The sequence below is a fragment of the Pseudomonas sp. KB_12 genome, assembly GCF_052114545.1.
Taxonomy (GTDB): domain Bacteria; phylum Pseudomonadota; class Gammaproteobacteria; order Pseudomonadales; family Pseudomonadaceae; genus Aquipseudomonas; species Aquipseudomonas brassicacearum.
Map to the genome: position 1 here is coordinate 1 of NZ_JBFREY010000020.1, position 54,188 is coordinate 54,188.

Below are 54,188 nucleotides of genomic sequence, written 5' to 3' on the forward strand. Positions count from 1 at the left end.
ATGGACGGCGCGATCCTGGTTTGCTCGGCCGCTGATGGTCCGATGCCGCAAACCCGTGAGCACATCCTGCTGTCCCGTCAGGTAGGCGTTCCGTACATCGTTGTCTTCCTGAACAAGGCTGACATGGTTGACGACGCTGAGCTGCTGGAACTGGTTGAGATGGAAGTGCGCGATCTGCTGAGCACTTACGACTTCCCAGGTGATGACACTCCAATCATCATCGGTTCGGCTCTGATGGCTCTGAACGGCCAAGACGACAACGAAATGGGTACCACCGCTGTCAAGCGTCTGGTAGAAACTCTGGACAGCTACATCCCAGAACCAGTTCGTGTTATCGACAAGCCGTTCCTGATGCCAATCGAAGACGTATTCTCGATCTCTGGTCGCGGTACTGTTGTGACTGGTCGTATCGAGCGCGGTATCGTCAAGGTTCAGGATCCACTGGAAATCGTAGGTCTGCGTGACACCACCGTCACCACCTGCACCGGTGTTGAAATGTTCCGTAAACTGCTCGACGAAGGTCGTGCTGGCGAGAACTGCGGCGTTCTGCTGCGTGGTACCAAGCGTGACGACGTTGAGCGTGGCCAGGTTCTGGTTAAGCCGGGTTCGGTCAAGCCGCACACCAAGTTCGAAGCTGAAGTGTACGTTCTGAGCAAAGAAGAAGGCGGTCGTCACACTCCGTTCTTCAAAGGCTACCGTCCACAGTTCTACTTCCGGACCACTGACGTGACCGGTAACTGCGAACTGCCGGAAGGCGTTGAAATGGTAATGCCAGGCGACAACATCAAAATGGTTGTCACCCTGATCAAGACCATCGCAATGGAAGACGGTCTGCGTTTCGCTATTCGTGAAGGCGGTCGTACCGTCGGCGCTGGCGTCGTAGCCAAAATCATCGAGTAAGCTCTTTTTGAGTCAGCTTCGATGAGTTGAGAAAGCCCCCGCCCAGCGGGGGCTTTTTTATTGGGTTGACACCTATATGGGGCGTCTATAGAATTGCGCCTCCTTTTAACGGGCGTATTGCGCTCGGTGGGAATAGCAGCCGGAGTCTGAAATCCAATGCAAAATCAGCAAATCCGTATCAGGTTGAAGGCTTTTGACCATCGCCTGATCGACCAATCCACCCAGGAAATCGTGGAAACCGCGAAACGTACTGGTGCTCAAGTGCGTGGTCCAATTCCACTGCCTACCCGTAAAGAGCGGTTCACCGTTCTGGTCTCCCCGCACGTCAACAAAGACGCGCGTGACCAGTACGAGATCCGTACTCATAAGCGCGTTCTGGACATCGTCCAGCCAACGGATAAAACCGTTGATGCACTTATGAAGCTTGATCTTGCGGCCGGTGTGGAAGTGCAGATCAGCCTCGGCTAAGACTCGGTCTTAGTCGTGTAACGCTCTGAAATGGGCGGCCATAGCGGGTGAAAGCCCCGTACACTCATGAGGTTTACAACATGACTATTGGTGTAGTCGGTCGTAAATGCGGTATGACCCGTATTTTCACCGAAGAAGGTGTCTCCATTCCGGTCACGGTCATTGAGATCGAGCCGAATCGCGTCACCCAGTTCAAAACTGAAGAGACCGATGGCTATCGTGCAGTGCAAGTCACTGTCGGCGAGCGTCGTGCTTCGCGTGTAACAGCAGCTCAGGCTGGCCACTTCGCCAAGGCGAACGTTGCCGCTGGTCGTACCGTAATGGAATTCCGTCTTGAAGAAGGCGAGTACCAGGCCGGCGATCTGATCAACGCTGAAATCTTCGCCGCTGGCCAACTGGTTGATGTAACCGGTCAGTCCAAGGGTAAAGGCTTTCAGGGTACGATCAAGCGTTGGAACTTCCGCGGGCAAGATAACACCCACGGTAACTCCGTATCCCACCGCGTTCCAGGCTCTATCGGCCAGTGCCAGACTCCTGGTCGTGTATTCAAGGGCAAAAAAATGTCCGGTCATATGGGCGCTGAGCGCGTGACCGTGCAGTCCCTCGAAGTAGTGCGCGTGGACGCTGAACGCAATCTGTTGTTGGTCAAGGGCGCTGTTCCTGGCGCTACTGGCGGCAACTTGGTTGTACGTCCAGCAGCCAAGGCTCGCGGTTAAGGGGAAGCTGACATGCAATTAAATGTAAATGACGCTCAAGCGATCGAAGTTTCCGAACTGACATTTGGCGGCGAATTCAACGAGACGCTGGTTCACCAAGCAGTCGTGGCCTACATGGCCGGCGGCCGTCAAGGTAGCAAGCAGCAAAAGACCCGTTCCGACGTTTCCGGTGGCGGCAAGCGCCCATGGCGTCAGAAAGGTACTGGCCGTGCTCGTGCCGGTACTATCCGTAGCCCAATCTGGCGTGGCGGCGGTACCACTTTCGCAGCTCGTCCTCAGGATCACTCCCAGAAGCTGAACAAGAAGATGTATCGCGCAGCAATGCGTTCCATCCTTGCTGAGCTGGTGCGTACTGATCGTCTGGTCGTGGTTCAGGACTTCGCTGTTGAAGCACCGAAAACCAAAGATCTGCTGAACAAGCTGAACGGCATGGGCCTGACTGACGTCCTGATCGTGTCTGACGCTGTTGATCAGAACCTGTACCTGGCTGCTCGCAACCTGCCACACGTCGACGTTCGTGACGTGCAGGGTTCCGATCCGGTCAGTCTGATCGCATACGACAAGGTGTTGATCACCGTGTCGGCCGTGAAGAAATTCGAGGAGCTGCTGGGATGAACCAGGAACGCGTATTTAAAGTTCTGCTTGGCCCGCACGTTTCCGAGAAGGCTACGGTTCTGGCAGACAAGAAAGGCCAGTTCGTTTTCAAGGTTGCGACCGACGCAACCAAGCTGGAAATCAAGAAGGCCGTCGAAAGCCTGTTCAGCGTGAAAGTAGAGCGCGTGACTACCCTGAACGTTCTGGGTAAAAGCAAGCGCACTGCTCGCGGTCTGGGCAAGCGTAATGACTGGAAGAAGGCAGTTATCTCCCTTCAGCCAGGCCAAGATCTCGATTTCAGCAGCAGTGCTGAGTAAGGAAGGGGTGCATCATGGCAATCGTTAAATGCAAACCGACTTCCCCTGGCCGCCGTTTTGTGGTCAAGGTGGTCAACCAGGAGCTGCATAAAGGCGCTCCTCACGCACCGCTGCTCGAGAAAAAATCGAAGTCTGGTGGTCGTAACAACAATGGCCGTATTACCACTCGTCACATCGGTGGTGGTCATAAGCAGCATTATCGTCTGGTCGACTTCCGTCGCAACGACAAGGATGGCATCGCTGCCACCGTCGAGCGTATCGAATACGATCCAAACCGTACTGCTCACATCGCTCTGCTGCTGTACGCAGATGGCGAGCGTCGCTACATCATCGCCCCTAAAGGCGTGAGTGCTGGCGACCAGCTGATCGCAGGTGCCCTGGCACCGATCAAGCCGGGCAACGCTCTGCAACTGCGTAACATTCCAGTTGGTAGCACCGTACACGGCATCGAATTGAAGCCAGGTAAAGGCGCACAGATCGCTCGTTCCGCTGGTGCTTCGGCTCAGCTGATCGCTCGTGAAGGTGTCTACGTGACCCTGCGTCTGCGTTCTGGTGAGATGCGTAAAGTACTGGCTGAATGCCGTGCGACCCTGGGCGAAGTCTCGAACTCCGAGCACAGCCTGCGTTCGTTGGGTAAAGCTGGTGCCAAGCGCTGGCGTGGCGTTCGCCCAACCGTTCGTGGTGTTGCCATGAACCCGGTTGACCACCCACATGGTGGTGGTGAAGGTCGTACCTCTGGTGGTCGTCATCCGGTATCGCCATGGGGCTTCCCGACTAAGGGCGCGAAGACTCGTGGTAATAAGCGTACCGACAAAATGATCGTCCGTCGTCGCAAGTAAATAGAGGGATACGACAGTGCCACGTTCTCTGAAAAAAGGTCCTTTTATTGATCTTCACCTACTGAAGAAGATCGAAGTGGCGGCGGAAAAGAACGATCGCAAACCAGTTAAGACCTGGTCGCGTCGTTCGATGATCCTGCCACAAATGGTCGGTCTGACCATCGCAGTACACAACGGTCGTCAACACGTCCCAGTTCTCGTTAACGAAGACATGGTCGGCCACAAACTGGGCGAGTTCGCCGGTACCCGCACTTATCGCGGGCACGTGGCAGACAAGAAAGCCAAGCGTTAAGGGGTTAGGAAATGGAAGTAGCCGCTAAGTTGTCGGGCGCTCGAATCTCCGCCCAGAAAGCCCGCTTGGTCGCCGACCAGATCCGCGGGAAGAAGGTGGGCGAAGCGCTCAACCTGTTGGCTTTCAGCAGTAAGAAAGCCGCCGAGATCATGAAGAAAGTGCTGGAGTCGGCCGTAGCCAACGCCGAGCATAACGAAGGCGCAGACGTTGATGACCTGAAGGTCAGCACCGTTTTCGTCAACGAAGGGCGTTCGCTGAAGCGCATCATGCCACGTGCCAAAGGCCGTGCTGATCGCATCGTCAAGCGGTCTTGCCATATCACTGTCAAGGTTGCTGACAAGTAACGGAGTCGAAGAGATGGGTCAGAAAGTACATCCCATTGGCATTCGCCTGGGAATCGTCAAGGAGCACACCTCCGTCTGGTACGCAGACGGTCGGACTTATGCGGACTACTTGTTCGCTGATCTGAAGGTGCGTGAGTATCTCCAAGACAAACTAAAAAGCGCGTCCGTAAGCCGTATCGATATCCATCGTCCGGCGCAGACTGCACGTATCACCATCCACACCGCTCGTCCAGGTATCGTTATCGGGAAGAAAGGTGAAGATGTTGAGAAACTGCGTCAGGACCTGACCAAGCAAATGGGTGTGCCTGTGCACATCAATATCGAAGAGATCCGCAAGCCGGAGCTCGACGGTATGCTGGTTGCGCAGAGCGTAGCTCAGCAGCTGGAGCGTCGCGTAATGTTCCGTCGCGCTATGAAGCGCGCTGTACAGAACGCAATGCGCATTGGTGCCAAAGGCATCAAAATCCAAGTGAGCGGTCGTCTCGGCGGTGCTGAAATCGCACGTACTGAATGGTATCGCGAAGGTCGTGTGCCACTGCACACCCTGCGTGCCGACATCGACTATGCCAACTACGAAGCTCACACCACCTACGGTGTGATCGGTGTAAAGGTTTGGATCTTCAAAGGCGAAGTAATTGGTGGTCGCCAAGAAGAACTGAAGCCACAAGCACCAGCGCCTCGTAAAAAAGCTGCTAAGTAAGGGGTACGCCAAATGTTGCAACCAAAGCGTACGAAGTTCCGCAAGCAGATGACCGGTCACAACCGTGGCCTGGCATTGCGCGGTAGCAAAGTCAGCTTCGGCGAGTTCGCGCTGAAGTCTGTTGCTCGTGGTCGTCTCACCGCTCGTCAGATCGAGTCAGCGCGTCGTGCTCTGACCCGTCACGTAAAACGTGGCGGCAAGATCTGGATCCGTGTATTCCCGGACAAGCCTGTCACCAAGAAGCCACTCGAAGTTCGGATGGGTAAAGGTAAGGGTAACGTGGAGTACTGGGTTGCCCAGATTCAGCCAGGCAAAGTCCTGTATGAAATCGAGGGTGTTTCTGAAGAGCTGGCGCGTGAGGCTTTCGCCCTGGCTGCTGCAAAGCTGCCGCTCGCCACCTCCTTTGTTAAACGGACGGTGATGTGATGAAAGCGAATGAACTTCGTGAAAAATCAGCACAGCAGCTGAACGAGCAACTGCTCGGCCTGCTGCGCGACCAGTTCAATCTGCGTATGCAGAAAGCAACTGGCCAGTTGGGGCAGTCTCATCTGCTCTCGCAAGTTAAGCGTGACATCGCTCGCGTGAAAACTGTGCTCAACCAGCAGGCAGGTAAGTAATCATGGCTGAAGCCGAAAAAACTGTCCGTACGCTGACTGGCCGTGTTGTCAGCGACAAGATGGACAAAACCATCACCGTTCTGATCGAGCGTCGCGTTAAGCACCCGATCTACGGTAAATACGTTAAGCGTTCGACTAAGCTGCACGCGCACGACGAAACCAATCAGTGCCACATCGGCGACAAAGTCACTATTCGTGAAACTCGTCCTTTGGCCAAGACCAAGTCTTGGGCGCTGGTTGATGTTCTCGAACGCGCTGTGGAAGTCTAAGGACTAGGGGTCGGAGAAATTATATGATTCAGACTCAATCCATGCTCGATGTGGCCGATAACAGCGGCGCTCGCCGCGTTATGTGCATCAAGGTGCTGGGTGGCTCCCATCGTCGTTACGCTGGTATCGGTGACATCATCAAGGTTACCGTCAAGGAAGCAATTCCTCGCGGTAAAGTGAAAAAAGGCCAAGTGATGACTGCTGTTGTAGTCCGCACTCGTCACGGTGTTCGCCGTGCTGATGGCTCCATTATCCGCTTTGATGGCAACGCTGCTGTTCTGTTGAACAACAAGCAAGAGCCGATCGGCACCCGTATCTTTGGGCCAGTGACCCGTGAACTTCGTACTGAGAAGTTCATGAAGATCGTCTCGCTCGCCCCAGAAGTGCTGTAAGGAGATCCGACATGCAAAAGATTCGTCGTGACGACGAGATCATCGTGATCGCCGGCAAAGACAAAGGTAAGCGCGGTAAGGTGCTTAAGGTTCTCGCTGATGACCGTCTGGTCGTTGGTGGTCTGAACCTGGTCAAGCGCCATACCAAGCCAAACCCGATGTCGGGCGTACAAGGCGGTATCGTCGAGAAAGAAGCGCCACTGCACGCTTCCAACGTCGCCATCTTCAACGGCGAAACCAACAAGGCTGACCGCGTTGGTTTCAAAGTAGAAGACGGTAAGAAAATTCGTGTCTTCAAGTCGACCCAAAAAGCGGTTGATGCTTGAACACTGCTAGGTAGAAGACCATGGCACGACTAAAAGAGATTTACCGGAAGGAAATCGCACCGAAACTTAAGGAAGAACTTAAGCTTTCGAACGTGATGGAAGTTCCGCGCGTTACCAAAATCACCCTGAACATGGGTCTGGGCGAAGCGATCGGCGACAAAAAAGTCATCGAGCACGCTGTTGCCGACCTGGAAAAGATCACCGGTCAGAAAGTCGTTGTGACTTACGCTCGGAAATCCATCGCTGGCTTTAAAGTCCGTGAAGGTTGGCCGATCGGCGTCAAAGTGACCCTGCGCCGTGAGCGTATGTACGAGTTCCTGGATCGTCTGCTGTCGATCTCCCTGCCTCGGGTTCGCGACTTCCGCGGCCTGAATGCCAAGTCCTTCGATGGTCGTGGTAACTACAGCATGGGCGTTAAAGAGCAGATCATTTTCCCGGAAATCGATTACGACAAGATCGACGCTCTCCGCGGTCTGGACATTACCCTGACCACCACTGCTCGGACGGATGACGAAGGTCGCGCACTGCTGCGCGCTTTCAAATTCCCGTTCCGCAACTGATTGGAGTAGGAAAATGGCCAAGAAGAGCATGAAGAACCGTGAGCTGAAGCGTCAGCTCACCGTTGCCAAGTACGCCACCAAGCGTGCAGCGCTGAAAGCTATCATCGTTGATCTGAACGCAAGTCCAGAAGCGCGTTGGGAAGCTACCGTAGCCCTGCAGAAGCAGCCACGTGACGCAAGCGCCTCGCGCATGCGTAACCGCTGCCGCCTGACTGGTCGTCCGCACGGCGTGTACCGCAAGTTCGGCCTTGGCCGTAACATGCTGCGTCAAGCTGCAATGCGTGGTGACGTTCCAGGTCTGGTTAAAGCCAGCTGGTAAGCACTGTCAAAGTCGCGGCGTTCGGGATCGCAAGATCCTGACCGTCGGTGGCCTTGAACTTGAATCAAGCCCCTTTTGGGGCTTGATTCATTTGTGGGGTGTGTCTAGAATACCCGGCTCGCCTGAGCCCGTGTTTTTATTGCACGGATGAGCTCGGCGACACGTACTAGCCGAAAGGCTAATTTTTTGTGTATTAGGAGCGTCTAGCCCATGAGTATGCAGGACCCGTTAGCGGACATGCTAACTCGTATCCGTAATGCCCAGATGGCTGAAAAGTCCGTCGTAAGCATGCCATCTTCTACTTTGAAGGTAGCTGTTGCCAAAGTCCTGAAGGACGAAGGTTACATTGCGGGTTATCAGATCAGCAGCGAAATCAAGCCTCTGCTGTCCATCGAGCTGAAGTACTTCGAAGGCCGTCCGGTCATCGAGGAAGTGAAGCGCGTTAGCCGTCCAGGCCTGCGTCAGTACAAGTCCGTCGATGATCTGCCAAAAGTTCGTGGCGGTCTCGGTGTGTCTATCGTCTCCACCAACAAAGGTGTGATGACGGATCGTGCTGCGCGCGCTGCCGGTGTCGGCGGCGAAGTTCTTTGCACTGTGTTCTAAGGGGGGATAAGCATGTCACGCGTCGCTAAGAACCCCGTTAAGCTGCCAGCCGGTGTCGAAGTCAAATTCGCAGGCCAACAGCTTTCGGTGAAGGGTGCCAAGGGCACTCTGCAACTGAACATCCATTCGTCCGTTGAGATCGTTGAAGAAGCTGGTGAGCTGCGTTTTGCTGCTCGCAATGGCGATCAACAGACTCGCGCAATGGCTGGTACCACTCGTGCGTTGGTAAACAACATGGTCCAAGGCGTAAGCCAAGGCTTCGAGCGCAAGCTCCAGCTGGTCGGTGTTGGTTACAAAGCGCAAGCAAAAGGCACAGTGCTGAACCTGGCTCTTGGCTTCTCGCACCCAGTGGATTATGAACTGCCGGAAGGCATCACCGCTGAGACTCCTAGCCAGACCGATATCCTGATCAAGGGCATCGACAAGCAGCTGGTAGGTCAAGTGGCCGCCGAGATCCGCGACTTCCGTCCACCAGAGCCGTACAAAGGCAAAGGTGTGCGCTACGCGGACGAAGTCGTCCGTCGTAAAGAAGCCAAGAAGAAGTAGGGCATAGCAAATGACCGACAAAAAAGTTACTCGACTGCGTCGCGCTCGCAAAGCACGCCTGAAAATGCACGAACTCGAAGTCGTGCGTCTCTGCGTGTTCCGCTCGTCGCAGCACATCTACGCCCAGGTCATTTCGGCCGACGGCAACAAAGTCCTGGCAAGTGCCTCGACTTTGGATAAAGAACTGCGTGATGGCGCCACTGGCAACATCGACGCGGCCACTAAGGTTGGCCAGCTGGTCGCTACGCGTGCAAAAGCCGCTGGCGTCTCGCAGGTGGCTTTCGACCGCTCTGGCTTCAAGTACCACGGTCGCGTCAAGGCGCTGGCTGATGCTGCTCGTGAAGCTGGGCTGGAGTTCTAAGTTATGTCAAATAACGACCAAAAGCGCGACGAAGGCTACATCGAGAAGCTGGTTCAAGTTAACCGCGTAGCCAAAACCGTTAAAGGCGGCCGTATCTTCACTTTCACTGCGTTGACCGTAGTGGGTGATGGTAAAGGCCGTGTTGGCTTCGGCCGTGGCAAGTCGCGTGAAGTGCCTGCTGCGATCCAGAAGGCAATGGAAGCTGCTCGCCGCAACATGATCCAGGTTGATCTGAACGGCACCACTCTGCAGTACGCAATGAAGTCTGCCCATGGCGCTTCGAAGGTGTACATGCAGCCTGCTTCTGAAGGTACCGGTATCATCGCTGGCGGCGCTATGCGTGCTGTCCTCGAAGTTGCTGGCGTTCAGAACGTTCTGGCCAAGTGCTACGGCTCGACTAACCCAGTAAACGTGGTTCACGCCACTTTCAAGGGTTTGAAAGCAATGCAGTCTCCTGAATCCATTGCCGCCAAGCGTGGCAAAAGCGTCAAGGAGATCTTCTGATCATGGCTACCGTAAAAGTTACGCTGATCAAAAGCATGACCGGCCGCATCCCTAACCACAAACTGTGCGTTAAGGGTCTGGGTCTGCGTCGCATCGGTCACACTGTAGAAGTCCTGGATACTCCCGAGAATCGCGGGATGATCAACAAGGCTTACTACATGCTGCGTGTCGAGGGTTAATCGATGAAACTCAATGATCTGAGTCCAGCGCCGGGTTCCCGTCGCGAAAAGCATCGTCCGGGCCGTGGTATCGGTAGTGGTTTGGGCAAGACCGGTGGCCGTGGCCACAAAGGTCAGACCTCCCGCTCCGGTGGCACCATTGCTCCAGGCTTTGAAGGCGGTCAACAGCCGCTGCATCGTCGCCTGCCGAAGTTCGGTTTCGTTTCCCTGAAAGCCATGGACCGCGCAGAAGTGCGTCTGTCTGAGCTGGCCAAAGTGGAAGGCGACATCGTCACCGTGCAGTCCCTGAAGGATGCCAACGTGATCAACCAGAACGTTCAGCGTGTGAAAATCATGCTGTCGGGCGAAGTTGCTCGTGCTGTCACCATCGGAAAGGGAATCGGCGCCACCAAAGGTGCGCGTGCGGCTATCGAAGCAGCTGGCGGCAAGTTCGAGGAATAAATGGCTAAGCAAGGTGCTCTCTCTGCGCTCGGCAAAGGCGGTATGTCTGAACTCTGGGCTCGTCTGCGTTTTCTGTTCCTGGCGATTATCGTCTACCGAATAGGCGCACACATCCCGGTTCCAGGTATCAACCCGGACCGACTCGCGGACCTGTTTCGACAGAATGAGGGGACCATTCTTAGCTTGTTCAACATGTTTTCCGGCGGCGCGCTGGAGCGGATGAGCATCTTTGCACTGGGGATCATGCCGTACATTTCGGCATCGATCATCATGCAATTGATGAGCGCCGTCAGCCCGCAGCTGGAGCAGTTGAAGAAGGAAGGTGAAGCTGGCCGTCGCAAGATCAGCCAGTACACCCGCTACGGCACTGTCGTCCTCGCTCTCGTTCAAGCCATTGGCATGTCCATCGGCTTGGCGGGGCAGGGCGTTTCGTTCACTGCTGACTTCAGCTTTCATTTCGTTGCGGTAACCACTTTTGTGGCGGGCGCGATGTTCATGATGTGGCTGGGTGAGCAGATTACTGAGCGTGGTGTTGGCAACGGTATCTCGATGTTGATCTTCGCAGGTATCGTCGCCGGTCTTCCGAGAGCGATCGGGCAGTCTTTCGAGTCTGCGCGTCAGGGTGATATCAACATTTTCGCCCTGGTTGCCATCGGTCTGCTGGCAGTAGCGATTATCGGTTTCGTGGTGTTCATTGAGCGTGGTCAGCGTCGTATTGCTGTTCACTACGCCAAGCGTCAGCAGGGCCGCAAGGTATTTGCTGCGCAGACCAGCCACTTGCCGTTGAAGGTGAACATGGCCGGCGTAATTCCGGCTATTTTCGCGAGCAGCATCCTGCTGTTCCCGGCTTCGTTGGGTGCCTGGTTCGGCCAGTCTGAAGGTATGGGCTGGTTGCAGGACATCTCGCAGTCGATCGCTCCTGGTCAGCCGTTGAATATTCTGCTGTTTAGTGCAGGGATTATTTTCTTCTGCTTCTTCTATACGGCGTTGATGTTCAATCCGAAAGACGTAGCGGAAAACCTGAAGAAGTCCGGTGCCTTTATTCCGGGCATCCGTCCAGGTGAGCAGTCTGCGCGCTACATTGATGGCGTTCTGACTCGCTTGACCATGTTCGGTGCTCTTTACATGACGGCCGTCTGTCTGTTGCCCCAGTTCCTGGTGGTTGCGGCAAACGTACCGTTCTACCTTGGCGGGACCTCGTTGCTGATCGTGGTCGTGGTTGTGATGGACTTCATGTCCCAAGTACAATCGCACCTCGTTTCGCACCAGTACGAATCCCTGATGAAGAAAGCCAACCTGAAGGGCTACGGCAGCGGCATGTTGCGCTGAGTAGCGTCCATAAGGTTCGAGGAGTTGGTGATGAAAGTTCGTGCATCGGTGAAAAAGCTGTGCCGTAACTGCAAGATTATTCGCCGCGAAGGTGTTGTTCGGGTAATTTGCAGCGCGGAACCGCGTCACAAACAGCGCCAAGGCTGAGTGTGATTGTGCTTTAAGCCCGGCAGCTAGTGCGCTGCCGGGTTGATTATTTGTTATTACAGCGATATTATCTCGCGCCCTATTTCTTGGCTTCCGGGGCGTAGGTAGCTGTCAATTGGAGTCCCACTGAATGGCCCGTATTGCAGGCGTCAACATTCCAGATAACAAGCATACTGTTATCTCGCTGACCTACATCTATGGTGTTGGTCGCACTACTGCACAGAAAATTTGTGCAGTGACTGGGGTAAACCCAGCGGCAAAGATCAAAGATCTGAGCGACGAGCAGATTGAACAGCTGCGTGGCGAAGTGGCGAAGTTCACCACTGAAGGTGACCTGCGTCGCGAAATCAACATGAAAATCAAGCGCTTGATGGACCTCGGTTGCTATCGCGGTCTGCGTCATCGTCGTGGTCTGCCAGTACGCGGTCAGCGTACCAAGACCAACGCGCGTACCCGTAAAGGTCCGCGTAAGCCGATCCGCAAGTAATCGCCCCAGCGAATCGACAGGAATTTAATCATGGCAAAACCTGCTGCTCGTCCTCGTAAAAAAGTTAAAAAGACAGTGGTTGATGGCATCGCCCACATCCATGCTTCTTTTAACAACACCATCGTGACCATTACCGACCGTCAAGGTAACGCTCTTTCCTGGGCTACCTCCGGTGGTTCGGGTTTCCGCGGTTCCCGCAAGTCCACCCCGTTCGCTGCTCAAGTAGCTGCTGAACGTGCTGGTCAAGCTGCGCTGGAATACGGCCTGAAAAACCTCGACGTCAACGTCAAAGGTCCAGGTCCAGGTCGTGAATCCGCAGTCCGCGCTTTGAACGGCTGTGGCTACAAGATCGCCAGCATCACCGACGTGACGCCAATCCCGCACAACGGGTGCCGTCCGCCGAAGAAGCGCCGCGTGTAATCCAGGAGATTGTAAAGAATGGCTCGTTACATTGGTCCAAAATGCAAACTCGCTCGTCGCGAAGGCACCGATCTTTTTCTGAAGAGCGGCGTGCGCGCGATCGAATCGAAGTGCAACATTGAAGCAGCACCTGGTATCCACGGCCAACGCCGCGGTCGCCAGTCCGACTACGGCACCCAACTGCGTGAAAAGCAGAAGGTCCGTCGTATCTACGGCGTTCTCGAGCGTCAATTCAGCGGCTACTACAAAGAAGCTGCTGGCAAGAAAGGCGCAACCGGCGAAAACCTGTTGCAGCTGCTCGAATGCCGCCTGGACAACGTTGTATACCGTATGGGTTTCGGTTCTACTCGTGCCGAATCTCGTCAGCTGGTATCGCACAAGTCGATCAGCGTTAACGGTCAGACCGTAAACGTTCCGTCCTACCAGGTTCGTGCTGGTGACGTGGTTGCTGTTCGCGAGAAAGCAAAGAACCAACTTCGCATTGTCCAAGCTCTCGATCTGTGTGCCCAACGTGGCCGCGTAGAATGGGTAGAAGTAGACACTGAGAAGAAGTCGGGCGTTTTCAAGAACGTTCCTGCTCGCAGTGATCTGTCCGCCGACATCAACGAAAGCCTGATTGTCGAGCTCTACTCCAAGTAAGGGCTAGAAAATAGGTGCATCCATGCAGATTTCGGTAAATGAGTTCCTGACACCCCGCCATATTGATGTGCAGGTTGTCAGTCCAACCCGCGCCAAGATCACACTCGAGCCTCTCGAGCGTGGTTTCGGCCACACCCTGGGCAACGCGCTGCGCCGCATCCTGTTGTCCTCAATGCCCGGCTGTGCAGTAGTCGAGGCCGAGATTGACGGTGTGCTCCACGAGTACAGCGCCATCGAAGGCGTACAGGAAGACGTAATTGAAATCCTGTTGAACCTTAAAGGTCTGGCTATCAAGCTGCACGGTCGTGACGAAGTTACGCTGACCTTGTCGAAGAAGGGTTCGGGGGTGGTTACCGCTGCCGATATTCAGCTGGATCATGATGTCGAGATCGTTAACCCCGATCACGTAATCGCTAACCTGGCGTCTAACGGCGCCCTGAACATGAAGCTCACCGTAGCTCGTGGTCGTGGTTATGAACCGGCAGACTCGCGTCAGAGCGATGAAGACGAAAGCCGCAGCATCGGTCGCTTGCAGCTTGACTCTTCGTTCAGCCCAGTTCGCCGTATCGCATACGTGGTGGAAAACGCCCGTGTCGAACAGCGTACCAACCTGGACAAGCTGGTTATTGATCTGGAAACCAACGGTACCCTGGATCCTGAAGAGGCTATCCGCCGTGCTGCAACCATCCTGCAACAGCAGTTGGCTGCGTTCGTCGACCTCAAAGGTGACAGTGAGCCAGTGGTTGTCGAGCAGGAAGACGAGATCGATCCGATCCTGCTTCGCCCGGTTGACGATCTGGAACTGACTGTACGTTCGGCTAACTGCCTTAAGGCGGAAAACATCTACTACATCGGCGACCTGATTCAGCGTACCGAAGTAGAGCTGTTGAAGACTCCGAACCTTGGCAAGAAATCCTTGACTGAAATCAAGGACGTTCTGGCCTCCCGCGGTCTGTCCCTCGGCATGCGCCTCGACAACTGGCCGCCTGCAAGTCTTAAGAAGGACGACAAGGCGACTGCCTGATCGTCGTAATCACCGAACGTTGTGTTTGGTAAGGAATGAACCATGCGTCATCGTAAAAGTGGTCGTCACCTGAGCCGCACCAGCTCGCACCGCAAGGCCATGTTCCAAAACATGGCGGTGTCGCTGTTCGAGCACGAGCTGATCAAAACTACACTGCCGAAAGCCAAAGAACTGCGTCGCGTTGCTGAGCCGCTGATCACTCTGGCCAAGACAGATAGCCTGGCTAACCGCCGTCTGGCTTTCGACCGTACTCGTTCGAAAGCTATCGTTGGTAAGCTCTTCAACGACCTGGGCAAGCGTTACGCTACCCGTGAGGGTGGCTACCTGCGCATCCTCAAGTGCGGTTTCCGCGCTGGCGACAACGCGCCTATGGCGTACGTCGAGTTGGTTGATCGTGCTACCAGCGGTGAAGCTGTATCCGCTGAGTAAGTCGGCAACATACAAAAAACCGGGCCTTGTGCCCGGTTTTTTGTTGCCTGAAGGAAAAAGCCGGCAAGCCGCTTCGACCGGCTTGGTTATTGGCAAGTATTCAGTGTTAGATAATGACTATCGATGTCCATGATTTAATGAATTTGGATACTGTCATTAATATGATCAATACTCCTTTCCAGCCGATTAGCCGGCAGTTCGAAGACCGACCTAGGAAGATTGAGCATGAGCCAGACCAAAACGCTTACGACCGCCAGCGGCGCTCCTGTCGCCGATAACCAGAACTCTCGCTCCGCCGGCCCGCGCGGCCCGCTGCTGCTCGACGATTTCCACCTGATCGAGAAGCTTGCTCACTTCAATCGCGAGAACATTCCTGAGCGCCGTGTGCACGCCAAAGGCTCGGGCGCCTACGGCACATTCACCGTCACCCAGGACATTACCCCGTACACCAGCGCCAAGTTGTTCGAGTCGATCGGCAAGCAGACGCCCACCTTCCTGCGGTTCTCCACCGTGGGTGGCGAGCGTGGTTCGGCCGACACTGAACGCGACCCGCGCGGGTTCGCCCTGAAGTTCTACACCGAGGAAGGCAACTGGGACATCGTCGGCAACAACACCCCGGTATTTTTCATCCGTGATCCGTTGAAGTTTCCAGACTTCATTCACACCCAGAAACGTCTGCCGCAAAGCAACCTGAAAAGCGCCCAGGCGATGTGGGATTTCTGGTCACATTCGCCTGAGGCGTTGCATCAGGTCACCATTCTGTTTTCCGATCGCGGTATTCCGGATGGCTACCGCCACATGCACGGCTTCGGCAGTCACACCTACAGCCTGATCAACGCACAGGGTGAGCGCCACTGGGTGAAGTGGCACTACAAGACCCAGCAAGGGATCAAGAACCTCGCACCGGCAGAGGCAGCACGCCTGGCAGGTACCGACCCGGATTACGCCCAGCGTGATTTGTTCAGCGCCATCGAACGCGGTGACTTCCCGAAATGGAGCGTTTGCATCCAGGTCATGACCGAGGCCCAGGCCGCAGCCCATTACGAGAATCCGTTCGACGTCACCAAGACCTGGTCGCAGAAAGAGTTTCCGCTGATCGAAGTCGGTGTGCTCGAGCTCAACCGTAACCCGCTGAATTATTTTGCCGAAGTCGAGCAAGCGGCGTTTGGCCCTAGCAACATGGTGCCAGGGGTTGGCCTCTCGCCGGACCGTATGCTGCAGGGCCGTGTCTTCGCCTACGCTGATGCGCACCGCTACCGTGTGGGCACCAATCACCAGCAATTGCCGGTGAATGCGCCGCGCAGTCCGGTCAATACCTACCAGCGCGACGGTGCCATGGCGTTCGGCAGCAATGGCGGGGCGGCACCGAACTACGAGCCTAACAGCTACGTGGAAGCACCGAAGCAAGCCCCACGTTACGCAGAACCAGCACTGGCCCTCAGTGGCGCGGCGGGCCGTTACGATCATCGCGAAGACACCGACTACTACAGCCACGCCGGTGCGCTGTTCCGCTTGATGAGCGATGAGCAGAAGGCGCTGTTGATCAGCAACATCGCCGGTGCAATGGGGGGCGTGTCGGCAGATGTGGTTGACCGTCAGTTGCAGCATTTCTTCAAGGCCGATGTTGCCTATGGAGAGGGCATCGCAAAAGCCTTGGGTGTAGCGCTTAACTAAGTCTAAACGAGAAGCAGAACCGCCCTCATTAGGGCGGTTTTTGCGTTATTTAACCTGGTTTTCTCGGATTTTCTTTGCTTTTGTAGCGTTGAGACAGTGACCTTGCGGTCAGCTTGGTTCAAACTACAACCTTTAAAAGCTTGTGGAGATGTAGGGCGATGCAAGGTCACCCAGACGTAATCGATTACCTCAACACGTTGCTGACAGGCGAACTGGCAGCCCGTGATCAATATTTCATCCATTCGCGGATGTACGAGGATTGGGGTTTTACCGAGCTCTACGAACGTATCAATCACGAGATGGAAGAAGAGACCCAGCACGCCGATGCGCTGATGCGCCGGATCCTGATGCTCGAAGGCACGCCACGCATGCGCGCCGATGATCTCGACGTCGGTACCACGGTGCCCGACATGCTCGCCGCCGACCTGCGCCTGGAATACAAAGTCCGTGCTGCGCTGTGCAAAGGCATCGAGCTCTGCGAGCAGCACAACGACTATGTGACCCGCGAGATCCTGCGGATCCAGCTCAACGACACCGAAGAAGACCACACCTACTGGCTGGAGAAGCAGTTGGGTCTGATCAAGTTGATCGGGTTGGAGAATTACCTGCAATCGCAGTTCTGATGTATTGATTGCGGGAGCGAGCTTGCTCCGGGCGGCGATCCGACGATAGCGGTGGGTCAGTCAGCAGAAATGTGGCTGACATACTGATCGCGAGCAAGCTCGCTCCCACAGGGAAACAACAAAAAGCCCCTGCCATCGATGAGATGACAGGGGCTTTTTCGTGCTCGGGTGAAATCAGTCCCGATCACGTTCCAGCAGCGGCTTGAGGTAGTAGCCGGTGTAGGACTGCTTCATCTCGGCCACTTGTTCCGGCGTCCCTACGGCGATGATCTGGCCACCCTTGGAGCCGCCTTCCGGCCCCAGGTCCACCAGCCAGTCAGCGGTCTTGATCACGTCCAGGTTGTGTTCGATCACCACTACGGTGTTGCCGTGGTCGCGAAGGCGGTGCAGCACGTCGAGCAATTGCTGGATATCGGCGAAGTGCAGGCCTGTGGTCGGCTCGTCGAGGATATACAGGGTCTTGCCGGTGTCGCGCTTGGACAGCTCGCGGGACAACTTGACCCGCTGGGCTTCACCACCGGACAACGTCGTCGCCGACTGCCCCAGCTTGATATACGACAGGCCGACATCCATCAGCGTCTGGAGCTTGCGCGCCAGGGCCGGCACCGCGTCGAAGAACACCCTGGCCTCCTCGATGGTCATCTCGAGGGTTTCGTGGATGTTCTTGCCCTTGTACTTGATCTCCAGGGTCTCGCGGTTGTAGCGCTTGCTCTTGCACACATCGCACGGCACGTAGATGTCTGGCAGGAAGTGCATTTCCACCTTGATCAGGCCATCGCCCTGGCAGGCTTCGCAGCGCCCGCCCTTGACGTTGAACGAGAAACGCCCCGGGCCGTAGCCACGCGAACGGGACTCCGGCACGCCGGCGAACAGTTCACGGATCGGTGTGAACAACCCGGTATAGGTCGCCGGGTTGGAGCGCGGGGTACGGCCAATCGGGCTCTGGTCGATGTCGACCACCTTGTCCAGGTGCTCCAGGCCCTTGATGCTGTCGTGGGCGGCCGCTTCCAGGGTGGTGGCGCCGTTCAGGGCCGTGGCGCTGAGGGGGAACAGGGTGTTGTTGATCAGCGTCGACTTGCCGGAGCCGGACACACCGGTAACGCAGGTCAGCAGGCCGATTGGGATTTCCAGGTCGACGTTGCGCAAGTTGTTGCCGCGAGCACCCTTGAGTGTCAGCGACAACTTCTTGTTGCGCGGCGTACGTTTGGCCGGGACCTTGATCTTGACCCGGCCCGACAGGTATTTGCCCGTCAGCGAGTCAGGGTGCGCCATGACTTCGGCGGCGGTGCCTTGGGCGACGATATGCCCGCCATGCACGCCCGCGCCCGGGCCGATGTCCACGACGTAGTCGGCCAGGCGAATGGCGTCCTCGTCGTGCTCGACCACGATCACCGTGTTGCCGATGTCCCGCAGGTGCTTCAGGGTTCCGAGCAGTCGGTCGTTATCCCGTTGGTGCAGGCCGATGGACGGCTCGTCGAGGATGTACATCACCCCCACCAGGCCGGCGCCGATCTGGCTGGCGAGGCGGATACGCTGGGCTTCGCCGCCGGACAGGGTGTCGGCGCTGCGATCGAGGGTCAGGTAATCCAGGCCGACGTTCACCAGGAACTGCAGGCGCTCGCGGATTTCCTTGAGGATCTTGTCAGCGATTTCGCCCCGACGACCGGTGAGCTTCAAGCCGCCGAAATACTCGGTGGCGTCGCCAATCGGCAGGTTGGTCACCGCCGGTAGGGTCTTCTCGCCGACCCACACATGCCGCGCTTCGCGACGCAGACGGGTGCCACGGCAATCCGGGCAGGGCTGGGTGCTGAGGAACTTGGCCAGTTCTTCGCGCACGCTGGCCGATTCGGTCTCGCGGTAGCGTCGCTCCAGGTTCGGCACGATGCCTTCGAACGGGTGGGAGCGCTTGACGATATCGCCACGGTCGTTGAGGTATTTGAAGTCGACATTCTGCGAGCCGCTGCCCTGCAGGATGAATTTCTGCTGGTCGGCGGGCAGCTCGTTGAACGGCTTGTCCAGGCTGAACTTGTAATGGGCCGCCAGCGAACCGAGCATCTGGAAGTAATAGACGTTGCGCCTGTCCCAGCCGCGAATCGCGCCTTCGGCCAGGGTCAGCTCGCCATTGACCAGCCGCTTGGTGTCGAAGAACTGTTTGACCCCCAGGCCGTCGCAGGTTGGGCAGGCGCCAGCTGGGTTGTTGAAGGAAAACAGCTTGGGTTCCAGCTCGCTGATGGCGTGGCCGCAGATCGGGCAGGCGAAGCGCGCGGAGAAAATGATTTCCTCGCCAGGCTCGTCGTCCATCGGTGCGACCAGGGCGATGCCGTCGGCCAGTTTCAGCGCCGTCTCGAAGGACTCGGCCAGCCGCTGTTGCAGGTCGGCCCGGACCTTGAAGCGGTCGACCACCACATCGATCGAATGCTTCTTCTGTTTATCCAGCTTCGGCAATTCGTCCAGTTCGCACAGCTTGCCGTTGACCCGGGCCCGCACGAAGCCCTGGGCGCGCAGTTCTTCGAAAACCATCAGGTGTTCGCCCTTGCGCTCGCGAATCACTGGCGCCAGCAGCATCAGCTTGCTGCCTTCCGGCTGGGCCAGCACCAGGTCGACCATCTGGCTGACGGTCTGGGCTTCCAGGGGAATGTCGTGATCGGGGCAACGGGGAATACCGACCCGCGCATACAGCAAGCGCAGGTAGTCGTAGATCTCGGTGATGGTGCCGACCGTCGACCGGGGGTTATGGGAGGTCGACTTCTGTTCGATGGAAATGGCCGGCGACAGGCCTTCGATGGTGTCGACGTCGGGTTTTTCCATCATCGACAGGAACTGCCGGGCGTAGGCCGACAGCGATTCGACATAGCGTCGCTGGCCTTCAGCGTACAACGTGTCGAAGGCCAGGGATGATTTGCCGGATCCGGACAGGCCGGTGATGACGATCAGCTTGTCCCGTGGCAGGGTCAGGTCGATGTTCTTCAGGTTGTGGGTACGGGCCCCACGAATCAGGATCTTGTCCAAAGTGGCCTCGCTCGGCGGGCGTCGAAAACGTAGGAGTATACGGGCAAATACTGGATGGATGCACACTATTGAAGGTGCGATTGCAGCCATACATGAAGACTGCGCGGCAAACGGTCTCCATATACCCTCTCAATCGATGGGACTGGTAGAATCGCCGCCGGTTCACATGAGGTTTTTCCATGCAAGATCCCCACAGCGAACGCATGAGTAGTGGCGAGACACGCGCAGCAAGCGGTCTGGCCCTGGTGTTCGCCTTCCGTATGCTGGGCATGTTCATGGTGTTGCCGGTGCTGGCGACCTATGGCATGGACCTGGCTGGCGCGACCCCGGCCCTCATCGGGTTGGCGATTGGCGCCTATGGCCTGACCCAGGCGATCTTCCAGATCCCGTTCGGGGTCATTTCCGACCGCATCGGCCGGCGTCCGGTCATCTACCTGGGGCTGATCGTCTTCGCCCTGGGCAGTGTGCTGGCGGCCAATGCCGACTCGATCTGGGGCGTGATCGCCGGACGCATCCTGCAGGGTGCCGGGGCTATTTCCGCGGCCGTCATGGCGCTGCTGTCAGACTTGACCCGCGAACAGCATCGGACCAAGGCCATGGCCATGATCGGCATGACCATTGGTCTGTCGTTTGCCGTGGCCATGGTGGTAGGTCCCTTGCTGACCCGTGCCTTTGGCTTGTCCGGCCTGTTCCTGGCAACCGGCGCCATGGCGCTGGTGGGGATTCTGATCGTGGCGTTCATGGTGCCGCACGCCACCGGGCCGTTGCAGCACCGGGAATCCGGGGTGGCGCGCCAGGCACTGATCCCGACGCTCAAGCACCCGGACCTGTTGCGCCTGGACCTGGGCATTTTCGTGCTCCACGCCATGCTGATGTCCAGCTTCGTAGCCTTGCCGCTGGCGCTGGTCGAGAAGGCCGGCCTGCCCAAGGAGCAGCACTGGTGGGTCTACCTGACGGCGCTGCTGATTTCGTTCTTCGCCATGATCCCGTTCATCATCTATGGCGAGAAACGACGCAAAATGAAACGAGTTTTGCTCGGTGCCGTCATGACGCTGATGCTCACTGAGCTATTCTTCTGGCAGTTCGGCGATAGCTTGCGGGCCCTGGTGATCGGCACGGTGGTGTTCTTCACCGCGTTCAATCTGCTGGAAGCATCGCTGCCGTCGTTGATCAGCAAGGTTTCACCGGCGGGCGGCAAGGGCACGGCGATGGGGGTCTATTCCACCAGCCAGTTCCTGGGTTCGGCGTTGGGCGGGATCCTCGGCGGCTGGCTGTTCCAGCATGGCGGTTTGTCGGTTGTGTTCCTGGGTTGTGCCGCGCTGGCTGCACTTTGGTTCGCCTTTGCTGTTACCATGCGCGAACCTCCCTATGTGACGAGCCTGCGCTTGCCCTTATCGCCCGAGGCGATTCGTGAGGCTGGCCTGACCGAGCGTCTGAAGGCCGTCGTTGGAGTAACCGATGCAGTGGTGGTCGCCGACGAAGCGGCCGTGTATATCAAACTCGACACCGAATTATTGGATCGCGCGACGCTCGAGCGCCTGGTGAACAACCCGGCCCCGACTACGTGCGAAGCCTAGGAGAACGTTATGGCCCGTGGGGTTAACAAAGTCATATTGGTCGGTACTTGCGGCCAGGATCCCGAAGTTCGCTACCTGCCGAACGGCAACGCCGTGACCAACCTGAGTCTGGCGACCAGCGAACAGTGGACCGACAAGCAGACCGGCCAGAAGGTCGAGAAGACCGAATGGCACCGCGTGTCGATGTTCGGCAAGGTGGCTGAGATCGCCGGCGAATACCTGCGCAAGGGTTCGCAGGTGTACATCGAGGGCAAGTTGCAGACCCGCGAGTGGGAAAAAGACGGTATCAAGCGTTACACCACCGAAATCGTGGTCGACATGCAAGGCACCATGCAACTGCTGGGCGGCCGTCCACAGGGCGACCAGCAACAAGGTGGCAACAACTACCAGCAGTCGGCTCCGGCCCCGCGTCAACAGGCGCCTCGTCCGCAGTCGGCGCCACAGCCACAGCGCGAACGCCCGGCCCCACAACAGGCCGCGCCGCAACCGGCTCCGGATTTCGACAGCTTTGATGACGATATTCCGTTCTGATTACTGGTTGAGACTACTCAGCCAATAGTTTGAAAAAAGGCCCCAAGCGCACTCTGCCCTTGGGGCTTTTTATTTATTGGCGCAGGCCAGGTTCATGACTTGAGGACACCGGGCAATCCCGGTCATGCTCACAAATCCAGATCCAATACTTCCTGCATCCTCTCGCCAATCGACTGCCTCAACCACTCGGCATGGAACGCCATGTCCCGCACCGTTACATCCGAAAACCGAAGTTCGATCGGCTTGCCATTGGCCCCGGCGAAGCACACCACAAAGTGACAAAAGTGGGCGGAAGCGGTCGTTATGTAGGGCCTGATGGAGTGGATATCGCTGTACGGCACGCATTCTTCGGTGGTTTGCCGGGCAGGGCGGCGCTGGGTGAAGGTGAGGCGTTGCTGGCGTTCGTCGAAGCAGAAGCCAAGCACCGTGGGCCCGGAGGCGAGCCAGTTGATCACGCAGACGGCCGCGAATGCGCTGATGAACATGAGCGCTAGAACCAGCGGATCTTCGATCATTCTCATGTGAATGGACGACAGGCCTTCGACCTTGAACAGCATCATGGTAAACACTGCCAGCCCGTAGACGGGCAGGGCCAGCAACATCCCCGCAACGTAAATCATGGTGCCCAGGAATCCCGGCCTGGATACGTCGCTTGAGCAATCCCACGTGGGCGGGTGCCGTGACGCTGATGTAGCGGTCGGGAACGGGGATTCGACCAGGCGCGGCGGGCGTCTGCGTTTCATGCGGCTGGCTCTTGGGAAAAATACCCGGCCATTCTTATCGTTATTGCTCAAGTACGCCTAGTAAAAAACAGTTCGCCCGAGGTTGGGTTCTTCCTGGCCCCCGCCGCCCAGATTTCTTGCCTGCCGTGCTATCACCCTCACGGTCGGTAATTTGCCGGTAACTCATGCCGTGTCGGCGTCTTCTCTTCGTGATAGTGCGGTTTGCCCTGGGGGGAGTTCATCAAGGTCGAATTGGCCAGGATCGTCTCCGTCAGCAAACAGTCCTCGCCTTCCCCGAACCAGCAGGCCAGCGCCGAGTTTCGGTTGCCGTGCATGTCCACGACGGCCGGCCAGTTTTCGACGCCGTGGGCGTCACTGGAGGCAATGTCGGGGTAATGCTTGGGCGGCAGGACCAGTGCATCACCGGGCCGCAGCCACAGGTCAGCCAGATAAATTTCCCTGGCCGCAGGACGCCAGCGGGCGACGCTGATCACCAGCGGCAAGCGTCCGTAGCGGGAAAAGAACGCGTGGGGGAAGTCGTGGTATTCGAGGTCGGTCGGGTTGTAGGTCAGCAGCTCGCGCTGGCGCGCCGGGCCCAGGTAGGGCGATTGGTGGCCGGCCCATTTGCCGTAGGTGTATTGGCCCAGGATCAGTTGGTCGTACTCGAAACGCAGGCATTCGCCGTTGCCGAGCAGGGTCATGCCGAAGGCTTGCGCCGTTTCCCTGGTTGCCCAGATGGGGGCGTAGTGCACTTCGCTGGCGTGGAAGTCGAACGTCTTGATCCAGTAGGAGCCGCTGTTCGTTGGAACCTCACGGTCCCTCCAACTGATGCCGGAGTAGCGAGTGCCCAAGGACAGGGATGGATTCTCGGGGCTGAGCGGGATCAGGTTGCCGCGCACCTGGACACTCGGCTGCGCCAACCCATGGTCGTTGAACAGATAGGGAAAGCGGCGGGGATCGAGCGCTGTTTCCACGCCGTCGCCAATAAAGGGAACACTGTTGAAGACTTGCATCGTATGGGGACCACGCACGCAAGAGGGCTAGAGGGAATGGCAGTCAATCAAGCCACGAAACCTGTGGGAGCGAGCTTGCTCGCGATGGCGGCGGCACATTCAACATTGAAGCAAGCTGAACCAGCGCCATCGCGAGCAAGCTCGCTTCCACAGGGGGTAACTATCGGGTATCAACTATACGGACGATGTTGCTCGCGCAACCAATCCATGCCGTGAGGCTGGCGCCAAGCCCGGACGGCGGCGCGCTTTTCAACCTGGGTCAGGCACAAGGCGTCCATCCAGTAGTAGACCATCAACAGGTGAAACACCTCATCGCCGCGCCGGTCCCAAATGACGTCGTCCTGCTGGCGACCTGGTTCGATGGGCTTGAGCCGGCAGTCGCCCTGGTCATGCATGCCCTGCAGGCAGGTTCCCGTCTCGTAGTTGATCAGCAGTACCGGGTGGTTGATTTCCGGGTAGGGTTTTTCCAACTCGGGCATGTACCAGAATTGCCCTGGGTTGCACCTGTCCGGCGTCTGCATGGCGATACGGGTCCGGTTTTGCGGATCGACCGCCAGGGCCGGTTTGGCGTCGGTATTGTTGCGCACGATGTACAGCGCGGTGCGAGGGTCTTCTTCGGTCGTTGCGGTTTTTACCAACTTGACCTTGCCGAACGAGTCGTGGGAAAGCCGAGCCTTGATCTTCACCGTTGGGTTGAGGTCTTTGCCTGCCTGGCCGAAACCGGCAATGAGGCCATCGACACCAGGCACCTCGAAGTCATTCCCTGCCAGCACATAGGTCAGGCCGGACAACGGGTTGGGTTGCATGTGCTTGGTCAGCGTCTCCCAACGTGCGAGCGACACTTCGCTGGCGCCGTTGGCCAGCAGGGCCTCGCGCATGGCGTACCCCGGGTAGTAGCGTGAGTCGCGCGGCCAGCGTTCAGTGGCCATCAGCAGTTTCTGCCCGCTTTTTTGTCTCAGCAGCAGGGCCAGCCCATCCCAGAACTGTTCAAATTCCGTGGTCGATGCATTCGCGGCGGGAGGGTAGTGGAAGCTCTCGCTGGTTTCCTTGCTTTTGTTGTCGACGAACACCATTCGCAAGGCCGGGCCGGTTGCCGCTGCCTTGGGTGTGGTTTGCCGCCCGGAGCGACCGAGGACCACCACCGACTCCTGCCAATTGGCTTCGATTTCCGCCTTGTAGCTGGTGTACCACTGGTAGGCCTGCTCCAGTGCCGTACGGGCCTCGCCTTCCTTGACGAAACGATAGACCGGCGAGATTTTCAACTCCACGACCGTAGGGTCGTCCGACAGCGATTCACGCCATTTACCGAACTCCGCGTTGCAGTTGCTGGGGTCCACTGCATTGAACGCGATAGCGTGCGTACCGCCCTGGGTGGTCAGGTTGGCGTTGCGGTGGGCGATGTTTTTCTTGACCGTTTCCGAGATCGAGGTGGTCGCGCTACCGCTGACAAAGGCGCCGTATTCGGCCTTGACCATCGCATCGAGGGTGTTGGTCTGGCTGAGGAAGCTCTTGAGCGCGGTCATCGCATAGTTCAGCGAGCCGCCGACGGTCACTTCGCTGACGATATCGGCGCCAAAATCGACGAGGAAGTTGAAAAACGCTGTCGGATTGCCCGGATCGAACGCCTTGGGCAGGTCATCGACACGCTTCTTGAACGCTTCAGTCGCATTGGCCGGATTGACTTCGAAGGTCAGTTTCCATAACCGCACCGTGTGACTGTAGAGCGCGGCTTCGCGCTCTTCGAGCGTCTTGATGTCACTGCCGAAGGTGACTTTGAAACCGGCGGAAAAGGCGCCGTATTTACCGGAGGCTTCGACACTGGTCTGGGTATGTTTTTCGAACTCGTCGCGGGAGGAAAACGTCTCGGTTGAGAAATTTTCGGTGGCCACGACGGTGGACATGGTGACGTTTTTCCCTACGTTGTAGGCTGTTTTCCGGTACGGCACGGCACGTTTGCCCGACTCGGTATCACCGACCTTCTGACACTCCTTGCTGTCGCCGGCCCAATCGAGCCGGTTCAGTCCACGCCCCAGCAGTTGCGAACCGCCGATATCGCGCAAGTCGTCGCCTGCGGTGCCCTTCAGTCCATCGTTCATCGCCTTTCTCCCATCGTTCAGGTTGTATCAACTGGGTGCCAATTGATGGGAGTGAGTATCGGGAGGGCCGTGATAACCGGACAGTCCAGAGCAGTGTCAGTCCGGTATCAGTTTGGTATCAGGCCAAATGCCATCTTTTCATTAACCCGCAGAGAGGTGCTGGAGTACACTCGATCGGCTGCCGTTGTCCCAGGGTAGAAGGGTTATCGACATGGACTCCCGACACAATACCTTTGCTGCCCTGCCCAAGCGTGATGCCTCGATATCCGACGGTCGTGTGCTGCTGGACGCGGTGTCGTTGAAAGGACTGCGCAAACAGCATGGACTGAGTCAGGAAACCTTGGCCGAGGCCTGCCTGAACCGGCATTTGTGCGTCTCGATCGCCTCCATCAAGCGCGCTGAAACCGGCAAGCCAGTGCTTTATCGCACCGCTCGGCACCTGGCGACGGCCTTCGGGGTCGATGTGAGTGCGCTGCTGGGCGATCCCGCCTCGGCGGCTTTGGTGCACATCCAACAGACGATGACCGAACTGCACCAGGTGGCCTTTGCGCAACAGGCGCAGAAACAGGTCGATGACAGCGTCATTCGCTATGTACTTGAACTGTCCTTTCGTATCGATGGGTTGCCAGGGGCGACGTTCATGGATGAAGTCGAGCGTCTGGTGCGTCAGTTCGGTGGCGTTCCACTAGGGATGACGCAGGATGTTGTGATCGCCCAATTCGGCTCTCCGCAGGCGTATCGCAGCGATAGCGAACGAGGCCTGCTCTGCGCGTTGGCGCTGAGCCGCGAGCAATTCGTCACGCCCGGGCATGCCTTGGTGCTGAGGCTTGTGCGCTTGAGTGCTGAAGCGACATACCCCCATGTTGAGCCTGCTTTGCTCGCACAAAAGCCGTTGCTGGATCGTCATGGGAATGCGCCGGTGTATGTTGCGCAGAACCTGCTGGAACAACTCGCTGCCCGGTTTGAGTTTTCCGCCTCCGACGATGAGTTTCAGGCCTATCGCAAATGCCTGCGCCCGCGCAGCCTCGACGAAAACGCACCGCGTCCATTGGTGGGGCGAGCCATTGAGCTGTTGCAGTTCAAGGCAGTGATCGAAGCCACCCAGGAATGCCAGGACGGGCACGTCGTCTATGTGCGCGGCATGGCGGGCATCGGCAAGACCCGGTTGGTCAGCGAGTTTCTCGAAATGGCTCGGCAGCGTGGCTTTGCCTGCCATCGCGGCGATGTGCTGGATTTCGGCATGGACAACAGTCTGTGGCCCCTGGGGCAATTGGTGGCCAGCCTGCTCAACCTCGGTGGGGCGCCGCCCATCAGCGCATCGTTGTTGGACGCGGCCCTGTCCCGCCTGAAAGTGGCTGCCGAGCATCGCATGTTCCTGCAAGTGCTGACGGGCGTGTCGTCTGCCGAGCCGCCCATCCTGTATGGCGCGATGAGCAACCAGGCCCGTACCCAGGGGCTGTTCCAGGCTTTGCTCGACGTGTTGCTGCGCGTCGCGGTGCAACAACCCTTGGTGATCTGCTTCGAAGACCTGCACTGGGGCGACACCACGCTGTTTACGCTGTTGGGCAAGCTGCTCGATGCCACTGACGAAGCCCCGGTTGTCTGGCTGCTCACGTCCCGTCCCGAAGATGACCCGCTGGGCGGCGAAATCCGCTCGTATTCCTCCAGCCCCATGAGTCTGCTCGACATCGCGCCGATCCGGGCGCGGGAGGCCACGGTCCTGGCGGAGCAATTCATCGATGTCGATCCGAGCTACCGGGCTGAATGTGTTGCCCGCGCCCAGGGCAATCCGCTGTACTTGACGCAACTGCTGTCGAGCCAGGAAGGTATTTTCCCCGACAGTCTGCGCCATCTGGTCCAGACCCGCTTTGACAAGTTGGCCCCCGAGCAACGTCGTGCCCTGCATTACGCCGCGGTGCTGGGTAATCGTTTCGAGCTGACGCTGTGGCGCCAAGCGCTGGGGCAGCCCGGTTATCTGCCGACGGCGGACATGCGCCAGGGGCTGCTGCGGGAAGTCGAGCCAGGCAGCTATCTGTTTGTCCACGACCTGGTCATGCACTGCCTCTACGACGCGATGCCCACGTTGCTTCGCGAGCAGTTGCACGGTGAGGTGGCGAGCCTCTACCGCGAGCGCGACCGGGTGCTCTATGCCCAGCATTTGCTGCGGGCCAACGATCCGGCGGCGTTCGACGCGCTGTTGCTTGCCATGGGCGATAAACGCCTGGCCTGCCAGTACGACGGTGTCCTTGCGCTGGCGCGGCAGTGCGCGGCGTTTGCCGAGCGTACGCAGGGCGATTTTTCCTTCGCGTTGCTGTGCGGCCAGGCGTGCTCGGGCCTGGGCCAGACCTTGGAGGCCCGGGCGCATTTCCAGCGGGCCTTGGTATTGGCCGAGCAGCCACGGGATCAGATCGAGGCTGCGCTGGGGCTGGCAGCGGTCCTCAATACCCTCGATTGCCTGGACGAGGAGGAGCGCCTGATCGAGGACATGCTGCCCATCGCCCGGGCCATGCAGGCGCATACGGCGCTGACCCGGTTGAATCACTTGCACGGGAACATCTACTTTCCACGGGGCGATTACGCTGAGTGTCGCCGGCTCCATGAAGAGGCCTTGTCCTGTGCCCGCATCGGCCGGGATCTGGAAACCGAGGCCAAGGCCCTGAGTGGCATTGGCGACTCCTATTACGCACAAGGGCGCATGCAGACCGCCTACGAGGTGTTCGATCAATGCGTACGCCTGTGCGAGCGCAATGGGCTGGCGCACGTGGAGGCGGGCAATCGCAGCGCCCGTGGATCGGCGCAGCTGTACCTGGGCCAGCCGGAGCAGGCTTTGCGTGACGCCATGGAGGCCATCGAATGCAGCACCCGGCTGGGCAATCATCGGGCACAGGTTTTCTCGCGGCTCACGGCGGCCTGGGTGCTGGTGGCGGGCGGCGAGGATGCCTTGGCGGAGCAAGAGCTGACCTGCGCCCTGGCCTTGGCGCGCAACCTCGGCGCCAGCCGTTTCGAAGCGATCCTGCTGGAAGGGTTGGCGCGGGTGGCGTTGCGCCAGGGCGAGCGCGGACTGGCGCAGACCTTGATCATGGAGGCGGCGAGCCTGGTGGAGCGCTTCGAGCTGCAGCGCTACATCGGGCCGTGGGTCTACGGCAGCCTGGCGATGATCAGCGACGATGGGCCGCTCAGCCAGCAGGCCTTGGCGACGGGCGAAGCCCAGCTCACCCTGGCCTGCCTGGCCCACAACGCTTTGCGCTTTCGCGTGGCCGCCGCTGAAACCTGCCTGTTGGCGGGCAATACCGAACAGGCGATCTGGCATGGGCAACAGATGGCGGCATTGCCCGAGTCGGCGTCATGCGCCTGGATCACCCACCATGTGCGGTTGATCGACGTGGCGGGGCAGTGGCTGCGCAGCGCCGATCAAGCCAGCGGCGAGAAGTTGAAAGGGATGGCGCGCGAAGCGCAGCAGATGGGATTCGTGGCGACGATGCCGAGGTTGCTGCAAGTGCTGGATGTGTGAGCGCTTCCAGGCACAGCGTTGATGCTTGAGGCAAAACCGCACTTCGCCGACGAAGCGCGGTTTTTTTGCGGTTTTTTCGATGTGCCGTGTATTCAGCGATTGGCCGCCAGGAATTGCTCGGTGCTCACCGCACTCGCGTAGGCAAAAACCAGCGCGGCCATGAACGCCGCATGCACCTGGGCAGCAGGCACGACGACGCCGTTGAATTCCAGATCGAGGGTGGCGCAGGCATCATGGACCACCGTGACGCCGTAGCCCAGGTCCGCTGCCGCCCGCACCACGCCGTGAACGCACATGTGGCTCATGCTGCCGACCACCACCAGTTGTTCGATGCCGTGCTGGTCGAGGATGGCTTGCAGTTCGGTTTCGCGAAACGAATTGACGAAGTGCTTGAGCACTACCGGTTCATCGGCGCGGTTGAGCACCTTGGGGTGCAACTGTGCGCCTTCGGAGCCTGGGGTGAAGAAGGGCGCGTCGTCGGAGGTGGATTCGTGGCGGATATGCACCACGCTGTCGCCGGCCTGGCGAAAGGCTTCGATCAAGCGTGCGGCGTTATCGGCGGCGGCGTGGGCGCCGACCAACGGCCATTTGCCCTGGGGGAAGTAGTCGTTCTGGATATCGACTACGATGAGCGCTTGCTTGGACATGGGGGCTTCCTCGATCAGATTGGGTGTGAAGCCAGTATTGGCTTTTGCCGTCGCTTCGAGGATTGGCCGCAACGACAATAAGCGAGGGAAAACTGACAATGACGCAGCAAAGGGCAGTCGCCGAGCTTGGGGTGCTCATTTACCCTGGCGCGCAACTGGCGGCGGTGCATGGCTTGACCGATCTGTTTGCCGTGGCGCAGCGGATCGCGGCCGAGCATGCCAGCGTGCAGTTGCCAACGCTGCGGGTGAGTCACTGGCGGGCGGAGGAGGGCGAGGCTCCGCTGCGGGTGTTCGACAGCGAAACCGGCCCGGCGGGCAAGCTGGTGGCGTTGTTGATTCCACCGTCCCTTGCCGGTTTCAGTGCAGGCTTGGTCTCCCAGGCGCTGATGGATTGGCTGCGGGCGCAGCATGCCGACGGCACAGTGCTGGGCGGGGTTTGCGTGGGCTCGATCCTGCTGGCCGAAAGCGGCTTGCTCGACGGGCGCAGCGCCACCACCCACTGGACTTCGGCCAAGACCTTTGCCGCGCGTTACCCGAAGATCAAGCTCAACGCCGACAAACCCATCGTCGACGACGGTGACCTGATCACCACCGCCGGGCTGATGGCTTGGTCGGAACTGGGGCTGCGCCTGGTGGACCGCTTGCTCGGGCCCAGCATCGCCACGCGCACCGCGCAATTTCTGGTGGTCGAGCACAGCGACAGCGCGAGCCAGTGCGGCAGTAATTTTGCGCCCATCCTCGGCCATGGCGACCCGGCGATTCTCAAGGTCCAGCATTGGTTGCAGAGCAGCGGCGCGGTGGAGGTTTCCCTCGCTGCGATGGCCGAACGCGCCGCTCTGGAAGAACGTACTTTCCTGCGCCGGTTTCGCGCCGCCACCGGGCTCAAGCCCACCGAATACTGCCAGCACCTGCGCGTCGGCAAGGCCCGGGAAATGCTGGAATTCACCAATGGCACCATCGACCACATTGCCTGGACCGTCGGTTACCAGGACCCGAGCGCCTTTCGCGCGACGTTCAAGAAAATCACCGGGTTGGCGCCGAGCGATTACCGGGCGCGGTTTGGGGTAAGCCCGCCGAATGCTCCCAAGGGCTGACACTGAACCCTTGTGGCGAGGGGATTTGTGGGAGCAAGGCTCCCTCGCCACAGGAGGGGGCGTATGCTGCTGGAGATCGTGCAATTTGCCGGATGCCTGCCGTCTCTCGTGCAGAATGAAACAGGCCCGGTGCTATCAATTGCTCCCGACGCGCCCGCTTGGCTGACCCTCATCGCCATTACCTCGTTGGCCTGATCTCTGCACCTTCCCTTATCTAAAGCCATCGAGCGCAGGAAAAAGGGCAACGCATGACACCAGTCAATCGCAACAAGCGGGTAGTGGCCTATTCGGTCAATCCACAAGCGCCGCGCCATGAGGTCGAGACCAACCGTGCACTGGCCCAGTGGCTGGCACAGATCCTGGGATGGGAGTACGGCGACAGTCATGACCCTCAGGCCGCTCATGATCTTTATCTGTTGCCCACGCAAACCCTGATCGGCAGCGAAACCTTGATGCGCCTGGGGGTCAAGGGGCCGGAGGATGTGTGGGGCGGGTATGTCGAGCATGATTTTATCTGCACCAAGGCGATTACCCACGGTCTGTTGAATAAGGACGCCGTGGCGCCCAAAGGCTGGTCGCCGCTGTTTGCCAAGCTCACGCGAGGCGCGGTACTCGATGGCGTGACGGTCTTTTCGCTCAAGGATGCGCGCCCGGCCGCCGAACATTTGCTGTACTCCGGGCCGATTCGCCTCAAGCCGATCCATGCCTGTGCCGGACGTGGGCAACGGCTGATCAAGAGCCTGGCGCAGTTCGATGAAATCGTCGCCGAGCCCGATGCCCAGGCGCTGTTTCGCGATGGGGTGGCGCTGGAACAACACCTCAACGAGGTTAAGACCCAGAGCGTCGGCCAGAGCTTCATCAACGGTAAGGTCCTGAGCTATTGCGGTGTGCAACACCTGACCCACGACAGCGAAGGGTTGGAGGTGTACGGCGGGTCGGACCTGCTGGTGGTGCAGGGCGGCTACATCGAGTTGCTCGGGCTCGAACTGCCTGACGATGTGCGCGAGGCGGTGCGCCTGGCGCAAGTGTTCGATGACGCCGCCAACCAGGCCTACCCGAGCTTTTTTGCATCGCGGCGTAATTACGACATTGCCCAGGGCCTGGATGCCGCCGGCCAGCCCCGTGGCGGCGTATTGGAACAGTCATGGCGCATGGGCGGCGCCAGCAGCGCCGAACTGGCGGCGTTGCAGGTGTTCGTCGAAACGCCGCAAACCAGCGCGGTGCGGGTGTCCTCGGTGGAGACCTACACCGAGCAACCGCTGCCGCCCGGCGCGAGGGAGGTCTATCGCGGCGCGGCGCACAACGGCGACTTCCTTCTCAAATACGTAACGGTTCAATCCTATGACGGCTAGAAGTGAAACCATTCAGATCGAGATTGACGATGAACGCATGAACGGGACATTCCTGAGTCCCAAGTCGAAGGTCCCTGGCGTGTTGTTCGTGCACGGTTGGGGTGGCAGCCAGGAGCGGGACCTGGAACGGGCCAAAGGCATCGCCGGCCTGGGCTGCGTGTGCCTGACCTTCGACTTGCGTGGGCACACCGGCGGGGCGGGGATCCCGTTGGCGCGGGTCACCCGCGAGGACAACTTGCGAGACCTGTTGGCGGCCTATGACCGACTGCTCGCCCACCCGGCCTTGGATACCTCGGCGATTGCCGTGGTGGGCACCAGTTATGGCGGCTACCTGGCTTCGATCCTGACTTCGTTGCGTCCGGTACGCTGGCTGGCCCTGCGGGTACCGGCGCTGTACCGCGACGAGCAATGGCACACGCCCAAGCGCGACCTGGACAAGACCGACCTGCTGGATTACCGCAGCACCCTGGTGCACGCCGGAACCAATCGCGCCCTGCATGCGTGTTCGCAGTTCACCGGCGATGTATTGCTGGTGGAGTCCGAGACCGATGCCTACGTGCCCCATGCCACCATCATGAGCTACCGGGCGGCGTGCCAGCAGACCCACTCGCTGACCCACCGGATCATCGACGGTGCCGACCATGCCTTGAGCGACCCCGTGTCACAGCAGGCCTACACCTCGATCCTGGTGGACTGGATCACGGAAATGGTGGTGGGAGAGCGGTTGAGCATTATCCAGGAGCGGTAGATGTGTGGTGTTCAGGCGGGCCTCATCGCGAGCAAGCTCGCTCCCACAATGAACTCCCCTGTGGGAGCGAGCTTGCTCGCGATGGGGCCAGGCTAGGCAAACCCTCACTTGAGCCCAGGCTTGACCCGCAACGCCTTGGCCTTCGCCTCGATCACCAGATACATCACCACGGTAATCAGCAACGGCAGGATGAAGTAGATCGCCCGGTAGGCGATCAACCCCGCCAGCAGGCTACCCCGGGACACTTCGTGTTGCAGCAGCGCAACGAACACCGCTTCCAACACCCCGAGCCCCGCCGGAATGTGGGTGATGACCCCGGCAATGCTGCTGATCAGCAACACCCCGAGCACCACCGGATAATCCAGTTTGCTGGGCAGCAACGTGAAGATCACCGCCGCCATCAACGACCAGTTCAACGCGCCCAGCGCCAGTTGCAGCACCGCCATGCGCAGTGAAGGCAGGTTGATTTCCATGCCGCGAACGGTCCAGGCCCGGCGCTTGGAAAATCGGCAGGCCACCAGGTAACCCGCGCTCACCAGCAGCAACAGCGCGCCGACGCCTTGCAACGCATCGCTGCTGAGTTTCCAGCCCGGTGGCATGGTCACCAGGCCGCTGCTGAACACCACGCCGGCCAGGGTCATGTAGCCGAACCAGTTGGTGGCCAGGCTCAGGCCGAGGATCTTGGCAATGTTTCCGGTGCTGACCCCCAGCCGCGAATACAGCCGGTAGCGCATGGCGATGCCACCGACCCAGGCGCTGAGGTTGAGGTTGAACGCGTAACTGATCACCCCCACCGGCAAGATCTGCCGCCAACCCAGTTTCTGGCGGATGTAGGTGCGGCCGATCAGGTCGAAGCAGGCATAGGTGATGAAGCTGGTGATGGTCAGCGCGGCGGCGATGATCAAGGTGCGCACCTTGAAATCGGCCAGGGTGGCGAACACCTCCGACCAGTCGATGCGTCGGGCCAGGGTGGTGAACAGCACGATCAACAGCAGGAAAAACGCCAGGGTCAGCGGTCTTTTCCAGCGGCTCCAGCGGGATTTTGGCTTGGACTGTTCCGGCGCATGGGCATCTCTCGGCGCGGCGTGCGCTTCAGAGTGGTTCATGGGGTTCGCTCCGGACCGCCGTCGGCGGCGAAAATGGTTTCAGACGCGGTTTATGGGCCGGCAGCCAGCCGGCCCAGGCCGGGAAATGGCGCAAAAAGTGGAACACCATGAAACCGATGGTCATGCGCCACAACAGGCCCCGGGGGGCGTGGTCCTTGGGCATCGCGGTGCAATGGTTGCGGCTCAGGTAGTCGAGGCGCTCGAACAACTCGCGGTTGAACGCCCGGTCGCGGATCAGCACGTTGGCCTCCAGGTTCAGGGACAGGCTCAGTGGGTCGAGGTTGCTCGAACCCACCGTGCTCCAGTCCTCATCCACCAGGGCGACCTTGCCGTGCAGCGGTCGCTCGCAATATTCGTAGATCACCACGCCGGCCTTGAGCAGGTAGCTGTAGAGCATGCGCGCGGCGAGCTTGGCGATCATCATGTCCGGCTGGCCCTGCAGGATCAGCCGGACTTCCACGCCGCGCCGTGCCGCGTTGCGGATCTCGCGCAGCAACCGGTAGCCAGGGAAGAAATAGGCGTTGGCGATCACCACCCGCCGCTGGGCACTGCGCAGCACTTGCAGGTAGACCTCTTCGATGTCGCTCTGGTGTTCGTGATTATCCCGGTAGACCAGGCGCACCTGGCCGTCGTGGTCGTTGAACGCCAGCTCGTTGCGGCGGCTGCGGCGGCGTTGCCACCAGTATTTGGCCCGGGCGGGCCGGCCACTCTGCAACAGCGCGAAGTGGTGGATATCCACCACCGCCGGGCCTTTGACCTCCACGGAATAGTCCTGCTTGGCCTCGGCGCCGAAATCGCCCAGGTGATCGGCGGAAAAGTTGATTCCGCCGATAAACGCAATCACCCCGTCCACCACCACGATCTTGCGGTGCAGGCGGCGGAACCAGTTGGTGCGGATCCCCAGGCGCCGTGGCGCCGGGTCGAACATCTGCAGGCGCACCCCGGCGTCGCTCAACGAGGCCAGGAAACCGGTGGTCAGCTCACCGCAGCCGAAGCCATCGAGGCTGACGGTGATGCGCACGCCACGCGCGGCGGCTTCGACCAACAGGTCCCGTAGTTCATAGCCGACCTTGTCCTCGAACAGGATGAAGGTCTCCAGGAGGATTTCTGCCTCGGCCCGGCGAATGGCTTCGAAGACCCTGGGGAAATACTCTTCGCCGTTTTCCAGCAGCTTGACGCGATTGTTGCCGTGCCAGCCGTATTCGATATCGGCCAGCGCCGGGTTGCGCTCGGTGGGTGACGCCTCGACCTGCTCTACCGTCGCCTTGTTCATCGTCGCGCTCATAATTCGATCTCCACCGACAGCGGTGCGTGGTCGGAGAGGTGCGACCAGGGGCGTACGCTCAACACCTTGGGATGGCGGGCCTTGAGGTTGCGCACGTAGATGCGGTCCAGGCGCAGGACCGGCAGGCGTGCCGGAAAGCTGCGGGCCGGTTTGCCCCACTGTTCGGCGAACACTTCCCGCAGGCCGCAGGGTTCGAGCAGTTCACTGGCCTTGCCGCGCCAGTCGTTGAAGTCGCCAGCGACGATCACGGGCGCGTCGGGCGGCAGTTCGCTCAAGCGCTGGCAAAGCAGCTTGAGTTGCTCGACACGATGACCTTCGCGCAGCCCCAGGTGCACGCAAATGGCATGCACTTGCGGTCCATCGCCCGGCAGGCGCAGCACGCTGTGGAGCATGCCGCGGTTTTCATGGCCGCTGATGGACACGTCCAGGTTGTCGTGGCGGATGATCTGGAATTTTGACAGCAGCGCGTTGCCGTGGTCGCCCGCCGGGTACACCGCGTTGCGCCCGTAGGCGAACTGCGGCCAGAGGCTGTCGGCCAGGAACTCGTACTGTGGCATGCTCGGCCAGTTGCTGTAGCGCTGGGGGTGGTGTTCGTGGGTGCCGTGGACTTCCTGCAAGAACACCACATCGGCAGACACGCTGCGCACTGCTTCGCGCAGTTCCGGCAGGATGAAGCGCCGGTTCAGGGCGGTGAAGCCCTTGTGGGTGTTGACCGTCAGCACGGTGAAACGGCTGACCCGGTCGAGAGCCTGGGCCTGTTGCTGGGGCGGCTCGTGGGTCGCTTCGCTGGTTTCCGGGCGGTTCATGGCAATACCCCTTCGGCCGGGCGCTCGCCGGGCGCGGTGGCGAGGTCCTTGTCCAGGTGGAAGTGTTCCAGCAGGTGGCGTGCGTCATAGGGCGCGCGGACTTTGATGTCGTTGTCGAAATAACAGAACACTTCCCGGCTTTTGCGGGCCCGGGGCTTCTTGTCGGGGTCGATCAGGTGGGCGTCGGCGGGCTGCTTGCCGTGGCTCCAGGCCTCGATCCGGTCGCCCCAGCGCTTCAACGCCTCGTCGGTATAGCCGCTGGCGTACAGCTGCTCGGCGCCGTGCAGGCGCAGGTAGACGAAATCGCTGGTGACGTCTTCGCGATAGGGCCATTTACCGGCGGTGTCGGCAATCACCAGGGCCACGTCGTAGCGCTTGAGCAACGTGACGAAGTGCGGGTCGACAAAGCTGTCATGGCGTATTTCCACGGCGTGGCGCAGTGGGCGCTTTTTGTCAGTGGTGGTGCTGGCGTGGCCGTCCAGGCGCGGCTCGTGCTCGCGGGCCAGGGCAGCGGCACCTTCGGTGTCGTGGGGCAGTTGCTTGAGGAAGTCTTCGAACAGCTCGGGGTCGAATTTGAAGCTGGGCGGAAACTGCCAGAGGATCGCGCCCAGCTTCTCCTTGAGCTCCAGCACGCCGGAGGCGAAGAAATTGGCCAGGGGCTTGCGGATGTCCCGCAGGCGCTTGATGTGGGTGATGAAACGCGGCGCCTTGACGCTGAACACGAAGCCGGGCGGTGTCTCGGCGTACCACTGGGCATACCGTTCGGGGCGTTGCAGGGCGTAGAACGATCCATTGATTTCGATGCTATTGACCGCTCGCGAGGCGAATTGCAATTCCCGTTTCTGGGTCAGCCCCTTGGGGTAGAAATCCCCCCGCCAAGGCGTGTAGCGCCAGCCGGAAATACCAATGTGGATCGCCGTCATGAATCCCTCCCGTGCCAATGACCTCGTACTGCCTGTGTCTTTTGATGACTGTCGTGCGGCCCGGAAAGTTTCGATGGGGTGCCCAGCGGCGAGAAAGCCTATTGAGGCGAGGCTATCTTCCTGCAGGACTGCGCCTGTAGGAGCTGCCGAGTGCAACGAGGCTGCGATCTTGTCCCAGACAGTTGAGTCGCAAGCGAAAGCTCAAGATCAAAAGATCGCAGCCTTCGGCAGCTCCTACAGACCTTTACATTCCGCCAAAACCGAACTTGCCCGCCCGTTATTGATCAGTTCCTTACCGATCCCGTGTGAAGGAGCCTCGCGTTTTGTCTCGATTGAGCACTGTATTGCTGCTGTTCCTGCTGGCGATGACCGGCACCAGCGCCTACGGGACCGCCGCTGTCCCTGGCACCTCCCAGCCCAGTGAAGCACCCGCCGAACCCGCGCCGCTGGTGCAGGGCGGTTTATTGGGGGCCATCAGTTCGAGCATCGACGATGTCCAGGACAAGCTCGACCTCAACCAGAGCCTGGTGGATGCCTGGCGCCTGCGGGCGGATCGGGCGGCGGATGAGGTGGACCGGCTGGTGGACCAGACGTCCCGTTCGTCCTGGCGCGTGGCGGGGGATTTCCTGTTGTTGTCGAGCGTCTGGATCGGCGCTTTCGCACTGATCTGGTCGGCCGCGCGGCTGCTGCTGCGCCATCTGGGTCGGCGCCGCTGGTTGCGCAGCCGCCAGCGCCTGCGCGACCTGCTCGGTTATCTGCTGCCGTACACCGCTGCGGCGTTGATCTGCCTGCCGCTGACCCTGTACGTCAGCCACTTCTTGCAGGTGTCGGTTGGTCGCGCCCTGGCGCTGTGTTTCGCCTACGCCACCAGCAGCGGCATTTTCTCCACTTCGGTGTTGCTGTGCGTGATCGTGATGTTCAACGCTGGCCACAAACGCCGGGCGGTGGCGATGATCCGGCGTTTCAGCCCGCGGCCGTTGTTCCTGATCGGTTTTCTCGCCGCCCTCAGCGATGCCCTGACCAGCCCGCAGATCGCCCGGCAACTGGGCGGTAACATCACCAGCAGCATCGCGGTGTTCACTGGCCTGTTCGCCTCGGTGATCTTTGGCTGGCTGGTGATTCGCATGCGCCGGCCCGTGGCGCACCTGATCCGCAACCGCCCGCTGGCCCAGCGCTTGAAGCAACCGGCCTTGCAGGAGTCGCTGCGGATTTTCTCCGGGCTCTGGTATTGGCCGATCCTGTTGATGGTGCTGGTGTCGGCGGTGAGCCTGATCGGTGTCGGCGAGGACAACCAGAAAGCCCTGCGTTGTGCGCTGTTCACCACCATTCTGCTGATCGCTACGGTGTTCCTCAGCACCGTGTTCCAGCACGTCTTCAAGTCGCCCAAGGCCGAGGCCATCCAGCGCAACAGCGCCTACAAGGGCCGCCTGTTGAGCCTGCTGCACGCGTTGTTGCGCATCGTCATGGCGGTGGTATTCATTGAGGTCCTCGGGCGGATCTGGGGCATTTCCCTGTTCGAGTTCGCCTCGCGCAACGCCATAGGCCGGGCGATCAGTGATTCCTTGAGCCGCATCGGCCTGATCTTCCTGATGACCTGGCTCACGTGGGTGGTGCTCGACACGGCGATCCAGGAAGCCCTGAAACCGCCGCTGAACAAGCGCGGGGCCCGCCAGCCCAGCACCCGGGTCAAGACCATCCTGCCGCTGTTGCGCAACGCGGCGAAAATCATCCTGGTGGTGATTTGCGCAATCACCACCATGGCCAACCTGGGCATCAACGTCGCGCCGTTGCTGGCCGGTGCCGGGGTGGTGGGGCTGGCGATCGGTTTCGGTTCCCAGCAACTGGTGCAGGACGTGATTACCGGGCTGTTCATCATCATCGAAGACACGCTGTCCATCGGCGACTGGGTGGTGCTCAGCTCCGGCCACGCCGGCACTGTCGAAGGCCTGACCATCCGCACCCTGCGCCTGCGCGACGGCAAGGGTTTCGTGCATTCGGTGCCGTTCGGCCAGATCAAGGCCGTGACCAACCAGTCCCGGCAATTTGCCTTTGCGTTCTTCTCCGTGCAGTTCACCTACGACACCGACGTGGACCAGGCCATCGAACTGATCCGCGAAGCCGGGCGTTCGATCGCCGAAGACCCGTTCCTCAAGTTCAACCTGCAAGGGCCGTTGGATGTGTTTGGCGTGGACAAGATGGACCTCAACGGCGTGGTACTCACGGCGCAGTTCCGTACTGTGTCGGGTGGGCAGTATGCGGTGAGCCGGGCATTCAACCAGCAGTTGAAGAAGCTTGTGGATAACCACCCGGCGGTGCATTTTGCGCAGACTTATCCACAGCAGGTGGTGTTGCCCAAGCGGTTGGTCGAGGAGCCGAAGGCAGGGGAAGAATTGCCTGATCAAGCGCATTGATCGTTCCCACGCTCTGCGTGGGAATGCCTCTACGGACGCTCCGCGTTCGGCCTCTTGGGGACGCGGAGCGTCCCTGGCTGCGTTCCCACGCAGAGCGTGGGAACGATCATGTGTCTGGCTAAAGGTGTTGAATCAGCTTGGTGCGAATTTCTGCCATCCCTTGGGCATCCAACTCCACCCAAAGATGCTGCTTGCCGGCAATCTGTGCCGCCACCGGCAACCCATCCCGATACACCAGCCGATTACTCGCCAATGCCGGCACTTTCGCCCCAGGCAGCAAGGTGCCGGCCAAGTTCAGCGGGTCGACGCCGCACACCGCCACCAGGCTGCCATCGGTGGGGCGGCGGCGGGTTTCGCGCAGCAGCGGGATGGCTTCGGGCAGGGCGAATTGTTCGCCCGCCAGGCCGCTGACAAAACGCCCGCCACGAATCTCGCCCCGCGCCTCCAGGCGATGAAAGGTGCGCAGCAGCTCGCGCCAACTTGGCAGCCAATCCGCCTCCCGCTCCAGCAAGCGCCAGAACACCACGCCGTAACGGCGCAGCAGGGTCATGGCGATGTGTTCCAGGGTGTCGGGCGGTGTGGGCGCGGGACGATTGCCCTCCGCAGGCGCGGGCTGGCTGCGGCGCAACAAGGCCCAGCGCCCGGCGTCGTCCATGCCGCCGACAAACGCGCCGCGCCCGCGCCGGCTGCTGCGGGCCTGGCGTTTGCTGGCGGGGGTGATCAGCGCGCGCAAGCCGGCGAAGCTGTCGGCATTCACCCACCCGGTGCCCACCAGTTCCTGCAAGGCGATTTCCAGTTCGCTGCGCAGCAGGTGGGCTTCGTGGGCCAGTTCGTCGAAAAACAGCGCGCCGTGTTCGCTGAGGGCCTGATGGACTTTTTGCGTCTTGGGTGACAACTCATCCAGGGCCGTTTGTCCGGCCAGGCTGCTCCACAACGCCACCTGACTGCGCGGCAGCAACACCACCGGCGTGCTGCGCAGGGCGCTGGCGGAAGGCTTCTGGCGCGCGCTCAGGCGCGTCCATACCCACTTGCCACTGCGGCACAACTCATCGAGCCAACTGGGCGAATAGTCCTTGATCCGCGCCGGCAGCAGGTCGCTGTCCCAGGCTGACGCAGCGGCCGGGAAGCCTTCGAACTGGCCCAGGATCGACGGCAGCACGGCATTGCCCCGACCTTGGCTGGACGATGACAGGTGTTGCCAGTCGAACAGGAAGCGCATGAAATCCTGCAGCATCACCGGCTCGATTTCCCGGCGCAGGCGCTTGACCGTGTAGCGATGGATCCGCGCCAGCAAATGCCGTTCGCACCATTCCTCCTGGCCGGTGCCCGGCGTGAACCGTCCGCGCAGCACATAGCCTTGTTGTTCAAGCTGCGCCAGGGCCTGGGTGACCTGCGGCGTCGACAACCCCAGCGGGTAGGCGATGGCCTTCAACGGCAGCGGGCCAAAGGCACTGAGCCGGGCGCGGAGCACTTCCACCAGGGCTTCGTCGCTGGCCCAGGCTTCATCGAAACCGGCCAGGGGCGTCAGCGCCGGTTGCCAGCGGGCCTGTGGATAAAGGGCTTGCAGGCAGGTCAGGCGCTCCAGCGGCACCCACAGACCACGCTCGGCGCTGATCTGCAGGTGACTGGCGCGACCACTGGCGGCCAATGCCTGCAACCAATCCAGCCACGGCGCGTGGGCGTCGGCTTCGCTGTCGGCGATGCAGGCCAGACTCATCAAGGCTTCATGCATCTCATCGAGATTGGCTGGCGTCGGCCAGGCCTCATCGCGGACCGACTGGATGGCTTCGGCGTCCAGTGCGCCAAGGTCGTCGGTGGCCTGTGGATCGCTCCAGCGCCGGTTGATCACCGCTTGGGTGCGCCGTTCTTCCAGCGGCGCGTCGTCGAGAAAGGTGTAGGGCCGGGCGCTGAGGATTTCCGCCGCCAGCGGTGACGGCGCCGGCAGGTCGCGGCTGATCAGGCGAATCTCGCCCGCTTCCATGCGCCGCAACAGCGTCAGCCAGCCTTCGCTGTCCATGGCTTCGTGCAGGCAATCGTCGAGGGTCTGTTCCACCAGCGGATGGTCGGGGATCTCACGCTCGCCGGCGAGGTTTTCCAGGCAGGCGATCTGGTCTGGAAACACGCTGGCGATCAGGTCTTCGCTTTTCATGCGCTGGATCTGTGGGGCGACTTTGCGCCCGCCGGCGTAGCGCGGCAAGGCCAGGGCCACGCCAGCGTTCCAGCGCCAGCGCACGCCGAACAGCGGCGCATCCAGCACCGCCTGGACCAGGATCTGCTCGGCGCTGTGGCTGTTGAGGTAGCGCCACACTTCGTCCAGTTCGAAGCTGTGGCTGGTGGACAGCGAGAGCACGATGGCGTCTTCACTGGCGGCGGCCTGCAATTCGAAGTTGAAGGTGCGGCAGAAGCGCTTGCGCAAGGCCAGGCCCCAGGCGCGGTTGATACGGCTGCCGAAGGGCGTGTGGATGATCAGTTGCGTGCCGCCGGACTCGTCGAAAAACCGCTCCATCAGCAACGTGTCCTGGGACGGCAATGCGCCGAAGGCCAGGCGCGCCGGGGCCAGGTAATCCACCAGTTGTTCGGCGCTGGCCAGGTTCAGTTGCAGGGTGTCGGTGAGCCAATCGAGGGCCGGTTGCAGGTGGCCCGGCGTGGCGGCCAGCAGTTGATCGAGCTGGGCTTGCAGGCGCGCCACGGCCAGGGACAATTCGGCGCTGCGCCCCGGCGCTTCGCCGAGCCAGAACGGGATGGTCGGCGGCTGGCCCTGGGAGTCCTCGACCCGCACGCGGCCGGTTTCGACGCGAATGATGCGATACGACGTATTGCCCAACTGGAACACATCGCCGGCAATGCTCTCCACCGCGAAGTCTTCGTTGACGCTGCCGATGTTCAGCCCTTGGGGTTCGAGCAGCACGCTGTAGTCGGCATTGTCCGGAATGGTGCCGCCGCTGGTCACGGCCGTGAGCTTGCTGCCCCGGCGCCCGCGCAAGGTCCGGGCAACAGCGTCCCGGTGCAGGTAGGCACTGCGCACGCCTTGGCGGCCATTGAAGCCTTCGGCGAGCATCTGCAACAAGGCCTGATAGTGGTGGTCGTCCAGGTCTGTGTAGGGCGCCGCGCGGCGGAAATTCTCCAGCAGCGCCTGCTCCTGCCATTCCTGGCAACTGACCTCGGCGACGATCTGCTGGGCCAGTACATCCAGCGGCGCCGTGGGGATGTGCAGGATGTCGAGTTCGCCACGGCGTACGCAGTCGAGCAGGGCGGCACATTCGATCAAGTCATCGCGGGTGGTGGCGAACAGGCGTCCCTTGGGCGTGCCACCGACTTGGTGGCCGGAACGACCGACCCGTTGCAGGAATGCCGAGATCGAGCGGGGCGAGGCGATCTGGCACACCAGGTCGACATCGCCGATATCAATGCCCAGCTCCAGGGACGCGGTGGCGATCAGCACCTTCAGCTCGCCGCGTTTGAGGCGTTGTTCGGCGTCGAGGCGAAACTCTTTCGCCAGGCTGCCGTGGTGGGCGGCCACGGCGTCCTTGCCCAAGCGTTCGCTCAGGTGACGGGTCAGGCGTTCGGCCAAACGCCGGGTGTTGACGAACACCAGCGTGGTGCGGTGTTCCCGGGCCAGCTCGGCGAGGCGGTTGTAGACCAGTTCCCACACGTCATTGGCCATCACCGCCGACAGCGGCACTGGTGGCACCTCGATGTCCAGGTCCCGGGGGCGGGCGTGGCCGATGTCGACGATTTCACAGGTGCGTCCCTCACCGACGAGAAAACGCGACACCGCTTCGATGGGCTTTTGCGTGGCGGACAGGCCGATGCGCATCAGCTGCTCGGCACACAGGGCTTGCAGGCGTTCCAGGCTCAAGGCCAGGTGGCTGCCGCGTTTGCTGGCGGCGATGGCGTGGATTTCGTCGACGATGACCGTGCGGGTGCTGGCGAGCATCTGTCGGCCGGAATCGGAGCCGAGCAGCACGTAGAGCGATTCGGGGGTGGTCACCAGAATGTGCGGCGCGGTCTTGCGCATCGCCGAGCGTTCTTTCTGCGGCGTGTCGCCGGTACGCACGGCGGTGGTGATGTGCAGGGGCGGCAAGCCCATTTTTTGCAATTGCTCGGTGATGCCGGCCAGGGGATTCTGTAGGTTGATCTGGATATCGTTGCTCAGGGCCTTGAGCGGCGAGACATAGACCACCAGGGTCTGGTCCGGCAGGCCGCCCTGTTCCAGGCCGCGATGAACCAGGTCATCGAGCACGGCAAGAAACGCCGTCAGGGTCTTGCCCGAGCCGGTAGGCGCCGCCACCAGGGTCGAACGACGCTGGCCGATCAACGGCCACGCCCGGGCCTGTGCGGCCGTGACCGCCGGGAAGGTCTGGCTGAACCAGGCGCGAACGGCGGGGTGAAAGCCGGCCATGGCGTGGTTGGCTGCAAGGGGCAGATTCATGGGGGCAGTTTAGGCGGGTGGGGTGGGGAAGATGCAAGTACCACTTGAAACCTTCATTGCCTGCCAGGCCGCTATCGCGAGCGAGCTCGCTCCCACAGGGATAGCATGGGCACCTGAGATCCCCTGTGGGAGCGAGCTTGCTCGCGATGAGGGCCTCAAGACCTGCACAAACCCGGCGATCTGCACTTTACGGATGACGGTTGCGCACTAAACCCGCAAAATGCAACGATTCCGACAACGCCTGCGGGCGTTGTCGACCAAATTCTTGTGCCAATAGACTGGGCCTGCTGACTTTATGCGAATGCGCCTTATGTTACTGGGCGGCGGAAATGCCCTTGGGCAGGCGCTGATTCGCCTCGGTGCAGAAGAAGACATCGGTTTTCTTGCCCCCCGCCCGCCCGAAGACGGTTGGGATGCCGCGAGCCTGACGCAACTGCTCGACGACACCCGCCCGGACGCCTTGATCAACCTGGCGTACTACTTCGACTGGTTCCAGGCCGAGGCCGTCAGCGAGCAGCGCCTGGCCAGCCAGGAGCGCGCTGTCGAGCGCCTGGCCGGGCTGTGCCAGCATCACAACATCGTCTTGCTGCAACCGTCGAGCTATCGCGTGTTCGATGGCTCCCGCGCCACGGCCTACAGCGAGAAAGACGAGCCCGTGCCCCTGGGCGTACGCGGCCAGGCGCTGTGGCGGATCGAGCAAAGCGTGCGCGCCACCTGCCCGCAACATGTGCTGCTGCGGTTCGGCTGGCTGCTGGACGACAGCGCCGATGGCATCCTCGGGCGTTTCCTGGTCCGGGCCGAACAGCCTGAAGAGCTGTTGCTGGCCGACGACCGCCGGGGTAATCCGACGCCGGTGGACGATGCCGCGCGCGTGATCATCTCGGTGCTCAAGCAACTCGATTGCGCGGCGCCGCTGTGGGGCACCTACCATTACGCCGGCCACGAGGCGACTACGCCGCTGGCATTGGGCCAGGCGATCCTCACCGAAGCCCGCGCCCTGCATCCGCTGGCCATCGAGTCGCCCACCCCCCAGGCCCACGCCGCACGGCCGGACGCCGCGGAAGAACCGCAGCACGCGGTGCTGGCCTGCAAGAAAATTCTGCACACTTTCGGGATCAAGCCCCGCGCCTGGCGCGCGGCACTCCCGGGCTTACTGGATAGGTTTTATCGCCATGGCTGAAGGCCCTGTTTTAATCACCGGCGGTGCGGGTTTCATTGGTTCGCACCTGACCGACGCCTTGCTCGCCAAGGGCCATTCGGTGCGCATCCTCGATGATCTGTCCACCGGCAAGCGCAGCAACCTGCCGCTGGACAATCCGGCGCTCGAACTGATCGAAGGTGACGTCGCCGATGCCGCGCTGGTGGCGCGGGTCATGGCCGGTTGCAGCGCCGTGGCGCACCTGGCGGCGGTGGCCTCGGTGCAAGCTTCGGTGGACGACCCCGTGCGCACCCACCAGAGCAATTTCATCGGCACCCTGAATGTCTGCGAAGCCATGCGCCAGAGCGGTGTGAAGCGGGTGCTGTTCGCCTCCAGCGCAGCGGTCTACGGCAACAACGGCGAAGGCGAGTCCATCGACGAAGAAACCCCCAAGGCCCCGCTCACGCCGTATGCCTCGGACAAACTGGCCAGCGAGTTCTACTTCGACTTCTATCGTCGCCAGCACGACCTGGAGCCGGCGGTGTTCCGCTTCTTCAACATCTACGGCCCGCGCCAGGATCCGTCCTCGCCGTATTCCGGGGTCATCAGCATCTTCAGCGAACGGGCGCAGAAAGGCCTGCCAATCACTGTGTTTGGCGACGGTGAGCAGACTCGGGATTTTGTCTATGTCGAAGATTTGGTGGATTTGCTGGTGCAGGCCATCGAAAAGCCCGAGGTGGAAGTGGGCGCGGTGAACGTCGGCTGGAACCAGGCCACGACCCTCAAGCAGATGCTCCAGGCCCTCGCCGCCGTGGTGGGCGATCTGCCGCCGATCAGCTACGGCCCGGCGCGCTCCGGCGACATCCGCCATTCGCGGGCCGACAACCATCGGCTGTTGCAGCGCTTCAGCTTTCCCCCGCAAACCCCGATGAGCGTGGGGCTGGCGCGGTTGTTGGGACGCTGATTTTCCCGCTACCCAAAAAACTGTGGGAGCGAGCTTGCTCGCGATGACGGTGAGTCAGCCAGCAATCATGTTGACTGACCCACCGCTATCGCGAGCAAGCTCGCTCCCACAGGGATTTTTGTATCTTCAGGTTCGGCTTAGAACTTGTAGCCCAAGCCCACCATGTAGATCCATGGGTCCACATCGACATTCACCTTGGCCCGGGTACCGCCGGCCACGGCGTTGTTGTCCACATACGCGGTGGTGTCGATGTCGATGTAGCGGATCTGGCCGTTGATCATAATGTTGTCGGTCAACATGTAGTCAGCACCCACTTGCCACGCCATGCCCCAACTATTGCTCGCGCGGAAATTGCTGAAGCCGTTGGCGCTGGCTTCGCTGCCGACGTGTTCGTCGTAGATCCAGGTGTAGTTGATGCCGGCGCCGACATAAGGCTGGAACGCCGACTTGGCGTCGAGCGGGTAGTAGACCAGGCTCAGGGTCGGCGGCAGGTGTTTGAGGGTGCCGAGCTTGCCATTGGCCGCGCCCAGGGCGGTGCCTTTGATTTTCACGTCGTGCTCGAACGGCGAGGCCGCCAGCAGTTCGATCCCCAGGTTGTTGGTGATCATGTAGGCGAAGTTCAAGCCCAACTGCGTGTCGCTGCTCATGGTCGCCTTGCCACCCAGGTCGGCGCCGGCCAGCGGGCCACGGTCGACCTTGACGCTGGAGCTGTCGGCTTCCGGGTTGACGGTGATGGCACCGGCGCGAACGATGATATCGCCGGCTGTGTGAGCCTGGGCGAGTGGGGCAGCGAGCGCGAGGGCCGCGAGGGAAGCGCAGAGCAAGGACTTGTTCATGAGGGCTCCAGAGGGCATCGAAATTAGATGTCCCATGTTACGAAGCCGTCTGGTCCGGTCTTTTGACACAGCTCAATGAGTCAGGGGGTGTTTAATTGACTCAGCTCAATAAAAGCGCTGATGGGAAAATTCGAGGGAACCATCGCGAGCAAGCTCACTCCCACATTATTCGAGGAAACACGATCAACTGTGGGAGCGAGCTTGCTCGCGATAGCGATCTCAAAACCACGCATCACTCCCGGATTCACTCCGGCAGTTCATACACATAAATCTTCTGCGCCTCCATCTGATACCCGGCATCGGCCAGTTCACTGGTGGACGGCTTGACCTGCATCGACCCTTCGACCCAGTACGGTTGATACAACTCGTCGAGCTTGACCCCGACTTCGCTTTTCACATGCACGATCTGGTTGGACGGCGGTGGCGGTACGTGGATGCAGGCGCCGAAATACGGCACCAGCAAGAAGTCCGTGGTGCGACCTTCCTCGCTGACTTCCAACGGCACGATGTAGCCCGGCAAACGAATCTGCTGACCATCGAGGGCCTTGACCACCGGGGCGTTGGGCAAATCCTGCTTGGCGGCTGGGGCGGACTCGGCGGCCAGGGCATCGCTCATCTTCGACAAGTCGTGCAGCGGGGTCATGTTCGGCACTTCCGACGGCGCGTCCGGCGGGATCATTTCCGACCAGGCCAAGTCCCTCGGCTCGGCCGCCCATAGTGGCAGTGCGACCATCATCAACAGCGCAAGCAGGGCGCGGGGCATCTTCAAGGTCCTCATAGACGAATCGACAGGCCGTCGGCCAACGATTGGCGATAGGCGCGCCAGGCCGGCACGCTGCCCATCAGCAGGGCGGCGACCAGGATGCCAGCCAGCAGCGTCCATTCATATTCGCTCGGCCAGCTCAGCGGCAGGTACAAGCCGTAGGCCGACTGCACGTAACCCTGGGCGGCGGCGATGCCGATGTACAGCAAGGCCAGCCCGGCGGTGACCCCGGCCAGCGCCAGGGCGAAGGCTTCGAGCACCAGCAGCGTTGCGATGTGCCACGGCCGCGCGCCCACCGAACGCAGGATCGCCATTTCCCGACGACGCTCGTTGAGGCTGGTGAGGATCGCGGTGAGCATGCCGATCAACCCGGTGAGCACCACGAACAACGAAATCACGAACAAGGCTTTTTCCGCCGTGCCCATCAGGCTCCACAATTCCTGCAGCGCCACGCCCGGCAGGATAGCCAGCAACGGCTCGCCGCGGAATTCATTGATCTCGCGTTGCAAGGCAAAGGTGGAAATCTTGCTGTTGAGGCCGAGCATGAACGCGGTAATTGCCTGGGGCGTGAGGTCCATGTTGCGGGCCTGGTCGGCGCTGATGCGGCCATTGCCCTGGGCCGGCACACCGTTCTTCCAGTCGATGTGGATCGCCTCCATGCCGCCGAGGCTGATGTGCAGCGTGCGGTCCACCGGGGTGCCGGTGCGCTTGAGAATCCCGACCACAGTGAAGGGCTTGTCGTCGTGCTTGACCAGGCTGACCACTGCCACACCGTGGGCCAGCACCAGCTTGTCGCCGAGCTTGTAGTGCAGCGCCTCGGCCACTTCGGCACCGAGCACCACTTCGAACGGATCGGTTGCGAAAGCCCGGCCGTCGGCCAGTTCCAGATGCTGCTGGCGGCCGTACTGGTAATGCTCGAAGTAAGCCTCGGTGGTGCCCATCACCCGATAACCGCGGTGGGAGTCGCCGAGGGACATGGGGATCGCCCACTTCACTTTCGGGTTGCTGGCGAAGTGTTCGAAGCTGTCCCAGCGGATGTTGTTGGTGGCGTTGCCGATGCGAAACACCGAATACAACAGCAGGTTCACTGAACCGGAGCGGGCGCCGACGATCAGGTCGGTGCCACTGATGGTGCTGGCGAAACTGGCCCGCGCCTCGGTACGTACCCGCTCCACTGCCAGCAACAGACAAACAGAAAGGGCGATGGCAAACGCGGTGAGGATCGCGGTGAAGCGGCGGTTCGCCAGGCTGGCCATGGCTAGACGGAACAAATACATCTCAAACCTCGAGTGGCGTGGCGGCGCGATTGAGATCGGCCAGCGACAGGTTGCGGTCGAACAGCGGCGCCAGGCTCTGGTCGTGGCTGACGAACAACAGGCTCGACCCGGCCTCGCGGCATTCGGCGAACAGCAGCCGCAGGAAGTTTTCCCGGGCGTCGTAGTCCAGGGCCGAAGTCGGTTCGTCGGCGATCACCAGTTCCGGCTGGCCGATCAGCGCCCGGGCGGCGGCGACCCGTTGTTGCTGGCCGATGGACAACGAGTCGGCGCGCCGTTCCAGCAGGTTCGGGTCGGTCAAGCCCAGGTGGGCCAGCAGCGTGGCGGCGGCCTGATTGACGCTGCCGTGGCGCTGGATGGCCCGTTGTGCGCGCAGCTTGGAGAAGTGGCAGGGCAGTTCGACGTTCTCGCGCACAGAGAGAAATGGCAGCAGGTTGAACTGCTGGAAGATGTAGCCGGTGTGGTCGACACGAAAGCGGTCGCGACTGCCGGCGCCCAGCTCGGTGAGTTCCTGGCCGAGCAGGCGGATGCTGCCGCGATCCGGCGTCTGCACACCGCCGAGCAGCCCCAGCAAGGTGGTCTTGCCACTGCCGCTCGGGCCCTTGAGAAACAGCGTCTCACCGGCCTCCAGGCGAAATGCCGGGATATCCAGCAACGGTGGATGCCCGGGCCAACTGAAGCCCAGGTCGGAGAGTTCGATGAGTGCTTGGGTCATGTTTGCCGCTTCAAATAGTGGAACCTGTGGAACACCTGTGGGAGCTGAGCTTGCTCGCGATGAGGTCATTACATTCAACTTGGATGTTGACTGTCGGACCGCTATCGCGAGCAAGCTTTGCTCCCACCAGGCTTGCTCCCACATTGGGTTTTGCGGTGGATCAGAACTTCAGGGCTGGCGCCTTGGCCGTCACTTCCACGCCTTGCTGGCCGCTCGGGCTGATCAGTTGTACCTGAATTTTCTGGGTGGCCGGGAAGGTTTTGAACAGGGTCGCCAGGTCCAGGTTCTTCAGTGCACCCGGGGCGGCGCAGGTGAATTGGTAATGGGCATGGATCTCACTGTGCTCGCCGTGGTGCTCGTCGCCGTCGGCGTCTTCGTCATGCTCTTCGTGGTCCGGTTCATCGCCGAACAGCGGGCTTTCCAGTTCCTGTTGGGCCACGGTGCATTTGGCGGCGGCCGGCAGGTTGAACAACGCCAGCGGCTTGTCCAGCTGCGCGCGTACGGCGGCGACCTTGGCCTTGTCGGCATCGCTGGTGGCGGCATGTTCGAAGCCCACCAGGTTCATCGCCGGGCTTTCCAGTTCCAGCTCCAGGGTCTGGCCGTCCAGGGCGGCGTTCAACCGGCCCACACCGTGTTCATGGGCGCCGAGGCTGCCGTGCTCGTGGTCATGATCATGCTCGACCGCCGCATGAGCGACAGCCAATGGCAGCAGGGCGAACGGCAAAGCGAGAAGCAGACGACGCATGACGAGTCTCCGAAAAGGTTATGTAATCTTATAACGAAAGTGCGGAGAGTTTGACCGTCTGCTTGGCGTCGCGCAAGGGCCATGGGAGCATGCGAACATGAAATATTCAGGAGCACGGTGATGTTGCGGATACGCGGAACCGTCGGCGATTGGCCGGTGGACTTGTCGATCGAAATGGATGAGGGCGACTGGGCGCAGCTCGGCGCGCAGTTGCAAGTGGCCAAGTCCGAGAGTGTGGCGGCCCCGGCGGCCAAACCGGTGGCCAATCCAGTGAATCAGGACGATGCCCAGTGGCAGATCGCCAAGGAACTGCTGCGCAAGGCCGGGCAATTGAGCGGCCCGGACCTGCTGGAACAGCTCGAAGGCCTGACCGGCAGCGCCTCGGCGGGCAAGCGCCTGTTGGTGCGCTTGCGCCATAGCCCGGATGTAAAAGTGATCAGCGGCGGTGACACACCGCTCTACAGCTGGCACGAAAACGCGTAGGAGCGTGTAGGAGCTGACGAGCGAAGCGAGGCTGCGATCTTTACCCAGACGCTTGAATCTCAAGCGAAAGATCAAAGGATCGCAGCCTCGCTTCGCTCGGCAGCTCCTACAGAGGAATCAATACAACGCGGCGAATAGCTTGCGACGATAGGTCGTCACCAGCGGATGATCGTTGCCCAGCAGTTCGAACACTTGCAGCAAGGTCTTGTGGGGCAAGCCTTCGCTGTAGCTGCGGTTACGCATGAACAGCTTGAGCAGTGCATCGAGGGCCGCTTCGTACTGCTGGCGCGCCAGTTGCTGGATCGCCAGTTGGTACACCGCCTCATCGTCCTGCGGGTCTTTCGCCAGGCGCGCCTTGAGGTCGGCGGCGTCCGGCAGGTGCTTGGCCAGGCCGAGGAACTGGATCTGCGCCTTGGCGCCGGCGAGGGCGGCCTTGTGTTCGTCGCTTTTTACCGCGTCGAGCACGGTCTGCGCTTCGTCCAACTCACCGCGCTCGGTCAGGCAGCGGGCATACAGGATCAGGGCCTTGGCGTTGGTGTTGTCTTCACCCAGCAATACCGTGAGCAGGGCTTCCGCGTCGGCGAAACGACCGTCGTCGAACAGCGCCTGGGCCTGTTCGAATGGGTCGGCCGCAGCCGGAGGCGGCATCTGCACATGGGGTTCGAGCATGGTTCGCACGGCCGATTCCGGCTGGGCACCGGCAAAGCCGTCGACGGGTTGGCCGTCCTTGAACAACACCACCGTTGGCAGGCTGCGAATGCCGAAGCGGGCGACAATGTCCTGCTCGATGTCGCAGTTGACCTTGGCCAGCAGCAGTTCGCCTTGATAGCTCTCGGCAATGGTTTGCAGCATCGGCATCAGCGCCTTGCACGGCGCACACCACTCGGCCCAGAAATCCACCAGCACCGGTTTGTGGAAAGAGTTCGCGATCACCGACTGGTCGAAATCGGCGGTGGTGGCGTCGAAGATGTAGGGCGTTTCCTGAGTCATGGGCAATCTCGTAGAGCGCTTGAATGGGGCAACTATACGGCTTGGTGGGGGTGGCTGAAAGCGGGTGGCAGTGAGAGGTGTATTGGTTGGTAGGGCCTCATCGCGAGCAAGCTCGCTCCCACAAGAGATCTCAAGTGTTCATGCGACCCCCGTGGGAGCGAGCTTGCTCGCGATGCTTTTAAGGCTAGCGCCGCGCGTGGTACAGGCTCACATGCCGAAACTCTTCAGGCTCGGCCAGGTCCGGCAAGGTCATGGCCTGGAGCATGTCGATGCGTCGGTACAGCGGATGCTGGAAATCCCGCACCCGGGAGTCGGCCACCAGCGCCTCGCGGCCACGGCTGAGGAATTGATCGAGCAGCGGCAGGTTGGCCCGGTCGTAGAGCACATCGGCGACCAGGATCAGGTCGAAGCGATCGGCCTCGGCGAAGAAATCCGTTGAATACCCCAGCTCCACGCCATTGAGCGCGGCATTGCCCCGGCACGCGGCAATCGCCAACGGGTCGAGGTCGCAGGCCACCACCTCCAGCGCCCCGGCCTTGACCGCCGCGATGCCCGCCACGCCGGAACCGGCGCCAAAATCCAATATGCGCTTGCCCTCGACCCACTGCGGCTGTTCGGCCAGGTAGCGGGCCATCGCCAGGCCGCTGGCCCAACAGAAGCTCCAATAGGGCGGCTCGTGGAGAATGCGCCGGGTTTCTTCCGGGCTGAAGGCACGGTCCATGTTGTCGCCGTCGATCAGCCACAACTTCAAGTCGGCGCCGGGTAGCGGGCAAGCGACCAGGCGCGCGTCACCGAGCAATTCACTCAGCGCCCGTTGCAGGTCCTGCGGTGCACTCATGGCGCTTTGACGAATTGCAGGGCGCCCAGTGCCTGGGTGGTTGGTTGGCTGATGCGCTGCTCCGGCAGGTGCAGGATCAACTGGCCCGACTGGCTGGCGCGGCCGCGCAGCTCGACGCGGGCGCCGACCGGGAAGGCATCGGGGTTGAAACGCAGGCGGAAGGGCAGGGCCTGGTTGGTGCCGATCAGGCTGGAGCTGGCGAGCAATTGCTGTGGGCGGTCCTTGTCATCGATCACCAGCAACGCCAGTTCGACCTCGGCCCCGGCCGGCACGCCTTGCAAGGTGCCGCTCAATTCGCGCTGATACGCCGGCAGCGGCCCCAGCTCGGCCGCCTGGCGGGCTTTTTCCTGGGCCTGTTTCGGCGCTGGGGCCGGGGCGGGAGCGGCGGGCTTGGGGGCGTCGCTGCTGCACGCCATCAGCAGGCTGAAAAGACTGAGCAAAACGAGCGATCGTAGCGGCATGTGTGGCTCCAGCAAGGTGAATTCCATGGATCTGACGGTAAGCCCGTCTGTATACCGTAAACCCTATGGCTTGTCTTGCCAGTGGGATGCGCTACCATGGCCCTCCCTTTTTTTGTTGCCTGCCACCATGCACTGTCCCTTCTGCGGTGCCAACGACACCAAGGTCATCGACTCGCGACTGGTCGCCGAGGGCGAACAAGTCCGCCGCCGCCGCGAATGCCTGGCTTGCGGCGAACGTTTCACGACGTTCGAGACCGCTGAACTGGTGTTGCCGCGCCTGATCAAAACCGACGGCAGCCGCCAGCCGTTCGATGAAGAAAAACTGCGCGCCGGCATGCAGCGCGCCCTGGAAAAACGCCCGGTGAGCGTCGAGCGCCTGGAAGCGGCGCTGGTGCACATCAAGCACAAGTTGCGGGCGACCGGCGAGCGCGAGGTCAAATCCCTGGTGGTCGGTGAGTTGGTGATGGCCGAGCTGCAGAAGCTCGATGAAGTCGCCTACATCCGTTTCGCCTCGGTGTACCGGCGCTTCCAGGACCTGAACGAGTTCCGCGAAGAAATCGACCGCCTGGCCCGCGAACCGGTGAAAGAATGACCGCCTCGGCGCAGCAGGCCATCCTCGACGCCCACTACATGGCCCGTGCCCTGGAGTTGGCGCGGCG

Annotated in this window: 62 protein-coding genes (1 of these 62 running past the window's edge); 44 read left to right on the forward strand and 18 right to left on the reverse strand. The window is 60.7% G+C overall.

The features are described 5' to 3' along the window. The 31 genes from tuf to bfr all read left to right on the forward strand — a co-directional run. Positions 1-900, forward strand: a 900-nt coding sequence (tuf, locus tag AB4Z20_RS17435) for an elongation factor Tu (RefSeq protein ID WP_442090310.1), incomplete at its 5' end; no start/stop codon positions are given. 156 nt (positions 901-1,056) lie between these two features. Then, a complete protein-coding gene (rpsJ, locus tag AB4Z20_RS17440; RefSeq protein ID WP_003186070.1) occupies positions 1,057-1,368 on the forward strand; it encodes a 30S ribosomal protein S10 in 312 nt (103 codons plus the stop codon). Positions 1,369-1,448: 80 nt separating this feature from the next. Next, positions 1,449-2,084 (forward strand): 50S ribosomal protein L3, encoded by a 636-nt coding sequence (rplC, locus tag AB4Z20_RS17445; RefSeq protein ID WP_003186059.1) that lies wholly within the window; start codon positions 1,449-1,451, stop codon positions 2,082-2,084. 12 nt (positions 2,085-2,096) lie between these two features. Continuing rightward, positions 2,097-2,699 (forward strand): 50S ribosomal protein L4, encoded by a 603-nt coding sequence (gene rplD / locus AB4Z20_RS17450; protein ID WP_003186057.1) that lies wholly within the window; start codon positions 2,097-2,099, stop codon positions 2,697-2,699. After that, positions 2,696-2,995, forward strand: coding sequence for a 50S ribosomal protein L23 (gene rplW, locus AB4Z20_RS17455; RefSeq protein WP_002555488.1), 300 nt, complete (start codon positions 2,696-2,698; stop codon positions 2,993-2,995). Before rplD ends, rplW begins: the two co-directional genes overlap by 4 nt. 14 nt (positions 2,996-3,009) lie before the next feature. After that, on the forward strand, positions 3,010-3,834 hold the full coding sequence (gene rplB / locus AB4Z20_RS17460) for a 50S ribosomal protein L2 (RefSeq protein ID WP_003186055.1): 825 nt from the start codon (positions 3,010-3,012) through the stop codon (positions 3,832-3,834). A 16-nt stretch (positions 3,835-3,850) separates the two neighbouring features. Then, a complete protein-coding gene (rpsS, locus tag AB4Z20_RS17465; RefSeq protein WP_002555486.1) occupies positions 3,851-4,126 on the forward strand; it encodes a 30S ribosomal protein S19 in 276 nt (91 codons plus the stop codon). An 11-nt stretch (positions 4,127-4,137) separates the two neighbouring features. Continuing rightward, positions 4,138-4,470, forward strand: a complete 333-nt coding sequence (rplV, locus tag AB4Z20_RS17470) for a 50S ribosomal protein L22 (protein ID WP_003103908.1) — start codon at positions 4,138-4,140, stop codon at positions 4,468-4,470. Between the two features lie 13 nt (positions 4,471-4,483). Next, positions 4,484-5,170, forward strand: a complete 687-nt coding sequence (gene rpsC, locus AB4Z20_RS17475; RefSeq protein WP_003176422.1) for a 30S ribosomal protein S3 — start codon at positions 4,484-4,486, stop codon at positions 5,168-5,170. A gap of 12 nt (positions 5,171-5,182) precedes the next feature. Then, positions 5,183-5,596: a 50S ribosomal protein L16 gene (gene rplP / locus AB4Z20_RS17480; RefSeq protein ID WP_003186052.1), complete on the forward strand. Its 414-nt coding sequence runs from the start codon at positions 5,183-5,185 to the stop codon at positions 5,594-5,596. Continuing rightward, entirely contained in the window at positions 5,596-5,787 is a 192-nt protein-coding gene (gene rpmC / locus AB4Z20_RS17485; RefSeq protein ID WP_002555481.1) for a 50S ribosomal protein L29, read from the forward strand. Before rplP ends, rpmC begins: the two co-directional genes overlap by 1 nt. A 2-nt stretch (positions 5,788-5,789) precedes the next feature. Then, positions 5,790-6,056, forward strand: coding sequence for a 30S ribosomal protein S17 (gene rpsQ, locus AB4Z20_RS17490; protein ID WP_003176419.1), 267 nt, complete (start codon positions 5,790-5,792; stop codon positions 6,054-6,056). A 23-nt stretch (positions 6,057-6,079) separates the two neighbouring features. Beyond that, on the forward strand, positions 6,080-6,448 hold the full coding sequence (gene rplN / locus AB4Z20_RS17495; RefSeq protein ID WP_002555479.1) for a 50S ribosomal protein L14: 369 nt from the start codon (positions 6,080-6,082) through the stop codon (positions 6,446-6,448). Positions 6,449-6,459: 11 nt separating this feature from the next. Continuing rightward, positions 6,460-6,774: a 50S ribosomal protein L24 gene (rplX, locus tag AB4Z20_RS17500; protein WP_007896770.1), complete on the forward strand. Its 315-nt coding sequence runs from the start codon at positions 6,460-6,462 to the stop codon at positions 6,772-6,774. 20 nt (positions 6,775-6,794) lie between these two features. Further along, positions 6,795-7,334 (forward strand): 50S ribosomal protein L5, encoded by a 540-nt coding sequence (gene rplE / locus AB4Z20_RS17505; protein WP_003186044.1) that lies wholly within the window; start codon positions 6,795-6,797, stop codon positions 7,332-7,334. 13 nt (positions 7,335-7,347) lie between these two features. Beyond that, positions 7,348-7,653 carry a 30S ribosomal protein S14 gene (gene rpsN / locus AB4Z20_RS17510; protein WP_003186042.1) on the forward strand — a complete coding sequence of 102 codons (306 nt, stop codon included), beginning with the start codon at positions 7,348-7,350 and terminating at the stop codon, positions 7,651-7,653. Between the two features lie 210 nt (positions 7,654-7,863). Continuing rightward, positions 7,864-8,256, forward strand: a complete 393-nt coding sequence (gene rpsH / locus AB4Z20_RS17515; RefSeq protein WP_003186040.1) for a 30S ribosomal protein S8 — start codon at positions 7,864-7,866, stop codon at positions 8,254-8,256. Positions 8,257-8,268: 12 nt separating this feature from the next. Then, positions 8,269-8,802 (forward strand): 50S ribosomal protein L6, encoded by a 534-nt coding sequence (gene rplF / locus AB4Z20_RS17520; protein WP_003186039.1) that lies wholly within the window; start codon positions 8,269-8,271, stop codon positions 8,800-8,802. Positions 8,803-8,812: 10 nt separating this feature from the next. Beyond that, positions 8,813-9,163, forward strand: a complete 351-nt coding sequence (gene rplR, locus AB4Z20_RS17525; protein ID WP_003186037.1) for a 50S ribosomal protein L18 — start codon at positions 8,813-8,815, stop codon at positions 9,161-9,163. 3 nt (positions 9,164-9,166) lie between these two features. Beyond that, positions 9,167-9,667 carry a 30S ribosomal protein S5 gene (gene rpsE, locus AB4Z20_RS17530; RefSeq protein WP_003186035.1) on the forward strand — a complete coding sequence of 167 codons (501 nt, stop codon included), beginning with the start codon at positions 9,167-9,169 and terminating at the stop codon, positions 9,665-9,667. A gap of 2 nt (positions 9,668-9,669) precedes the next feature. Beyond that, complete coding sequence (gene rpmD, locus AB4Z20_RS17535; RefSeq protein WP_003186033.1) at positions 9,670-9,846, forward strand: 50S ribosomal protein L30; 177 nt, start codon at positions 9,670-9,672, stop codon at positions 9,844-9,846. A gap of 3 nt (positions 9,847-9,849) precedes the next feature. After that, entirely contained in the window at positions 9,850-10,287 is a 438-nt protein-coding gene (gene rplO / locus AB4Z20_RS17540; RefSeq protein WP_063324140.1) for a 50S ribosomal protein L15, read from the forward strand. Further along, positions 10,288-11,616: a preprotein translocase subunit SecY gene (gene secY / locus AB4Z20_RS17545; RefSeq protein WP_003186029.1), complete on the forward strand. Its 1,329-nt coding sequence runs from the start codon at positions 10,288-10,290 to the stop codon at positions 11,614-11,616. It begins immediately after the preceding gene. Positions 11,617-11,646: 30 nt separating this feature from the next. Next, a complete protein-coding gene (gene rpmJ, locus AB4Z20_RS17550) occupies positions 11,647-11,763 on the forward strand; it encodes a 50S ribosomal protein L36 (protein ID WP_002555468.1) in 117 nt (38 codons plus the stop codon). A gap of 130 nt (positions 11,764-11,893) precedes the next feature. Beyond that, positions 11,894-12,250: a 30S ribosomal protein S13 gene (gene rpsM, locus AB4Z20_RS17555; RefSeq protein ID WP_003186020.1), complete on the forward strand. Its 357-nt coding sequence runs from the start codon at positions 11,894-11,896 to the stop codon at positions 12,248-12,250. A 30-nt stretch (positions 12,251-12,280) separates the two neighbouring features. Continuing rightward, complete coding sequence (rpsK, locus tag AB4Z20_RS17560; RefSeq protein ID WP_002555466.1) at positions 12,281-12,670, forward strand: 30S ribosomal protein S11; 390 nt, start codon at positions 12,281-12,283, stop codon at positions 12,668-12,670. A gap of 18 nt (positions 12,671-12,688) precedes the next feature. Continuing rightward, positions 12,689-13,309, forward strand: coding sequence for a 30S ribosomal protein S4 (gene rpsD / locus AB4Z20_RS17565; protein ID WP_003176404.1), 621 nt, complete (start codon positions 12,689-12,691; stop codon positions 13,307-13,309). 22 nt (positions 13,310-13,331) lie between these two features. Continuing rightward, on the forward strand, positions 13,332-14,333 hold the full coding sequence (locus tag AB4Z20_RS17570) for a DNA-directed RNA polymerase subunit alpha (RefSeq protein ID WP_003186012.1): 1,002 nt from the start codon (positions 13,332-13,334) through the stop codon (positions 14,331-14,333). 42 nt (positions 14,334-14,375) lie between these two features. Next, positions 14,376-14,762 (forward strand): 50S ribosomal protein L17, encoded by a 387-nt coding sequence (rplQ, locus tag AB4Z20_RS17575; protein ID WP_003186009.1) that lies wholly within the window; start codon positions 14,376-14,378, stop codon positions 14,760-14,762. Positions 14,763-14,987: 225 nt separating this feature from the next. Continuing rightward, positions 14,988-16,436 carry a catalase gene (locus AB4Z20_RS17580; RefSeq protein WP_442090311.1) on the forward strand — a complete coding sequence of 483 codons (1,449 nt, stop codon included), beginning with the start codon at positions 14,988-14,990 and terminating at the stop codon, positions 16,434-16,436. A gap of 158 nt (positions 16,437-16,594) precedes the next feature. Next, positions 16,595-17,059, forward strand: coding sequence for a bacterioferritin (gene bfr / locus AB4Z20_RS17585; RefSeq protein WP_014340470.1), 465 nt, complete (start codon positions 16,595-16,597; stop codon positions 17,057-17,059). 174 nt (positions 17,060-17,233) lie between these two features. Here bfr and uvrA read toward each other — a convergent pair whose 3' ends face one another. Further along, positions 17,234-20,068, reverse strand: coding sequence for an excinuclease ABC subunit UvrA (gene uvrA, locus AB4Z20_RS17590; RefSeq protein ID WP_253469856.1), 2,835 nt, complete (start codon positions 20,066-20,068; stop codon positions 17,234-17,236). Between the two features lie 179 nt (positions 20,069-20,247). Between uvrA and AB4Z20_RS17595 the strand changes: the two genes are divergently transcribed. After that, a complete protein-coding gene (locus tag AB4Z20_RS17595) occupies positions 20,248-21,645 on the forward strand; it encodes an MFS transporter (protein ID WP_018612247.1) in 1,398 nt (465 codons plus the stop codon). Between the two features lie 9 nt (positions 21,646-21,654). Beyond that, the gene (locus AB4Z20_RS17600) at positions 21,655-22,176 is read left to right on the forward strand and encodes a single-stranded DNA-binding protein (RefSeq protein ID WP_003206078.1); all 522 of its coding nucleotides are present in this window, start codon (positions 21,655-21,657) and stop codon (positions 22,174-22,176) included. Between the two features lie 128 nt (positions 22,177-22,304). On the opposite strand, the gene AB4Z20_RS17605 is transcribed toward AB4Z20_RS17600, so the two are convergent. The 3 genes from AB4Z20_RS17605 to AB4Z20_RS17615 form a co-directional block, all read right to left on the reverse strand. Further along, positions 22,305-22,919 carry a hypothetical protein gene (locus tag AB4Z20_RS17605; RefSeq protein ID WP_442090312.1) on the reverse strand — a complete coding sequence of 205 codons (615 nt, stop codon included), beginning with the start codon at positions 22,917-22,919 and terminating at the stop codon, positions 22,305-22,307. A 137-nt stretch (positions 22,920-23,056) separates the two neighbouring features. Continuing rightward, the gene (locus AB4Z20_RS17610) at positions 23,057-23,911 is read right to left on the reverse strand and encodes a hypothetical protein (protein ID WP_442090313.1); all 855 of its coding nucleotides are present in this window, start codon (positions 23,909-23,911) and stop codon (positions 23,057-23,059) included. A gap of 170 nt (positions 23,912-24,081) precedes the next feature. Continuing rightward, on the reverse strand, positions 24,082-26,007 hold the full coding sequence (locus tag AB4Z20_RS17615; RefSeq protein WP_253469846.1) for an MAC/perforin domain-containing protein: 1,926 nt from the start codon (positions 26,005-26,007) through the stop codon (positions 24,082-24,084). A gap of 211 nt (positions 26,008-26,218) precedes the next feature. Here AB4Z20_RS17615 and AB4Z20_RS17620 point away from each other — a divergent pair, with 211 nt between their 5' ends. Then, a complete protein-coding gene (locus AB4Z20_RS17620) occupies positions 26,219-29,518 on the forward strand; it encodes an AAA family ATPase (protein WP_442090314.1) in 3,300 nt (1,099 codons plus the stop codon). Positions 29,519-29,610: 92 nt separating this feature from the next. On the opposite strand, the gene AB4Z20_RS17625 is transcribed toward AB4Z20_RS17620, so the two are convergent. Continuing rightward, entirely contained in the window at positions 29,611-30,165 is a 555-nt protein-coding gene (locus AB4Z20_RS17625; protein ID WP_253469840.1) for a cysteine hydrolase family protein, read from the reverse strand. A gap of 98 nt (positions 30,166-30,263) precedes the next feature. On the opposite strand from AB4Z20_RS17625, the gene AB4Z20_RS17630 reads away from it, so the two are divergent. The 4 genes from AB4Z20_RS17630 (at position 30,264) to AB4Z20_RS17645 (ending at position 33,359) form a co-directional block, all read left to right on the forward strand. Further along, positions 30,264-31,259 (forward strand): GlxA family transcriptional regulator, encoded by a 996-nt coding sequence (locus tag AB4Z20_RS17630; RefSeq protein WP_253469838.1) that lies wholly within the window; start codon positions 30,264-30,266, stop codon positions 31,257-31,259. A 63-nt stretch (positions 31,260-31,322) separates the two neighbouring features. Continuing rightward, complete coding sequence (locus AB4Z20_RS17635; RefSeq protein WP_258689517.1) at positions 31,323-31,454, forward strand: hypothetical protein; 132 nt, start codon at positions 31,323-31,325, stop codon at positions 31,452-31,454. Positions 31,455-31,507: 53 nt separating this feature from the next. Next, positions 31,508-32,611, forward strand: a complete 1,104-nt coding sequence (locus AB4Z20_RS17640) for a DUF3182 family protein (RefSeq protein WP_442090315.1) — start codon at positions 31,508-31,510, stop codon at positions 32,609-32,611. Next, positions 32,601-33,359 (forward strand): alpha/beta hydrolase family protein, encoded by a 759-nt coding sequence (locus AB4Z20_RS17645; protein WP_003206064.1) that lies wholly within the window; start codon positions 32,601-32,603, stop codon positions 33,357-33,359. The genes AB4Z20_RS17640 and AB4Z20_RS17645 overlap by 11 nt, the downstream gene beginning before the upstream one ends. 104 nt (positions 33,360-33,463) lie before the next feature. Here the strand turns inward: AB4Z20_RS17645 and AB4Z20_RS17650 are convergent, their stop codons facing one another. From AB4Z20_RS17650 to AB4Z20_RS17665, 4 genes are read right to left on the reverse strand one after another with little or no spacing between them, the layout of a single operon-like run. Further along, a complete protein-coding gene (locus AB4Z20_RS17650) occupies positions 33,464-34,465 on the reverse strand; it encodes a lysylphosphatidylglycerol synthase domain-containing protein (protein WP_258689515.1) in 1,002 nt (333 codons plus the stop codon). Continuing rightward, on the reverse strand, positions 34,452-35,750 hold the full coding sequence (gene clsB / locus AB4Z20_RS17655) for a cardiolipin synthase ClsB (protein ID WP_320389526.1): 1,299 nt from the start codon (positions 35,748-35,750) through the stop codon (positions 34,452-34,454). The genes AB4Z20_RS17650 and clsB overlap by 14 nt, the downstream gene beginning before the upstream one ends. Next, on the reverse strand, positions 35,747-36,556 hold the full coding sequence (locus tag AB4Z20_RS17660; RefSeq protein ID WP_442090316.1) for an endonuclease/exonuclease/phosphatase family protein: 810 nt from the start codon (positions 36,554-36,556) through the stop codon (positions 35,747-35,749). The genes clsB and AB4Z20_RS17660 overlap by 4 nt, the downstream gene beginning before the upstream one ends. Further along, entirely contained in the window at positions 36,553-37,479 is a 927-nt protein-coding gene (locus AB4Z20_RS17665; RefSeq protein ID WP_253469821.1) for a DUF72 domain-containing protein, read from the reverse strand. Before AB4Z20_RS17665 ends, AB4Z20_RS17660 begins: the two co-directional genes overlap by 4 nt. Before the next feature lie 323 nt (positions 37,480-37,802). Here AB4Z20_RS17665 and AB4Z20_RS17670 point away from each other — a divergent pair, with 323 nt between their 5' ends. Then, a complete protein-coding gene (locus tag AB4Z20_RS17670; protein WP_253469818.1) occupies positions 37,803-39,890 on the forward strand; it encodes a mechanosensitive ion channel family protein in 2,088 nt (695 codons plus the stop codon). Positions 39,891-40,008: 118 nt separating this feature from the next. Here the strand turns inward: AB4Z20_RS17670 and AB4Z20_RS17675 are convergent, their stop codons facing one another. Next, positions 40,009-44,322 carry an Lhr family helicase gene (locus AB4Z20_RS17675; RefSeq protein ID WP_442090317.1) on the reverse strand — a complete coding sequence of 1,438 codons (4,314 nt, stop codon included), beginning with the start codon at positions 44,320-44,322 and terminating at the stop codon, positions 40,009-40,011. Between the two features lie 295 nt (positions 44,323-44,617). Here AB4Z20_RS17675 and AB4Z20_RS17680 point away from each other — a divergent pair, with 295 nt between their 5' ends. Further along, complete coding sequence (locus tag AB4Z20_RS17680; RefSeq protein WP_442090318.1) at positions 44,618-45,502, forward strand: sugar nucleotide-binding protein; 885 nt, start codon at positions 44,618-44,620, stop codon at positions 45,500-45,502. Continuing rightward, positions 45,495-46,424 (forward strand): NAD-dependent epimerase/dehydratase family protein, encoded by a 930-nt coding sequence (locus tag AB4Z20_RS17685; protein WP_442090319.1) that lies wholly within the window; start codon positions 45,495-45,497, stop codon positions 46,422-46,424. Before AB4Z20_RS17680 ends, AB4Z20_RS17685 begins: the two co-directional genes overlap by 8 nt. A gap of 137 nt (positions 46,425-46,561) precedes the next feature. Here AB4Z20_RS17685 and AB4Z20_RS17690 read toward each other — a convergent pair whose 3' ends face one another. The 5 genes from AB4Z20_RS17690 to AB4Z20_RS17710 form a co-directional block, all read right to left on the reverse strand. After that, complete coding sequence (locus AB4Z20_RS17690) at positions 46,562-47,260, reverse strand: OmpW/AlkL family protein (RefSeq protein ID WP_003206048.1); 699 nt, start codon at positions 47,258-47,260, stop codon at positions 46,562-46,564. A gap of 244 nt (positions 47,261-47,504) precedes the next feature. Beyond that, positions 47,505-48,023, reverse strand: coding sequence for a DUF3299 domain-containing protein (locus AB4Z20_RS17695; RefSeq protein ID WP_253469813.1), 519 nt, complete (start codon positions 48,021-48,023; stop codon positions 47,505-47,507). A gap of 11 nt (positions 48,024-48,034) precedes the next feature. After that, the gene (locus AB4Z20_RS17700; protein WP_003206044.1) at positions 48,035-49,300 is read right to left on the reverse strand and encodes an ABC transporter permease; all 1,266 of its coding nucleotides are present in this window, start codon (positions 49,298-49,300) and stop codon (positions 48,035-48,037) included. Between the two features lies 1 nt (position 49,301). Further along, complete coding sequence (locus tag AB4Z20_RS17705) at positions 49,302-50,012, reverse strand: ABC transporter ATP-binding protein (protein ID WP_024617591.1); 711 nt, start codon at positions 50,010-50,012, stop codon at positions 49,302-49,304. 160 nt (positions 50,013-50,172) lie between these two features. Next, a complete protein-coding gene (locus AB4Z20_RS17710) occupies positions 50,173-50,757 on the reverse strand; it encodes a DUF2796 domain-containing protein (protein WP_253469810.1) in 585 nt (194 codons plus the stop codon). Positions 50,758-50,877: 120 nt separating this feature from the next. On the opposite strand from AB4Z20_RS17710, the gene AB4Z20_RS17715 reads away from it, so the two are divergent. Beyond that, the gene (locus AB4Z20_RS17715; RefSeq protein WP_253469807.1) at positions 50,878-51,240 is read left to right on the forward strand and encodes a hypothetical protein; all 363 of its coding nucleotides are present in this window, start codon (positions 50,878-50,880) and stop codon (positions 51,238-51,240) included. Positions 51,241-51,357: 117 nt separating this feature from the next. On the opposite strand, the gene trxA is transcribed toward AB4Z20_RS17715, so the two are convergent. The 3 genes from trxA to AB4Z20_RS17730 form a co-directional block, all read right to left on the reverse strand. Beyond that, on the reverse strand, positions 51,358-52,230 hold the full coding sequence (trxA, locus tag AB4Z20_RS17720; RefSeq protein WP_013694317.1) for a thioredoxin: 873 nt from the start codon (positions 52,228-52,230) through the stop codon (positions 51,358-51,360). Between the two features lie 184 nt (positions 52,231-52,414). After that, the gene (locus tag AB4Z20_RS17725) at positions 52,415-53,068 is read right to left on the reverse strand and encodes a class I SAM-dependent methyltransferase (protein ID WP_442090320.1); all 654 of its coding nucleotides are present in this window, start codon (positions 53,066-53,068) and stop codon (positions 52,415-52,417) included. Further along, the gene (locus tag AB4Z20_RS17730) at positions 53,065-53,529 is read right to left on the reverse strand and encodes a YbaY family lipoprotein (RefSeq protein ID WP_092225533.1); all 465 of its coding nucleotides are present in this window, start codon (positions 53,527-53,529) and stop codon (positions 53,065-53,067) included. Before AB4Z20_RS17730 ends, AB4Z20_RS17725 begins: the two co-directional genes overlap by 4 nt. A gap of 127 nt (positions 53,530-53,656) precedes the next feature. On the opposite strand from AB4Z20_RS17730, the gene nrdR reads away from it, so the two are divergent. Then, a complete protein-coding gene (nrdR, locus tag AB4Z20_RS17735) occupies positions 53,657-54,121 on the forward strand; it encodes a transcriptional regulator NrdR (protein ID WP_013694316.1) in 465 nt (154 codons plus the stop codon). After that, positions 54,118-54,188 carry the 5' end (the start) of a bifunctional diaminohydroxyphosphoribosylaminopyrimidine deaminase/5-amino-6-(5-phosphoribosylamino)uracil reductase RibD gene (gene ribD / locus AB4Z20_RS17740; RefSeq protein WP_253469801.1) on the forward strand. Its footprint extends 1,063 nt past the window's final position, so the window shows 71 of its 1,134 coding nt (coding positions 1-71); it begins with the start codon at positions 54,118-54,120; the stop codon falls past the right edge of the window. The genes nrdR and ribD overlap by 4 nt, the downstream gene beginning before the upstream one ends.

Bases quoted from the DNA above. Each gene is read 5' to 3' on its own strand.
- rplR (WP_003186037.1), top strand. From the start codon at position 8,813: ATGACCGACAAAAAAGTTACTCGACTGCGTCGCGCTCGCAAAGCACGC.
- AB4Z20_RS17635 (WP_258689517.1), top strand. From the start codon at position 31,323: ATGCTGCTGGAGATCGTGCAATTTGCCGGATGCCTGCCGTCTCTCGTG.
- rplQ (WP_003186009.1), top strand. From the start codon at position 14,376: ATGCGTCATCGTAAAAGTGGTCGTCACCTGAGCCGCACCAGCTCGCAC.
- AB4Z20_RS17705 (WP_024617591.1), bottom strand. From the start codon at position 50,012: ATGACCCAAGCACTCATCGAACTCTCCGACCTGGGCTTCAGTTGGCCC.
- rpsC (WP_003176422.1), top strand. From the start codon at position 4,484: ATGGGTCAGAAAGTACATCCCATTGGCATTCGCCTGGGAATCGTCAAG.
- clsB (WP_320389526.1), bottom strand. From the start codon at position 35,750: ATGAGCGCGACGATGAACAAGGCGACGGTAGAGCAGGTCGAGGCGTCA.
- rpsE (WP_003186035.1), top strand. From the start codon at position 9,167: ATGTCAAATAACGACCAAAAGCGCGACGAAGGCTACATCGAGAAGCTG.
- AB4Z20_RS17650 (WP_258689515.1), bottom strand. From the start codon at position 34,465: ATGAACCACTCTGAAGCGCACGCCGCGCCGAGAGATGCCCATGCGCCG.
- rplE (WP_003186044.1), top strand. From the start codon at position 6,795: ATGGCACGACTAAAAGAGATTTACCGGAAGGAAATCGCACCGAAACTT.
- rplV (WP_003103908.1), top strand. From the start codon at position 4,138: ATGGAAGTAGCCGCTAAGTTGTCGGGCGCTCGAATCTCCGCCCAGAAA.
- AB4Z20_RS17640 (WP_442090315.1), top strand. From the start codon at position 31,508: ATGACACCAGTCAATCGCAACAAGCGGGTAGTGGCCTATTCGGTCAAT.
- rpsN (WP_003186042.1), top strand. From the start codon at position 7,348: ATGGCCAAGAAGAGCATGAAGAACCGTGAGCTGAAGCGTCAGCTCACC.
- AB4Z20_RS17625 (WP_253469840.1), bottom strand. From the start codon at position 30,165: ATGTCCAAGCAAGCGCTCATCGTAGTCGATATCCAGAACGACTACTTC.
- AB4Z20_RS17660 (WP_442090316.1), bottom strand. From the start codon at position 36,556: ATGAACCGCCCGGAAACCAGCGAAGCGACCCACGAGCCGCCCCAGCAA.
- AB4Z20_RS17595 (WP_018612247.1), top strand. From the start codon at position 20,248: ATGCAAGATCCCCACAGCGAACGCATGAGTAGTGGCGAGACACGCGCA.
- AB4Z20_RS17665 (WP_253469821.1), bottom strand. From the start codon at position 37,479: ATGACGGCGATCCACATTGGTATTTCCGGCTGGCGCTACACGCCTTGG.
- AB4Z20_RS17570 (WP_003186012.1), top strand. From the start codon at position 13,332: ATGCAGATTTCGGTAAATGAGTTCCTGACACCCCGCCATATTGATGTG.
- secY (WP_003186029.1), top strand. From the start codon at position 10,288: ATGGCTAAGCAAGGTGCTCTCTCTGCGCTCGGCAAAGGCGGTATGTCT.
- AB4Z20_RS17630 (WP_253469838.1), top strand. From the start codon at position 30,264: ATGACGCAGCAAAGGGCAGTCGCCGAGCTTGGGGTGCTCATTTACCCT.
- rpsD (WP_003176404.1), top strand. From the start codon at position 12,689: ATGGCTCGTTACATTGGTCCAAAATGCAAACTCGCTCGTCGCGAAGGC.
- rplW (WP_002555488.1), top strand. From the start codon at position 2,696: ATGAACCAGGAACGCGTATTTAAAGTTCTGCTTGGCCCGCACGTTTCC.
- AB4Z20_RS17730 (WP_092225533.1), bottom strand. From the start codon at position 53,529: ATGCCGCTACGATCGCTCGTTTTGCTCAGTCTTTTCAGCCTGCTGATG.
- AB4Z20_RS17685 (WP_442090319.1), top strand. From the start codon at position 45,495: ATGGCTGAAGGCCCTGTTTTAATCACCGGCGGTGCGGGTTTCATTGGT.
- rplD (WP_003186057.1), top strand. From the start codon at position 2,097: ATGCAATTAAATGTAAATGACGCTCAAGCGATCGAAGTTTCCGAACTG.
- rplP (WP_003186052.1), top strand. From the start codon at position 5,183: ATGTTGCAACCAAAGCGTACGAAGTTCCGCAAGCAGATGACCGGTCAC.
- nrdR (WP_013694316.1), top strand. From the start codon at position 53,657: ATGCACTGTCCCTTCTGCGGTGCCAACGACACCAAGGTCATCGACTCG.
- AB4Z20_RS17645 (WP_003206064.1), top strand. From the start codon at position 32,601: ATGACGGCTAGAAGTGAAACCATTCAGATCGAGATTGACGATGAACGC.
- rpsQ (WP_003176419.1), top strand. From the start codon at position 5,790: ATGGCTGAAGCCGAAAAAACTGTCCGTACGCTGACTGGCCGTGTTGTC.
- rpsH (WP_003186040.1), top strand. From the start codon at position 7,864: ATGAGTATGCAGGACCCGTTAGCGGACATGCTAACTCGTATCCGTAAT.
- AB4Z20_RS17680 (WP_442090318.1), top strand. From the start codon at position 44,618: ATGCGAATGCGCCTTATGTTACTGGGCGGCGGAAATGCCCTTGGGCAG.
- rplC (WP_003186059.1), top strand. From the start codon at position 1,449: ATGACTATTGGTGTAGTCGGTCGTAAATGCGGTATGACCCGTATTTTC.
- trxA (WP_013694317.1), bottom strand. From the start codon at position 52,230: ATGACTCAGGAAACGCCCTACATCTTCGACGCCACCACCGCCGATTTC.
- AB4Z20_RS17600 (WP_003206078.1), top strand. From the start codon at position 21,655: ATGGCCCGTGGGGTTAACAAAGTCATATTGGTCGGTACTTGCGGCCAG.
- bfr (WP_014340470.1), top strand. From the start codon at position 16,595: ATGCAAGGTCACCCAGACGTAATCGATTACCTCAACACGTTGCTGACA.
- rplX (WP_007896770.1), top strand. From the start codon at position 6,460: ATGCAAAAGATTCGTCGTGACGACGAGATCATCGTGATCGCCGGCAAA.
- AB4Z20_RS17620 (WP_442090314.1), top strand. From the start codon at position 26,219: ATGGACTCCCGACACAATACCTTTGCTGCCCTGCCCAAGCGTGATGCC.
- rpmD (WP_003186033.1), top strand. From the start codon at position 9,670: ATGGCTACCGTAAAAGTTACGCTGATCAAAAGCATGACCGGCCGCATC.
- AB4Z20_RS17695 (WP_253469813.1), bottom strand. From the start codon at position 48,023: ATGCCCCGCGCCCTGCTTGCGCTGTTGATGATGGTCGCACTGCCACTA.
- rplB (WP_003186055.1), top strand. From the start codon at position 3,010: ATGGCAATCGTTAAATGCAAACCGACTTCCCCTGGCCGCCGTTTTGTG.
- AB4Z20_RS17610 (WP_442090313.1), bottom strand. From the start codon at position 23,911: ATGCAAGTCTTCAACAGTGTTCCCTTTATTGGCGACGGCGTGGAAACA.
- AB4Z20_RS17605 (WP_442090312.1), bottom strand. From the start codon at position 22,919: ATGAAACGCAGACGCCCGCCGCGCCTGGTCGAATCCCCGTTCCCGACC.
- AB4Z20_RS17580 (WP_442090311.1), top strand. From the start codon at position 14,988: ATGAGCCAGACCAAAACGCTTACGACCGCCAGCGGCGCTCCTGTCGCC.
- AB4Z20_RS17690 (WP_003206048.1), bottom strand. From the start codon at position 47,260: ATGAACAAGTCCTTGCTCTGCGCTTCCCTCGCGGCCCTCGCGCTCGCT.
- rpmJ (WP_002555468.1), top strand. From the start codon at position 11,647: ATGAAAGTTCGTGCATCGGTGAAAAAGCTGTGCCGTAACTGCAAGATT.
- AB4Z20_RS17675 (WP_442090317.1), bottom strand. From the start codon at position 44,322: ATGAATCTGCCCCTTGCAGCCAACCACGCCATGGCCGGCTTTCACCCC.
- AB4Z20_RS17615 (WP_253469846.1), bottom strand. From the start codon at position 26,007: ATGAACGATGGACTGAAGGGCACCGCAGGCGACGACTTGCGCGATATC.
- rpsJ (WP_003186070.1), top strand. From the start codon at position 1,057: ATGCAAAATCAGCAAATCCGTATCAGGTTGAAGGCTTTTGACCATCGC.
- AB4Z20_RS17725 (WP_442090320.1), bottom strand. From the start codon at position 53,068: ATGAGTGCACCGCAGGACCTGCAACGGGCGCTGAGTGAATTGCTCGGT.
- rpsM (WP_003186020.1), top strand. From the start codon at position 11,894: ATGGCCCGTATTGCAGGCGTCAACATTCCAGATAACAAGCATACTGTT.
- rplN (WP_002555479.1), top strand. From the start codon at position 6,080: ATGATTCAGACTCAATCCATGCTCGATGTGGCCGATAACAGCGGCGCT.
- rpsK (WP_002555466.1), top strand. From the start codon at position 12,281: ATGGCAAAACCTGCTGCTCGTCCTCGTAAAAAAGTTAAAAAGACAGTG.
- rplF (WP_003186039.1), top strand. From the start codon at position 8,269: ATGTCACGCGTCGCTAAGAACCCCGTTAAGCTGCCAGCCGGTGTCGAA.
- AB4Z20_RS17715 (WP_253469807.1), top strand. From the start codon at position 50,878: ATGTTGCGGATACGCGGAACCGTCGGCGATTGGCCGGTGGACTTGTCG.
- rpmC (WP_002555481.1), top strand. From the start codon at position 5,596: ATGAAAGCGAATGAACTTCGTGAAAAATCAGCACAGCAGCTGAACGAG.
- rplO (WP_063324140.1), top strand. From the start codon at position 9,850: ATGAAACTCAATGATCTGAGTCCAGCGCCGGGTTCCCGTCGCGAAAAG.
- AB4Z20_RS17710 (WP_253469810.1), bottom strand. From the start codon at position 50,757: ATGCGTCGTCTGCTTCTCGCTTTGCCGTTCGCCCTGCTGCCATTGGCT.
- AB4Z20_RS17700 (WP_003206044.1), bottom strand. From the start codon at position 49,300: ATGTATTTGTTCCGTCTAGCCATGGCCAGCCTGGCGAACCGCCGCTTC.